Annotated in this window: 35 protein-coding genes; 9 read left to right on the top strand and 26 right to left on the bottom strand. The window is 32.3% G+C overall.

Annotated features, from left to right (window positions below; genetic code table 11):
- Positions 1-94: 94 nt before the first annotated feature.
- Positions 95-2,545: a TonB-dependent receptor gene (locus tag IAI56_RS07355; protein ID WP_187657253.1), complete on the bottom strand. Its 2,451-nt coding sequence runs from the start codon at positions 2,543-2,545 to the stop codon at positions 95-97.
- A gap of 151 nt (positions 2,546-2,696) precedes the next feature.
- Positions 2,697-7,325 (bottom strand): T9SS type B sorting domain-containing protein, encoded by a 4,629-nt coding sequence (locus IAI56_RS07350; protein WP_187657252.1) that lies wholly within the window; start codon positions 7,323-7,325, stop codon positions 2,697-2,699.
- Between the two features lie 200 nt (positions 7,326-7,525).
- Between IAI56_RS07350 and argS the strand changes: the two genes are divergently transcribed.
- The gene (gene argS / locus IAI56_RS07345; protein ID WP_187657251.1) at positions 7,526-9,304 is read left to right on the top strand and encodes an arginine--tRNA ligase; all 1,779 of its coding nucleotides are present in this window, start codon (positions 7,526-7,528) and stop codon (positions 9,302-9,304) included.
- A gap of 37 nt (positions 9,305-9,341) precedes the next feature.
- Here argS and IAI56_RS07340 read toward each other — a convergent pair whose 3' ends face one another.
- Both IAI56_RS07340 and IAI56_RS07335 read right to left on the bottom strand, forming a co-directional pair.
- On the bottom strand, positions 9,342-9,686 hold the full coding sequence (locus tag IAI56_RS07340; protein WP_187657250.1) for a DUF6686 family protein: 345 nt from the start codon (positions 9,684-9,686) through the stop codon (positions 9,342-9,344).
- Between the two features lie 15 nt (positions 9,687-9,701).
- Positions 9,702-10,616: a DUF6607 family protein gene (locus IAI56_RS07335; protein ID WP_187657249.1), complete on the bottom strand. Its 915-nt coding sequence runs from the start codon at positions 10,614-10,616 to the stop codon at positions 9,702-9,704.
- 110 nt (positions 10,617-10,726) lie between these two features.
- Here IAI56_RS07335 and IAI56_RS07330 point away from each other — a divergent pair, with 110 nt between their 5' ends.
- The 3 genes from IAI56_RS07330 to IAI56_RS07320 are packed head-to-tail and all read left to right on the top strand — an operon-like array spanning position 10,727 to position 14,375.
- A complete protein-coding gene (locus IAI56_RS07330) occupies positions 10,727-12,805 on the top strand; it encodes a TonB-dependent receptor plug domain-containing protein (protein ID WP_187657248.1) in 2,079 nt (692 codons plus the stop codon).
- Between the two features lie 12 nt (positions 12,806-12,817).
- Positions 12,818-13,906, top strand: coding sequence for an HmuY family protein (locus tag IAI56_RS07325; RefSeq protein ID WP_187657247.1), 1,089 nt, complete (start codon positions 12,818-12,820; stop codon positions 13,904-13,906).
- Positions 13,907-13,913: 7 nt separating this feature from the next.
- Positions 13,914-14,375: a DoxX family membrane protein gene (locus tag IAI56_RS07320; protein WP_187657246.1), complete on the top strand. Its 462-nt coding sequence runs from the start codon at positions 13,914-13,916 to the stop codon at positions 14,373-14,375.
- A gap of 48 nt (positions 14,376-14,423) precedes the next feature.
- On the opposite strand, the gene IAI56_RS07315 is transcribed toward IAI56_RS07320, so the two are convergent.
- Genes IAI56_RS07315 through IAI56_RS07305 form a run of 3 tightly spaced genes read right to left on the bottom strand, consistent with a single transcriptional unit; the run spans position 14,424 to position 18,415 of the window.
- Positions 14,424-16,946, bottom strand: coding sequence for a TonB-dependent receptor (locus IAI56_RS07315; protein WP_187657245.1), 2,523 nt, complete (start codon positions 16,944-16,946; stop codon positions 14,424-14,426).
- Positions 16,946-17,848 (bottom strand): FecR family protein, encoded by a 903-nt coding sequence (locus IAI56_RS07310; RefSeq protein ID WP_187657244.1) that lies wholly within the window; start codon positions 17,846-17,848, stop codon positions 16,946-16,948. The genes IAI56_RS07315 and IAI56_RS07310 overlap by 1 nt, the downstream gene beginning before the upstream one ends.
- A 45-nt stretch (positions 17,849-17,893) precedes the next feature.
- Positions 17,894-18,415: an RNA polymerase sigma factor gene (locus IAI56_RS07305; RefSeq protein ID WP_187657243.1), complete on the bottom strand. Its 522-nt coding sequence runs from the start codon at positions 18,413-18,415 to the stop codon at positions 17,894-17,896.
- A 105-nt stretch (positions 18,416-18,520) separates the two neighbouring features.
- Here IAI56_RS07305 and IAI56_RS07300 point away from each other — a divergent pair, with 105 nt between their 5' ends.
- From IAI56_RS07300 to IAI56_RS07285, 4 genes are all read left to right on the top strand, one after another.
- Positions 18,521-19,555: a hypothetical protein gene (locus IAI56_RS07300; RefSeq protein ID WP_187657242.1), complete on the top strand. Its 1,035-nt coding sequence runs from the start codon at positions 18,521-18,523 to the stop codon at positions 19,553-19,555.
- Between the two features lie 138 nt (positions 19,556-19,693).
- Entirely contained in the window at positions 19,694-20,143 is a 450-nt protein-coding gene (locus IAI56_RS07295) for a hypothetical protein (RefSeq protein WP_187657241.1), read from the top strand.
- A 135-nt stretch (positions 20,144-20,278) separates the two neighbouring features.
- Positions 20,279-21,616: a signal recognition particle protein gene (gene ffh, locus IAI56_RS07290; protein ID WP_169522658.1), complete on the top strand. Its 1,338-nt coding sequence runs from the start codon at positions 20,279-20,281 to the stop codon at positions 21,614-21,616.
- Positions 21,617-21,743: 127 nt separating this feature from the next.
- A complete protein-coding gene (locus tag IAI56_RS07285) occupies positions 21,744-22,631 on the top strand; it encodes a bifunctional 5,10-methylenetetrahydrofolate dehydrogenase/5,10-methenyltetrahydrofolate cyclohydrolase (RefSeq protein ID WP_187657240.1) in 888 nt (295 codons plus the stop codon).
- A 121-nt stretch (positions 22,632-22,752) separates the two neighbouring features.
- On the opposite strand, the gene IAI56_RS07280 is transcribed toward IAI56_RS07285, so the two are convergent.
- The 3 genes from IAI56_RS07280 to IAI56_RS07270 are packed head-to-tail and all read right to left on the bottom strand — an operon-like array spanning position 22,753 to position 24,492.
- Positions 22,753-23,211, bottom strand: coding sequence for a DUF1569 domain-containing protein (locus IAI56_RS07280; RefSeq protein ID WP_187657239.1), 459 nt, complete (start codon positions 23,209-23,211; stop codon positions 22,753-22,755).
- 6 nt (positions 23,212-23,217) lie between these two features.
- Positions 23,218-23,637 carry a DUF1456 family protein gene (locus tag IAI56_RS07275; protein ID WP_169522655.1) on the bottom strand — a complete coding sequence of 140 codons (420 nt, stop codon included), beginning with the start codon at positions 23,635-23,637 and terminating at the stop codon, positions 23,218-23,220.
- Positions 23,638-23,691: 54 nt separating this feature from the next.
- Positions 23,692-24,492 carry an alpha/beta hydrolase gene (locus IAI56_RS07270; RefSeq protein ID WP_317192440.1) on the bottom strand — a complete coding sequence of 267 codons (801 nt, stop codon included), beginning with the start codon at positions 24,490-24,492 and terminating at the stop codon, positions 23,692-23,694.
- A gap of 57 nt (positions 24,493-24,549) precedes the next feature.
- Between IAI56_RS07270 and IAI56_RS07265 the strand changes: the two genes are divergently transcribed.
- Positions 24,550-24,951, top strand: a complete 402-nt coding sequence (locus IAI56_RS07265) for a TerB family tellurite resistance protein (protein WP_187657238.1) — start codon at positions 24,550-24,552, stop codon at positions 24,949-24,951.
- A 548-nt stretch (positions 24,952-25,499) separates the two neighbouring features.
- Here the strand turns inward: IAI56_RS07265 and IAI56_RS07260 are convergent.
- From IAI56_RS07260 to IAI56_RS07185, 16 genes are all read right to left on the bottom strand, one after another.
- The gene (locus tag IAI56_RS07260; protein WP_187657237.1) at positions 25,500-26,318 is read right to left on the bottom strand and encodes a TraB/GumN family protein; all 819 of its coding nucleotides are present in this window, start codon (positions 26,316-26,318) and stop codon (positions 25,500-25,502) included.
- Positions 26,319-26,960: 642 nt separating this feature from the next.
- Positions 26,961-28,343 (bottom strand): serine aminopeptidase domain-containing protein, encoded by a 1,383-nt coding sequence (locus IAI56_RS07255; RefSeq protein WP_187657236.1) that lies wholly within the window; start codon positions 28,341-28,343, stop codon positions 26,961-26,963.
- Positions 28,344-28,497: 154 nt separating this feature from the next.
- Positions 28,498-29,493 (bottom strand): hypothetical protein, encoded by a 996-nt coding sequence (locus tag IAI56_RS07250; protein ID WP_187657235.1) that lies wholly within the window; start codon positions 29,491-29,493, stop codon positions 28,498-28,500.
- 71 nt (positions 29,494-29,564) lie between these two features.
- Positions 29,565-29,939, bottom strand: a complete 375-nt coding sequence (locus tag IAI56_RS07245; protein WP_187657234.1) for a VOC family protein — start codon at positions 29,937-29,939, stop codon at positions 29,565-29,567.
- A gap of 318 nt (positions 29,940-30,257) precedes the next feature.
- On the bottom strand, positions 30,258-30,647 hold the full coding sequence (locus tag IAI56_RS07240; protein WP_187657233.1) for a hypothetical protein: 390 nt from the start codon (positions 30,645-30,647) through the stop codon (positions 30,258-30,260).
- 43 nt (positions 30,648-30,690) lie between these two features.
- Entirely contained in the window at positions 30,691-32,979 is a 2,289-nt protein-coding gene (locus IAI56_RS07235; RefSeq protein ID WP_187657232.1) for an alpha/beta fold hydrolase, read from the bottom strand.
- A 117-nt stretch (positions 32,980-33,096) separates the two neighbouring features.
- Positions 33,097-33,912: a helix-turn-helix domain-containing protein gene (locus IAI56_RS07230; protein WP_187657231.1), complete on the bottom strand. Its 816-nt coding sequence runs from the start codon at positions 33,910-33,912 to the stop codon at positions 33,097-33,099.
- 309 nt (positions 33,913-34,221) lie between these two features.
- Positions 34,222-34,743 carry a GNAT family N-acetyltransferase gene (locus IAI56_RS07225; protein WP_187657230.1) on the bottom strand — a complete coding sequence of 174 codons (522 nt, stop codon included), beginning with the start codon at positions 34,741-34,743 and terminating at the stop codon, positions 34,222-34,224.
- 86 nt (positions 34,744-34,829) lie between these two features.
- The gene (locus tag IAI56_RS07220; RefSeq protein ID WP_187657229.1) at positions 34,830-35,618 is read right to left on the bottom strand and encodes a PhzF family phenazine biosynthesis protein; all 789 of its coding nucleotides are present in this window, start codon (positions 35,616-35,618) and stop codon (positions 34,830-34,832) included.
- A gap of 77 nt (positions 35,619-35,695) precedes the next feature.
- Entirely contained in the window at positions 35,696-36,304 is a 609-nt protein-coding gene (locus tag IAI56_RS07215; protein ID WP_153209445.1) for a short chain dehydrogenase, read from the bottom strand.
- A gap of 76 nt (positions 36,305-36,380) precedes the next feature.
- On the bottom strand, positions 36,381-36,935 hold the full coding sequence (locus tag IAI56_RS07210; RefSeq protein WP_342354539.1) for a Crp/Fnr family transcriptional regulator: 555 nt from the start codon (positions 36,933-36,935) through the stop codon (positions 36,381-36,383).
- A 191-nt stretch (positions 36,936-37,126) separates the two neighbouring features.
- The gene (locus tag IAI56_RS07205; protein ID WP_425323631.1) at positions 37,127-37,858 is read right to left on the bottom strand and encodes an MBL fold metallo-hydrolase; all 732 of its coding nucleotides are present in this window, start codon (positions 37,856-37,858) and stop codon (positions 37,127-37,129) included.
- Between the two features lie 110 nt (positions 37,859-37,968).
- Positions 37,969-38,541 (bottom strand): Crp/Fnr family transcriptional regulator, encoded by a 573-nt coding sequence (locus tag IAI56_RS07200; RefSeq protein ID WP_187657228.1) that lies wholly within the window; start codon positions 38,539-38,541, stop codon positions 37,969-37,971.
- 268 nt (positions 38,542-38,809) lie between these two features.
- Positions 38,810-39,367, bottom strand: coding sequence for an HD domain-containing protein (locus IAI56_RS07195; RefSeq protein ID WP_187657227.1), 558 nt, complete (start codon positions 39,365-39,367; stop codon positions 38,810-38,812).
- A gap of 511 nt (positions 39,368-39,878) precedes the next feature.
- Complete coding sequence (locus IAI56_RS07190) at positions 39,879-40,448, bottom strand: DUF5946 family protein (RefSeq protein ID WP_187657226.1); 570 nt, start codon at positions 40,446-40,448, stop codon at positions 39,879-39,881.
- Between the two features lie 72 nt (positions 40,449-40,520).
- Entirely contained in the window at positions 40,521-41,078 is a 558-nt protein-coding gene (locus IAI56_RS07185) for a GNAT family N-acetyltransferase (protein WP_187657225.1), read from the bottom strand.
- Positions 41,079-41,250: the final 172 nt, after the last annotated feature.

Here is a 41,250-nt window from a genome sequence, read left to right as displayed (position 1 = left end):
AATATTATTTATTGAATATCAAACATACAAAAAAAAAGAAACAACATGAATATATTATCATGTTGCTTCTGTTTTTAATTATCGGAAAAAAAGATTACATCATTCCGCCACTTCCTTGCGTTTCGTTTGCATCTCTTTGTTTACGCTGTAATTCTTTATTTTTTCCACCACCAAACATGTAGTTGAAACCAATGTAGAATGTTTGACTTTCCCAGTAGAAAGCTCCGGTTTGTCGGTAAGGAATGCTTCCGTCAAAAGCAAAATTCATCGTTTCAAAAATATCATTAAAACGCGCTGTGATGCTTCCTTTTCCTTTTAAAATAGTATATGTAGAACCAAGGTCAACACGATACATTGGCGAACGGTCAAATTGTAAACTTAAATCTCTACCGCGATACATGGCAAATAAATTGAAACGTAATTTTTTAGTAGCCGTAAAATTGTGATTCATTCTCGCATTGAAAACAGTTACATCTACTTCAGCTCTTTCTTGGTCACCAGTATTGGCATTTTGAACGGTTCCTCTAACGGTTTTGAAATAACTATCGGCACTTAAATTAGCTGACCACCAAGAGTAAAATTTCAAGTTAGCCGAAGCTTCAATTCCGAAGGCATGGTTGTCATCAAAGTTATCATAGGAAAGAATATCTTGGTTTGGATTATCTGGATTTTTATAGATTACTCTACTGATTTCGTCACTAATTTGACGGTAAAAAGCTCCAGTTGTAATCGAACCAATTTTGGTTGTTCTAGTATAATTTACTTCAAACGAATTGGTAAATTGTGGTTCCAATGCTGGATTTCCTCTTGATTCAACTAATGGTGTTGTCCATTCTCTGATTGGGCTAATTTGTCCAATTCCTGGTCGGTCAACTCTTCGAGAATAATTGAAGTTAAACGAGTTTTTTTCGCTTGCTTTGTAGTTGAAGAAAAGCGATGGATAAGCAGTGAAAATATGGTCTTTTACATTGCTTTTATCGTTTATGTTTTCGGATGGATTGCTTGATGTTATTACGTTTTCAAAATCAGCATCGATGTCGTAGTTTTCAATTCTAACACCAACTTGTGCACTCCATTTATTCCATTGTTTTCCAATATTTGTATAGAATGAGTGAATTTGTCTTTTGAATTCAAAGTTCGAATTTCCGTCACGATTGTAACCAACAGAAGCTTCGTTTATATTTTCATCAAAGTTATTCGTAATTCTTTGAATTCTACTTTCGGCACCAATTTCTAGTTTTACAGTTTCAGAAAGTGGATTTACATAATCGATATTTACTTGAAGTGAATTAGTAACTCGGTTAATGTCATTACTAGTTAAAGTAGTTGAAGTTGGATTAATTTGTCCTAAGTTAAAATCGGTATATTCTGGACCTTTTGTATTAGAAAAATTGGTTTGAAAATCGATAGTTTCGCCTTTTTTGTCGAAATCATGTTTGTAAACCATGTCATAGGTTTGGGTGAAATTATCGTTTCTTGAATCAAATAATTGACGAGAATCGGGTTGACCTGCATTTAGATAATCAACAACTGTTAAACCTCTTCCACTTCCGTCAACAATGTTTTGATTAGTATAAAACGATAACGTATTTTTATCATTGATGTAATAATCTATTCCAAATTTCACTAAATGAGAAGTGTTTTTGTTTCTAAACTCAAAGTCTTGCTCGTTCTCTAATGTTGGTCTGAAACTATCGATAAATCCATTATTAGCATTAATTCCGTGGTTGAAACCATAGTTGGTATAGAAATTTACTTTTCCAACTTTGTAATTTAAGTTCAAAGCCGAATTTACCTTTGGCGTAATTCCAAAAGTTACACCCGAATTAATACTTCCGTTGAAACCTTCGTTAGCATTTTTATGCAAAATGATGTTGATAATTCCACTCATTCCTTCTGGATTGTATTTTGCTGAAGGATTGGTAATTAATTCCACTTGTTTGATTGATGAAGACGGAATTTGTTGTAATAATTGAGCTGCATCAATGTTTGACGGTTTTCCATCAATAAGAACTCTAACGTTAGAATTTCCTCTTAAACTTAATTCTTTTGTTTGCGGATCGATGCTAACGGTTGGAATATTGTTCATTATTTCGGAAGCTGTATTTCCCGAAGCAATTAAATCTTTACCAACGTTTACAATTTTTCTATCAATTTTTTGCTCGATAGTAGAACGTTCTTTAACGATTTCAACTGTATTTAATTGAACCGCATCTTCTTCTAAAAAGATACTGTTCAAGTTGATGTTTTTATCAGCTTCGGATAAAGTAATGTTTTTAATGATTTTTTTGTAACCAATAAATTGAATTTCAATTTTGTATGGTTTTAAAGCTAGGTTTTTAATGTTGAAACTACCATTTTCTTGTGTAATTCCTCCAGTGATGATTTTGTCGTTTTCAAAAATTGAAACATTTACATAAGGCAAAGGTTGTTTACTCGTGTTATCAATTACTTTACCAGAAACCGAACCAGGATTTCCAGAACCTTGAGCAAAAAGTAAAGAGAAATTACAGATGACAAGAATGAGTAAAATTTTAAATTTCATTTTTTGATGATGATTAGATATTTTGAATGTTTACTATTTAACAATTGTTAAATGTTGCTTAATAGACTGCTACAACTCTTTTTTATTACAGAAAATAAATAAAAAAACTCTCAAAAAAATTGAGAGTTTTCTAAAACATGGTTTATGTAGGTTATCGCTTCATAGCGAAATGGGATTTGAATTCACGCTGTTGTTGGTCTTCATCTGTGTATGAAACTGTAAACCAATAATCGTCAGAGTTCATTTGATTTCCGTTATAAGTTCCGTCCCAACCTTGACCATTTGGTCTTATTTGCTTAAGAACTTTGCCATATCGGTCATAAATCATGATTACAGCATTTGTTTGATTTTTTAAATCTCCAATATTCCAAGTATCGTTATAGCCATCGCCATTTGGAGTAAAGAATTTTGGATAATTAATTACCAATGCTTGGATAGTTGTTGAACCACATTCGTTTTTATCTCTAACAGTTATGGTATGAATTCCAGATGTTACATTTTCAAAAATATTACTGTCTTGAAATTGACCATTATCTAATTGGTATTCATAATCTCCACCTAAACCGGTTGCAGTTATAATAATTCTTTGACTATCAGAAAAATCATCCTCAACAACATAAGTTACTTCCGCAGGTTCAGATTGTTGTACAGTAACTTCAATTACTTCTGATGAACATCCAGTTAAGATATTTGTAACAACGATGGTGTATATTCCTGGGGAAACTGCGGTATAAGCAGTGTTTGTGCCTACAATTTCGCCGTTTTCATTTTTCCAAACAAATGTATGTTTTGTAGCGCTTAAACCACTATAGATTGTATATGATTTTAAAAGATTTCCTGTTTCATTATCAATACAAACGTAGCCATCAAGCGGAGTTGGTTCAGGTAATTTGTTTACAATAATTGTAATTGGTTTTATGTCAAAACAATTTGGAGCTAATGTATTACTTACTCTAACAAATACAGATGTTAATTCTGTTGAGGTAATTGCATTAGTTTGAGCCAAAGCATCAGCATTGTTTTCAAAATATTGTATGTTGAATTCACTTCCAATTTGACTTCCCAAAATTTCTGAATTTAATGAAGATAAATCAAATAAAGTAATTCCATCGTTAGTTCCATCTTCATCACAAACAGTTCTTGAAGTTAAAGCTACGTTATTAGCAACAGGAGTATCAATAATTGTTACTATGAATGAACTTTCGTCACTACACACTGGTAAAAAATTAGCTTCAAGATAAATATATATTGTCTGAGTTTGATTTATAACTTGACCTGGGAATAATTGTGTGCCAGTTCCATTGGAACCAGTGTAGTATTTACCAATAGTTAAATTTGGTAAAATATAGTTTTCACAAGTCGTTATATTAGGTAATTCATCTACGTTGAACACGTTTACATAAAAGCTTTTTTCACTTTGACAATTTGGTGTTGTACCTGTTTCTGCATAGACATATATTGTTTGTGGAGAAGTAATTGCCGTTCCTACTGGAAGCATAGTTTCTGTTCCATTTGGTCCAGTATAATAATTACCAACAGTTAAGGCAGGTAGTTCATTAGAATTACAAGCATTAACATTTGATATAGGATTAATTACAGGAGTATGGTTTATTGTAACAGTAAACATATTCTCTGCGCTACAAGAAAATGAAGTTCTAATTAAAGCTTCTTTATATACATATATATTTTGCGTGCTAGTAATTACAGAACCAGCGGCTAATTCAATACCAGAACCGTTTGGACCACCAGTTGCAGTATAGTAATGATTATCTAAAGAAAGTGAAGGTAAAATATAGCTATCACAAACTTCTACATTACTTGGTTGATCTGCGGTTGTTGAAAAAACATTGATTTGAAAGCTATTTTCTTTACTACATTGAGGAGTTGTATTTGTTACAGCATAAATATATATTCTTTGGCTTGAAGTGATAACTGTTCCTGCAGGAAGCATTGTTCCACCTCCATTTGGTTCAGTAAAATAATTTCCAACATTTAATTGTGTCAAAATATATTGATCGCAAATATCAATATCAGCTCTTGAGTCAATAGCAGGTAAAGAGTTAATCATAACAGTAAAACTAGATTGATTAGCGCAACTAGAATTTAATCTTTCAAAGATATAAATCGTTTGAGTCGATGAAATGATATCACCAGCATTTAGCATAGTTCCAGTTCCATTGATTCCAGTGTAATAATCTCCATTTGTAATAGAAGGTAATGTATAGTTTTCACAAGCAGAAACATTTTCTAAAACATCGACTGGTGGTTGTGAGAAAGTTAGAGTAAAAAATAAATTTTCAGTACAATTATTTTGTCCACTACTGGTTGGTGCATAAATATAAATAGTTGAGTTAGTATTTATAACTGTACCTGCAGGTATAATTTGTCCTGTACCGTTTGGTCCAGTGTAATATTTCCCAACTGGTAAATTTGGTAGTGTATATCCATTACACTGATTAATATTTGCAGGTTGATTGATTCCAATAAAAACGCCAAATATATCTTGATCTGTACAAGGGTTATCTCCACCAGTTGTAGCAAAAACATATATTGTTTGATTAGCTGTTATAACAGTTCCTGCTGGAATTTCATTTCCATTTCCATTAGATTGTGTGAAATATTTACCAACAGTTAATGGAGGCAAAGTATACGATGTACATTCAAAAATATCTGGTCTGTTTCCAGCTTCAATAGTTGGAGATATAGTTACAGTAAAGCTGTCATCAACTGTACATATTGGTTCCACAGTAGTTTGATAGAAAAAATAAATAGTTTGAGTTGAACTGATAACGGTTCCAGCATTTATTTGGGTTCCATTTCCTCCAGGTTGAGTATAATATTTTCCTTTAGATAAAGCAGGTAAAGTGTAATTACCACAATTAAAAACGTCATCTGGAGCAAAATTATCAATGTCAATAATAGTTACAATGAATGAACTACTGGAAGAACATGTATTTGGTCCATCAGGTTGGTTAAAGATATAAATTGTTTTAGTTTCGGTTATAACATCACCGGCAAACATTGGTGTTCCACCTCCATTTGGAGCCGAGAAATAATTACCATTAGTAATTGTTGGTAGAATATATTCTGTACAAACTGTTATGTCTTCAAGTTCATCAACTATAGGTAATGGATTTACAATAAGTTCAAAACTTGTTAAACTAAAACAGTCTGGATCACTTGTATTTTGAACTCTAACAAATATAGTTCTATCAGTTGATTGGTAAAAAGTTGTATTGTTTAAAAAAGTTCCTTGACTAATTGGGTTGTTATTGTTAGTCGCATCTAGTTGAGATGTGTGAAAAGTAACGGTATAAATTTGAGGAGATTGATTTCCTAATATTGTACTTCTTAAATTAATCAAATTGAAAATTGCAGTATTGCCTCCAAAAGTTGTTTCACATTTTATCAAATTATTAGGCTGATTTGCTACAGGTGCAGGCGCAGTTAATAGCTGAAATGTTTTCACCACAAAACATCCACTTGGAACCTGAACTCTTGCAAAAATAGTTGTATTTGAAGAAACTGTATATTGAAGAGGTAAAGGATTACTATTTGAATTTGCCTCAGATTGTGAAGCATGATATGTTACCAATGTACTTGGATTTAAACCAGAGAGTAAAATAGGTGTGTTTGAAGCCAAGTTATAAGTATAACTTGACGCACCAGTATTACAACGATATAAACTGTATGGTGTTAAAGTCGAAATTTGAGATGTATATTCAATTGTTATCGTGTTGGTAACAGCTGAACATGCTCCAAGCATATTTTGATAAGTAACACTGTAAGTTCCAGCTTGAGAAATTGTTAAATTTGGTTCTGTTTCTCCTACCAATATATCTTCGCCATGTTTCCATACAAAAGTGTATGCATTTTCATCTAGTCCAGTTTCAATAGTGTACTGACTTCCTACACACAAAGCGGTATTATTAGCTATTGTCAAGTCTTCTCCAAGAACATCTTGTCCAATATTAAAACTATTTGAGGAAATAAATATTGCTGAGTCTGATTGATAATCAAGTCTATCAGCAATTACTAATTTTATGTGATAAGGAACACCAGCTGTTAAAACAGAAGAAGCTGTTAAAACTTTTGTTTGTCCATTAAAATTTATAGCAGAAGAATTTGCATTGGAACCACCATTAAATCTACCAAAAAATTGTTGGTTAGATGATGGACATGATGAATTGTATAAAAAATCTCTAATCGTAATTACAGAAATTGGATCATTTGTATTTGGAACAACTGCCAAATTTGTAGTTTCTCCTGTATTGAGATTTGTTAACAAAAAAGCAAAAGCATCAGAATATTGACATTGAAAGTTACCGTATTCTTCTGATGCAAATACAAAATCAAAACTAAAGTTAGTAGAAATTGGTGTAAAATCAAATTCTAAAACGGTAGCGTTTGAAGAAGTCATTGGTATTCCTGCAGCTGCTAGTGTTGCCTCTAAAGTTGCATCACCGGTCCAAGCATTGGTACCATCATTTAACATTGTTGAATTTGGACCTGCTGCATTAGAGGCGTTTCCTGTGCTCAATACAACTCCACTTTGTAAAGGAAAATTTGGATTCGTATTTTGGAAAAAACCAATTCCGTTCGTTGAACTAAAATTTGTACCAGTTTTCCAACTAATATTACTTGCAGAAACACATGGTGAGTTAATAAGTATGTTATTAACTAGTTGTGGTACTGTATGACTTGTTGAACTAACAGATATTGGCTGTGATAATCCAACTGCAGATAATAACAAAGTAAATAAGAGTAATAGCTTCTTCATAATTTGGGGATTTTGACATGACAAATATTGCACATATTAACGTTAAAACGCAAAAAAAATCGATGAAATACATAAAACAAACAAAAAACAATATATAAAACTTACAAAATTATTTACAGTTGTGTCATTTTTGTTCGATATTAAAATCTTGTATAACTATTTTGATTAATCCTTATCTTTGCCAACTTAAATTAATAATCATGAATGTATCCGAAATTATATTGCCACACATCAAAAAATCTATTGAATTAGTTTTCAATACAGCTGTTGAAAAAATTGAATTTCAACAAACCAGGAAAGATTTTGAAGGCGATATTACGATGGTGATTTTTCCGTTACTGAAAGTAATCAAAGGGAACCCTGTTGAAATTGGTACTAAAATTGGTCAATATTTAGTCGAAAACACTCAGGAAGTTGTTTGTTTTAACGTAGTTTCTGGGTTTTTGAACCTAGTAATTTCGGATGCTTATTATCTTAATTTTTTCAACGAAATAAAAGATAATGAAACCTTTGGATTAGTTTCGGCTTCGCCAAATGAAAAGGCGGTAATGGTTGAATATTCTTCGCCAAATACCAATAAACCTTTACATCTTGGTCACGTTCGTAATAATCTTTTAGGATATGCAGTTGCCGAAATCATCAAAGCTTCGGGCAAAAAAGTGTATAAAACCCAAATCATCAACGATAGAGGAATTCATATTTGTAAATCAATGTTAGCTTGGCAAAAATTCGGAATCGGACAAACGCCTGAAACAGCTGGTTTGAAAGGTGATAAACTGGTTGGAAATTTTTACGTAGCTTTTGATAAACAATATAAATCTGAAATTAAGACTTTAATTTCTGAAGGAAAAACAGAAGAAGAAGCAAAAAAATTAGCTCCAATTATATTAGAAGCACAACAAATGCTTTTAGATTGGGAAGCTGGAAAACCAGAAGTAATCGAGCTTTGGAAAAAAATGAACCAATGGGTTTATGATGGTTTTGCACAAACCTATAAAAATCTTGGAGTTAATTTCGACAGTTATTATTATGAATCAAATACCTATTTATTAGGAAAAGAAGTCGTTCAATTTGGATTAGAAAAAGGAATTTTTGAAAAAGATCCTGATGGTTCGGTTTGGATTGACTTAACTTCTGACGGATTGGATAGAAAAATCGTGTTGCGTTCTGATGGAACTGCCGTTTATATGACACAAGATATTGGAACTGCAATTCAGCGTGTAAAAGATTTTCCCGATGTTGGCGGAATGGTTTACACCGTTGGGAATGAACAAGATTACCATTTTAAAGTATTGTTTTTGATTCTAAAAAAACTTGGTTTCGAATGGGCAGAAAATCTTTTTCATTTGTCGTATGGAATGGTAGAATTGCCTTCGGGAAAAATGAAATCACGTGAAGGAACTGTTGTTGATGCCGATGATTTAATGGAAGAAATGACCAAAACCGCTGGAGATATTGCTTCTGAATTGGGAAAACTTGATGGTTATTCTGATGAAGAAAAAGCAAAATTGTTTAATATCATCGGACTTGGTGCGTTGAAGTATTATATCTTGAAAGTTGATCCAAAAAAACAAATTTTGTTCAACCCAGAAGAATCAGTTGATTTTGCTGGAAATACTGGTCCGTTCATTCAATATACTTATGCCAGAATTCAATCTATTTTACGTAAAGCCGATTTTGATTTTGTCACACTTAGCCCAGTCGAAGTGCTTCATAATAAAGAAAAAGAATTAATCAAACAGATTGAACTTTATCCAGAAGTAATTCAAAATGCAGCTCAAAATCACAGTCCGGCATTGATTGCAAATTATACGTATGATTTGGTGAAAGAATACAATTCGTTCTATCAATCGGTTTCGATTTTAGGTGAAGACAATTTAGATAAAAAGATTTTTCGTGTACAACTTTCCAAAAAAGTAGCCGATACTATAAAATCTGGATTTACTTTACTCGGAATAGAAGTTCCAGAAAGAATGTAAAAACAAAAAGCGATTGAAATTTTCAATCGCTTTTTTATTAGTTCAAAATCAATGTGTATTGAATTTGATGTAACTTCAAAAATTCATCTTTTTTTTCAAAATCTAATAAAAACCTTAATTCTTCTACTTCTTGACGATCAAGCAAAATAATAAAGTTTGTTTGAAATGTTGGAATTGGAATTCTCTTGGGATAAACCGAATTTTTATATTCATTTTCCCAATAATCACAATCAATTTTTCCAATAAAAGCAATGAAATCATATAATTCCTCACTGTTGAAATTGAAAGTTAAATTTCTAAACGAAAGATTAAATGTTCTATTTTTGGGACAGAAAAGCAAAATTCCGTTTGAAGTTTTATTGAGTGTTTTGAAATTACACATAGTTTTGAATTGTTTTTATTTTACAATAAAATCATCAATTATTTTGTTTACTTCATCCGTTGAAGCATCGGCTTTTAAATCAAATAAATGCATAAAAAGTGGTTTCTTTTCAACTGATTTTTTTAAAGTTAAATCCTTGTCTTTAGCAAATTCAGCATCCCATTTTGCTCTAACTTTTTTCCAAACTTCTTTGTTTTTTGTCCACCAATTTATACCAACGTTGCATTTGCTGTCATCAACTTTGGTATAGGTATCATAACCTTTTTCCTGAGCTAAAACATAATCTTTTCCGTTTTCATCACGAATGATTTTGTCATTATCTTGCTCGTGTAACCAACCATAAGAAGTAATTTCATGGATATTTCTTCTTTTTAAAACATTATAATCATCTCTTTTAGTGTGTTCTCTTCTTGGTAACGGTGCATCGGTTGTATTTTGCCAAAAAGTTCTACCGTCAACATTTATCCAAGTTCCGCTTCCTTCATATCTAGGACTATCATCAACTTGATATACTTTCTGCGTCCATTGGCCTTTTACCTCTTTTGCATCAAGTTTTTTGTATTTCCAATTGGTTTCTTTGTTGAACTTATAAAGTTCTGTGTTTTCAAATAGCCAATCTTGTCTCCAGTGTTTTACAATGTCGTTTTCTTCTTTTCCTGTTATCAGAATGTGTTGTAGCACAATTTTATTGTCTGTATCTTCTAATAATTCTACCCATTCTAATGCTTTTTCGTGCTTTGTTTTTGATGGAACATACTTCGCAGTGTCTTTTGGATACGAAAATGTTTCAGCAAAATTGAATTGTACTTCATAACAACCACACATTGATCTTATGACTTTTTTGTCTTGTTGTTTTTTTGCTTCCTGACTGTTTCCGTTGATAGCTACTAGTAGCATCGAAGCCGAAACTAGAAATGATTTGGTTTTCATGTGATTAAGAATTTAGTTTAAAATTTATGCTGCAAATTTATTAAATTAATTTAGAATAAATAAAAATAAGATATATATTTGTCAAAAATTATTTAGAAACAATCTTAATAATGAAAATAAAAAAACACATAGTTCTAATATTTATTACAGCTTTTGGGTATGCTCAAAACGATACAATTACTGAAAATAAACTCCAAGAAGTTGTGGTTACAGGTCAGTTTGAACCTCAATCTATAAAAAAATCAGTGTTCAATGTTCGAGTTATTACCGCTAAGGATATTCAAAATTTAGCTGCCAATAATTTATCGGATGTTTTAAATCAATATTTGAATATTACCGTTAGACCAAGCGGAGTTGATGGTCGATCTACCGTTTCATTATTTGGACTTGATGCGCGATATTTCAAAATAATGGTTGATAATGTTCCGCTAGTTAACGAAGCTGGTTTAGGAAATAATACCGATTTGTCTCAAATTAATCTAAATGATATTGAACAAATTGAAATTGTTGAAGGTTCAATGGGTGTAACTCATGGTGCCAATGCTGTAACCGGAATTTTGAATATTATTACCAAAAAATCTTCCAAGGATAAATGGAATATTTCGGCAACTGCCCAAGAAGAAACTGTTGGCGAGGAATTTGAATTTTTTGATAAAGGAAGACATATTCAAGCAATAAAAGTTTCAAATTCAATAAGCGAAAATTGGTTTGCGAGTATAAGTGCAAATCGAAATGATTTCCAAGGTTTTTTAGATGGAAAACAAGGAAAAAACCATATTGAAAACGATGGTTTACGGGGTAATCGTTGGCTTCCGAAAGAACAATTAAACACAACAGCACTAGTTGCATTTGCTAAAAATCAATTTCGAATTTTCTACAAATTTGAATATTTAGACGAAAATATTGATTTCTATAACAGTACAGTTCAATCGGGTTTTAATTCGGAATTAGGTTCGTATCGTTATGCTGATGACAAACGTTATTTGAACAATCGATATTTTCACAACTTGAATTCTACGGGGAAAATCTTCAATAAACTGAGCTACAATGTTTCGGTTTCTCATCAAAAGCAAGAGCGAAGCACTGAAGATTTTAGATACTATTTGTTTACACGAAATGAAGCAAATAATGTAAAAATCAAAGATCAATCCATGGAAACATTTTATTCTACAGGAACAATCAGTAATTTTTTTTCTGATAAAAAAGTGGCTTTACAATTAGGATATGAATTGGTTCACAGCAGAGGATTTTCATTACCAGTTCGTGAAACATTAGAAAATTATGACTTCTTTGCTTCTTCTGAAATCAATGCTTCTGAAAAACTTTCAATTCGTCCTGGAATTCGTTTTTCGGCACAATCAAAATTTAAAAATCAACACGCATCATCGCTTGGTTTACGCTATTTGTTTTTAAATGATTTTGAGCTTCGTGGTTCGTATGGAAACTCATTCAGAACACCAACATTTGAAGAACTTTATTATTATTTTGTAAATGATAGTCATTTTTATATTGGTAACGAAAACCTTATTCCCGAAACCAGTACTTCTTATGAAATCAGTCTTAAAAAATCAGTTTCATTGACTTCTGGACTGAAAGTTTCAACAAGTTTTGCAGGAAGCTTTCTTGATATTGACGATAAAATCGATATGGCATTAATCCGAATTAATCCAAGCACATTGATTAGAGAATTTCAATACATCAACATTAGTAAATATAAAATGTGGAATTTTTCGACGATGAACCAATTCAAAAAAGGCAATTGGAACTTGAATTTTGGCGCGGCATTGGTTGGAATTTCTCAAAAAATCGAAAATCAAATTTTTGCTTCCAACGAAAAATTTCTGTATTCATTTAACATAAACAGTAACATTTCTTATTTCGTTCCAAAATGGCAAACCACTTTTTCTGCCTACTATAAATACAACGGGAAAACGCAACAATTTGTTGAAGGCAACTCAGAATATATCATTTCAACCATTGATGCTAGCAACTGGCTTGATGCTTCCATCCGAAAATCATTTTTCAAAAACCAATTGGAAGCAACCATCGGAGCAAGAAATATTTTGGACATAACCAATATTAATCAGACTAGAGCAAACGATGGCGCAGCACACGGAACATCGTCAAATATTATGCTTGCTTATGGTCGTTCCTACTTTTTTAAACTAACGTATAACCTTAATTTTTAATATATAAATATCATGAGTAAAAAACAATTTTTAACCTTAGCTGTTGCAATAGCAACACTTGCTTCTTGTTCAAGCGATGACGATGGACCAACAACTGAAATTCCATCAGTTGGAGCAGTAGTTCAACCAAGTGTTGGCGGAGCAAATCAACCCAACCAAGTCTATTTAGATTTAAGTTCCGAAGAATTTACAGCAGTAAACAGAGCTTCGTGGGATTTTGGATTTTCAACCGGTTCCGATTTTAGAGTTGTAATCAATGGTTCATTGAAAATGGCAGTAAAAAAACTAGAAACGGCTGATATTACTTTGACACAAGTTTCAGATGATGCTGTGGCAGTTGGCGCAGGAACAAATCCTTCAAGTAATGGTTATTGTGACAATCCAACTGGAATTTTAGCTGGAAACGGTAACGGAATTGGAACTGCAATTGCTGAAATTTCGGCTAATGATGCAGATAATAAAGTCTATTTAGTAAACCTAGGTTTTGCGGTTTCAACAACTACTCCAACCGTTGGTTCTGTTAGTATTGATGGTGATGCTCGTGGATGGAAAAAAGTTAGAATTCTACGAAATGGTAATGGATATAAAATTCAATATGCCGATTTAGCATCAGCAATTTTCCAAGAGAAAACCATTTCTAAAAATGATGATTACAATTTTACATTTTTTAGTTTAACAACTGGAACAACAGTTCAAGTTGAACCAAAAAAAGACAAATGGGATTTGAATTTTACCACTTTTACAAACTATGTAAATTTTGGAACCGAAGTAACTTATGGATATTCTGATTTTATTGTATCTAACATGAAAAGTGGAACAAAAGTATATCAAGTTTTAGTTGCTGATGGCGGAACTTATGAGAACTTCACTATAGCAAATGTTGTAGAAAATAACTTTACAGTTTCGGCTTCAGACCAAAGAATTATTGGTTCAAACTGGAGAAATGGCGGCGGACCAGGAACTTTGCCAAGTGTTAGAACCGATCGTTTTTATGTAATAAAAGATGTTGTTGGAAATTACTATAAAATTAGATTTTTAGCCATGACAAATGATGCTGGAGTAAGAGGAAATCCAGTAGTTGAATATGCAATTTTAAATTAATAAAAATATGAAATCACTAAAAATAATATTTATCATCTTCAATTTAATTTTAGGCGGAATGATGATTTATGGCGGAATGAAAAAGTTTGAAAAACCGTCACCAAGCCCAACAGAAATCGTAGAAAAAGTAAAAGCTGGACAAGAAGTTGCACCAAGTGTTGAAATCTTAAAAATTAAAAATTACATCTTTGGGATGAAACAAACTGGATATTTTTGGCAGTTTTTAGGAATAGTAGAATTGCTTGTTGGTCTGCTTTTAATCAGTCAACGTTTTTCGCTTCTTGGCGCAATTATGGCTTTGCCAGTAACAATTCATATTTTTCTATTCCATTTATTTTTGGAACCACACGAAATTGGTGAATTAATTCAAATGACGTTTTTGCTTATTATCAACTTATTGATTATTGCTAAAGGATATAAACATTGGAAAGGAATTCTCTCGGATAAAAGTCTTTTGAAGTTGAGTTAAAATGTTTGCACTAAAAAGGTCGAAATTTTTTTTCGACCTTTTTTTATTCTAAAAATTCAATTTGATATTAAAATTAGGTGTCATTTCTAGTGAAAAAGTATCCACACTTTCCACCGAATTATTAGCTGAATTTACTCTGTAAAAACGATTAATACTATTTTTAGTATTCAATAAATTGAGAACAGAAACTGCAGTTTCTAGTTTCATTGTGTCGTTCAAATTCCATTTTTTTGAAGCAGAAAAATTTACTTGAAAATAGTCTTCAAGTTTGCTATTGTTTGGAGAATTATATAAAATGTTTGGTTCGGTTTCAGTTACTGTAAAAGCAATTGGAGTTGTGATTGGTCTACCAGTATGCCATTTGGTTCCAAGAGCAAATTTTACTTGTTTCCATTCATAAATTCCTGCCCAAGAAATGGCATGTGTTACTTCAAAATTATTTGGAAAAACAGCATTGTTTAATTGATCAAAATCATATTTATTGTCATTAAATGAATAACTTAGCCAAGAATAAAAGTGATTGAATGTTTTTTGAATCAAAAATTCTGTTCCAAAAACTTGATAATTTCCAACTGATTTTTCTAACTCAAATTGATTTTGAAATCCTTGACTGCTTGTTGTAATTCCAGTGATTTTTTTATAAAAATTATCAAGTGTAATCAACCAATTGTTCTTTTTAAAATTGAACCCAATCGAAAATTGATTGCTTTTTTGAATAGGAATTGTACTGTTGTTAGCCAAAGTCCATCTTCTTTTTTCAACACCAAGAAAATCTTGCTGTAAATCAATAATTTGAGATAAAGTTTGGCTTTTTTGTTCGGCTAAAATTTCCAATCTAATACTTGAAGTTAGGGATTGGTTGAATTGTAATCTTGGTTCAAGAACGAACTCATTAAATTTGTCAAAATAATTGACTCGCAATCCAGCATTAATTAAAGTTTTTTTACTTTCAGGTTCATAAATTCCTTCAACAATTCCAGCATGAGTAAGTAAGACATTTGTTATTGTTCTTGAAAATATTGGTAAATTAATATCATCAAAATTAGTAACACCAGTTTCGTTAAATTGATAACCTGAGTTTAATGTAAAACTAGATGATAGTTTGTTGGAATTTTTAATTTTCAAACTATAATCCAGAACTTTATTTCTTTGCAATAAAATTTGGTCATTTTCAATTGATTTATTGTTTGATTGTAAATCATATTGTGATAGGTAAGCCGTTATTTCGGTAAAATTGTTTTTGTTCCAATTGGTTTTCCATCGAAATGTACTTCCAAAATTTTCTTGAGTAAGTTTACTGTTTTCGCTTAAGTTGGATACTGTTTGATTAAAATCTAACGAATTTTCGATTACTAAAAAATCAATGTTAAGTTCATTTTTTGTTCCAATTTTTTGTTGATATTGAAGACTTACATCATAAAAATAAAAATCAACATCGTTATTGTAGTTGATAATTTGATTGTCATTCAAATCGGTAATAACTGTGTTTTGAAAAATTCGATTACTGTAGTTTTTGTAGGTTGGCGACGAGAAAAAGTCCGTCAAAGAACGTCTTCCAGCTAAAGTTACATTTGCTTTATCAGAAACTTTAATTTTAGAAAAAAATTCGGCACTAATTAAATTAGAACTAAGGCTCGAATGGGTTTCTTCAATAGTGTTACTTCGCGATGAAATGGTTACTAAACTGGAAACACTTTCACCAAAAAAAGCCGAACTTCCGTTTTTTGATATGGTTATTTCTTGGGATAATGATGGATTAAAAGCTGAGATTAATCCAAAAAAATGTCCAGTTTGAAAAATCCTCATTCCGTTCCAAAGGAATAAATTTTGGTCATGCGTTCCGCCACGAACATTAATATTAGAAATAGTTTCATCAACGCTAATAATTCCTGGAACTTGTTGCATGGTTTGTAACATATCGGGTTCGATTAAACCAGGTAGAATTCCAAATTTTTTCGGTTTAATTTGAATGGTTCCATCATTTTTTTTAATGATACCAGTTGCTATATAACGTTGTGTTATGACTTCGTCAAGTGATTGAATTATTGATTGCAATTTTAATTTTGGACAGTCAACAACATATAATTCTTTTGGATTTAGTGTAATAGAATTATAGCTTGGATGCTCGATTTTAATACTGTTTGAAGAAACTTTAGGCAATTTAAAATGACCATCAGCATCAGTAAAAGCTGTGTCTGTTGTTCCTTCTATAGATAATAATGCATTTTCAATCGGTTTTCCGGTATCATAATCAATCAAAAAGCCACAAAGTGGTTTGTCTAATTTTTTGTCATTGTAGATAGAATAATATTTTTGGCCAATAAGTTTAAATTGAAGATTAGTTTGTTTTTCAAGGTATTTTATTTTTTGTTCCAACGACCATTTTTTGTTTGGAGATACAATGGAATAAACAACAACTTCATCTTCAATGTAGCTAAATCTTACATCGTGTTGTGTAGTAATAAGGTTTAATATATTTTTCAAAGGAATAGCATTCTTATCATTTTGAGCAAAACTCAAAATTGAAAAGAATAAAAAAATAAATAGAAAAACCGCTCTGTTTTGAAACATTAATTGTTTTCTAAAATGATTTTGGTTTTAGTCACTTTTGTAGGTTTCAAATGATAAGTAGTACACAAAATTTGGAGCGCTGTGTCACTATTTTTTGCTGGAATTGTTCCTGTGAATAATTGTCCATTTCCAGTAGTATTTAATTCTAATTCTATATTAAAATGTCTTTCAAATTCGGCCACTATTGATGGTAAACTTTCTTGATAGAACACCATTTCTTGCTCTAGCCATTCTGGTTTCAGAGTATTTTTAGGTGGAATTGGAATTGTTTTTCCATCTCGAACAGCAACGCTCATTCCTTTGGTTAAGATAAATTCATTATTGCCAAAATTTACTTTTACTTTTCCTTCATAACAGCTTACATCAAAGTAATTTCCTCGTTGTTTTACATTGAATTGAGTTCCAAGAACCGTAACTTTTCCTTGTGGAGTATTTACTTCAAACTTTTTTCCTTTGGCAACTTTAAAAAAAGCTTCGCCTTCAAGGTTTAAACTTCTATTGTTGTCCCAATTCCATTTTTTGTATTGAATTTCTGAGCCAGAATTTAAGACAACCTCTGAATTATCTGGAAGTGAAAATGTATTTTGAACACCATAATCAGCAAATTCAGTATAGGAAGCAACATTTCTAAAAGTGAATAGTAATCCCATTCCAATCAATAAAACGGCGGCAATTCTCAAAGCCCAATTTTTGTATAAAGAAATAGTTTTGACTTCTTTTTTAGCTGAAGTTACAATTTTGGAAAGCATTTTTTGTTCGTCAAAAGCTGGAGTTTCCAACTCTGAGGAATATTTTTTTATCTTTTCAAAAATGGCAAAGTCCTTGTCTGCTTGAAATTCAGACAATTCCTCAGCAGTCATTTCATCGTTTAGCCATTTTGATAATTTGTAATTTTCTTCCATAATCTAATGCATTTCAATACTAAAACATATTAAAATAATTTTACCCTACTTAAAATTTTCAAATTCTTTTCTAAGTTCTATCAGAGCTAAGTGGATTCTTTTTTCGACTGCTTTTACTGAAATTTCTAATTCTTTAGCAATCTCTGCATATTTTTTTCCATCGATACGATTCATTAGAAAAGCAACTCGCTGTTTTTCGTTCAGTTTTTCTATTGCGTGTAATAATTTTGATTTGAATTGTTCTTCTTCTAATAAAAATTCAGGACTTTCGTTGGTACTTTCTTTATTTGGAGAAGTTTTGGCATAATTCAATACTACTTTTTGATGCGCAATTACATTCAAAGAAGCATTGTTGGCAATAGTATATAGGTAGGATTTTGCTTTTTCTAAAGGGACATCGGCACAGTTTTGCCATAACTTGATAAAAGCTTCTTGAGTTATATCTTCGGCTTGGTTTTCATTCCCAAACTTATAATACAAATAGTTTCGGAGCGATTTAACGTGACTTTTAAAAAAAGAAGAAAAAATATTTTCTTTGCAAATACCTGTGATTTCGTCTTTTGACATGTTTTTTGTGATAAACTTGAAGTAAAAATAATTATTTTTTTTGATTAAAGTAGGGTAACTTTGAAATCAATTGTTTAACTAGTAAATCAAACGGATTTATATCGTATGAAAACATCTTTTTACATATTGCTTGGTTTTGTTTTTCTTTTATTGACTAGTTGTCAAAAAGAAGAAGAAACTATAATTCAAGACAACACGCAAAGTTTTGCAAAAACATCGCCAATAGCTAGTTTGTTAGCAAGAACTTCTCAGAACCCAACGTCTATCGATAATATATTAGACAACTCAAGTTGTTTCAGCGTTGTGCTTCCCGTTACGGTTATTGTCAATTCGCAAGAAATAGAGGTAACAAATCAAGCCGATTATCAAATAGTGCAAGATGCAATTAACGAATTTTCAAACGATGATGATATTGTAAACTTCATTTATCCAATAACAATCCAATTCCAAAATTTTCAAACTCTTGTAGTTCAAACTCCCGATCAATTAGATGATATTTTAGACGATTGTGGCGACGATGATGGTTTTGATGAAATAGATTGTATTGCACTAGTTTATCCTATTGTAATCAATGTTTATGATAGTAATAATCAAATAGCAGATACCGTAACGATAACTAGTAACTCAATGTTTTTTAATTTTTTAGCCAACATGTCTTCTGCCACTTTTGTTGCCATTAGTTATCCAATTTCGGCAGTAAATTCTAATGGTCAAACCATTACAATCAATTCAAATTCCCAGCTGGAAGATTTTATTGAAGATTCAATAGATGATTGTGATGATAATTCTGGTGGTGGAAGTAATCCTGATTTTTCAGAAGTATTAACTTCAGGAACTTGGTATATTTCTTATTTCCAAGAAGATGATGATATAGAAACGGATGATTATGCTGGATATAATTTCACTTTTGCAAGTAATGGAACATCAATAGCAGTAAAAAATGCAACGACTATAAACGGAACTTGGGAACAATATCTTGATAGCGGTTATAACAAGTTAGAATTGGAATTTAACGGCAATGTGCTTGATGAAATTGAAGAAGATTGGCGAATAATTGAGTTTTCAACAACTGTAATAAAATTAAAACACGTTAGTGGCGGTGATGGAAGTATCGACTATTTGACTTTTACTAAAAACTAAATCTTGTTGAATTATGAATTGTGAAAATCCTAATAAAAAGTCAGTTGCTTATGTTGCATTACAAGTAATAATTTGGATAATAATCACATCAATAGCATATGTTTTCTTAAAACAATAACTTTTTAAAAACTTAACCAAATGAAAAAACTAATTTTAATCCCAGCTTTATTTTGCCTTTTTATGCTAAATGTAGCATCAATGTGCAGTTCTGATGACGATAGTTCAGATGATAATTCGCCATCAACATCAAATGTAAATACCAATGTTACTTCGGGAACTTGGCGTGTAACTTTGTTTCAAGAAGATGGAACGAACCAAACCAGTAATTTTAATGGATATAATTTTTCTATTAATTCCAATGGAACAATGGTAGCGGTTAACGGTTCAACGACCAAAAACGGAACATGGTCAACGTATTCTGATAGTGGTTCAACAAAATTTGATATCACTTTTCCTGATGCCAATGGACCATTTGAAGAAATAACCGAAGATTGGAGAGTTCTATCTTCATCGACAACCAAGCTTGAACTAAAGCACGTTTCTGGCGGCGATGGAAGTATCGATTTGCTCACTTTTGAGAAAAATTAATTTAGAACAAAAACTAAAAATAAGCCAACTGAAAAGTTGGTTTTTTTATTGCATAATTTCAACTTTCTTTATTTGTCAACTTTCTAACTTTAAGTTATCTTTGCCACTTCATTAAAAATAACAAAGCTTACCATTATGTTCAATAACTTAAGTGATAAACTAGATAAAGCGTTTCATATTTTAAAAGGACACGGAAAAATTACCGAAGTCAATGTAGCCGAAACTTTGAAAGAAGTACGTCGTGCATTACTTGATGCCGATGTCAATTTTAAAATTGCAAAAGATTTTACAACTGCGGTTAAAGAAAAAGCAATCGGGCAAAACGTTTTAACAACATTAGAACCAGGACAATTATTGGTTAAACTTGTTAAAGACGAATTAACCGAATTAATGGGTGGCGAAGCTACAGGAATTAACCTTTCCGGAAATCCTTCGGTTATTTTAATGTCTGGTTTGCAAGGTTCAGGAAAAACTACTTTTTCCGGAAAATTAGCAAACTATCTTAAAACTAAGAAAAATAAAAAACCACTTTTAGTAGCCTGTGATATTTATCGTCCGGCGGCAATCAATCAGTTGCACGTAGTTGGAGACCAAATAGGCGTAGAGGTTTATTCAGAACCAGAAAATAAAAATGCAGTTCAAATTGCATTAAATGCTATTCAACACGCAAAATCAAATGGATTTAACGTAGTTATTGTAGATACTGCTGGTCGTTTAGCAATTGATGAAGAAATGATGAACGAGATTGCCAATGTTCATGCGGCAATTAAACCACAAGAAACGTTGTTCGTTGTTGACTCCATGACAGGTCAAGACGCAGTAAATACGGCAAAAGCATTCAATGATAGATTGAATTTTGATGGAGTTATTTTAACCAAATTAGATGGTGATACACGTGGTGGAGCAGCTATTTCGATTAAATCGGTAGTTAATAAACCAATCAAATTCATCGGAACAGGTGAAAAAATGGAAGCCATCGACGTGTTCTATCCATCGCGTATGGCAGATAGAATTCTCGGAATGGGAGACGTTGTTTCCTTAGTTGAAAGAGCGCAAGAACAATATGACGAAGAAGAAGCAAGAAAAATTCAGAAGAAAATCGCTAAAAACGAATTTGGTTTTGATGATTTCTTGGCACAAATTCAGCAAGTGAAAAAAATGGGTAACATGAAAGACTTAGTCGGAATGATTCCCGGAGCCGGAAAAGCATTGAAAGATGTAGAAATAGAAGACGATGCGTTCAAGCATATCGAAGCCATCATTTACTCGATGACACCAAAAGAAAGAACAAAACCGTCAATCATCGATATGAAAAGAAAAACCAGAATAGCAAAAGGTTCTGGAAGAAAAATCGAGGAAGTAAATCAATTGATGAAACAATTTGACCAAATGAGCAAAATGATGAAAATGATGCAAGGTTCAGGCGGAAAAAATTTGATGAGAATGATGGGCGGAATGAAAGGAATGAGATAATAAGGTAAGGTTTAAAGTTTCGAGTGCGAAATTTTAAACCTTAAGTTTTTTTAAATAACAACTAACTACAGCGTTTCATGTTTGCTTACACAACTTTGAACATGAAACATTTAAACCCGAAACAGAAATGGAATTATTAGACGGAAAAAAAATCTCCAGTGACATTAAGGCAGAAATTACAGCCGAAGTAAACAAGATGAAAAAAAATGGTGAAAAAGTGCCACATCTTGCTGCCATTATTGTTGGTAACGACGGAGCAAGTTTAACTTATGTTGGCAGTAAAGTAAAAGCCTGCGAATTGGTAGGTTTTGAATCTACGTTAATCAAAATGCCAAGCACAACTTCGGAAACCGAATTACTAAAAAAAATCATCGAATTGAACGAAGATGATAACATCGACGGTTTTATCGTTCAGTTGCCGTTACCCGAACAAATTGATACACAACGCGTTTTGATGGCTATCGATCCAAGCAAAGATGTTGATGGTTTCCATCCTGAAAACTTCGGAAAAATGGCTTTGGATATGAGTACTTTTATTCCAGCAACGCCATTTGGGATTTTGGAATTATTAGAAAGATACAATGTAGAAACTAAAGGAAAACATACCGTTGTTATTGGCAGAAGTCACATCGTTGGACGACCAATGAGTATCTTGATGGGAAGAAAAGGTTTTCCAGGAAATTCAACGGTAACTTTAACCCATAGTTATACTAAAAATATTGCTCAAATCACAACGCAAGCCGATATTATCATTACTGCACTTGGCGTTCCTAATTATTTAAAAGCCGAAATGATAAAAGATGATGCTGTCGTTATCGACGTTGGAATTACGCGTGTTGCTGACGAAACTGATCCTCGTGGTTATAAAATTACAGGCGATGTAGATTTTGAAATGGTATCTAAAAAAGCATCTTACATTACGCCAGTTCCTGGTGGAGTTGGACCAATGACAATTGCTATGTTGCTGAAAAATACGTTATTGGCTAGAGAACAAAAACGATTGAGTTTAGAATAAAAAAATAGTATTTTAAATAAAAAAGGAATCTCAAAACACCATGTTGAGATTCCTTTTTTTATTCCTAAAATTCTTTTGTGAAACTCTGTGCAATACTTTGCGCAACTCTGTGAAAAAAAAATTACTTCTTAATAATATCTTCAATAATTTTGATATGATGTTTAGTGTGAAGTTTAATGAAATAAATAGTTTCTTTCAGTTTTAAATCACCAAAGAGTGGATGTGTAATAAAACTATCGGGGTGTAAACTTGGAATTTCCTCCACCGATTTTTTTGCAGATTGAACCATCAAAACCAAATCATTTTCGGTAATAGGTTCATAAGTTCTAACATATTTTGGAGCTTTGGCTTTTCCTCTTGGAAAAAAACCTAATCCAAACAAAATCTTTTTCTTCAAGCTAAAAGTCTTCTTGAATTCATCAGGATTTGATTTTTTTAAACCATTAATTACAGCAGTTATTAGTCGCAAGCTGTGATCTATATGCCAACCAACGACAACTTTTGAAACCTTTGCATTCAATTTATTTTCTACTGCAATATGGTTTTCCAGCTGATGAATTAACTCTTTTAGCTCTTGCATATCAAGTTATTTTTTGTTCTTTCCGCTTTTGTACTGAAACTTCTCTACCACTTGAACTTTTGGAGTTTTTGGCTTTGGTTTCGGTTTATTAGCTGGTTTGCTTTTTACTTCAACCTTTGGTTTGGTTTCTGGTTTTGCTTTGGCAGCAATGTTCTTTTTAACTTCCGCTTGATTTTTCTTGATAACATCCATGGCATTCGTTGGGTTTTCTTTCGTGCCACGAAGATAGATTACCAATCCGTTCAAGAAATTACGCAAAACCTGATCGCCACATTCCATATATTTAGGATGATCAGCATTGCGGAAGAAGTTTCCAATTTCGCCTTTCGACATTCTGAAATCTACCAGTTTAAGGATTTCTTCTATTTGATCATCACGCAATTGAAGCGCAACGCGAAGCTTTTTAAATATATCGTTATTATTCATAATTCCTAATTCTTAATTCTTAATTCTTAATTCTTAATTCGCAACTCGCAACTTTTAAAACAGCCAAAGGTAAGCGTTTTTAAAGTTCTCACGCCAAAGTTTTTCATTATGTTGTCCACCTTTTATGATTACGGATTTATTTAGTTTTTTGCATTCACATCGCATGGAGTTTACCCATTTTACCACGTTTTCCATATCAGGAACTACATCGGCATCGCCTTCGTTATCGCCACAAAGGAAGTAGATTTTGGTTTTAAATTTCTCTGTTTTTTTCATTAACTCGTTTAATTCATTTCGGTTGAACCAAAAAGCAGGCGAGAAGCAACCTACTTTCCCAAAGACTTCGGGATATTTCAATGCAGCATAAAAAGAAATCAATCCGCCGAGCGAACTCCCAAAAATAGCCGTGTTTTTTGCAGTGGTTTTAGTTCGGTAGGTTTTGTCAATATGAGGTTTTAAAGTATTTACCAGAAAATCTAGATAATCATCAGCTTTCCCGCCACCATATTTTGCATGGGGAAAAGGCGTTAGTTCTTCAATGCGTTTCTCGCCGCCGTGTTCGATACCGATTACGATTACTTTGGCATTGATACTGTCTAGCGTTTCATCCACATTCCATTCGCCTACATACGATGTTTTGGCATCAAAAAGATTTTGACCATCGTGCATGTAAATGACAGGATATTTTTTGTTGCTATTTTCATACTCTTTTGGAAGGTAAACCCAAATTTTCTTTTTGGTTTTCAATTGTGGCGCATCAATAGTAAAGGTTGAATACCGTTGATTGGTTTCGGCTTGCTGAGCATAAGTAAGCAGGAAACTTAAAAAACAGAAGAAGATTAAAAGAAATTTCACAAGCTTTATTTTAGATTTTTAACAAAAAATTATATTTTAGCTAAAATTACTCATTTGATGGAAAACTACGAACAAAAATTAGCTTTATTATCCGATATGATTGCTTTTGCCATTGTTGATGGCGAACTGCACGATAGAGAATATCAATTTTTGTCGATTGTCGCTGTAGAATTAGGCATCAACAAAACAGAGTTAAACCAACTATTCCACGAAGAAAAGAGAAGTGAAATCATCAAAAGCGAGTTTGAGCGCATCCAACAATTTTACCGTTTGGCTTTGTTAATGCATTGCGACGGCATACTTCATGAACGCGAACAAATAAAAATCCACGAAATAGGCATCAACATGGGTTTAAATCCTCATGCCATTAAACGCGTCTTGAAAGCCATGGAAAAGTCGCCAACCAAAATGATTTCTCCAGAGTTTTTACTGGAAGTCTTTCACGAGCAGTTAAATTAGTTTCTCAATTTATTCTTAACAGCATTTATTTTACCATCAACAATTTGAAATTGAATGGTGTATCCTTTCTTGAACGTTACAAAAAAACAACCTCTCTAAAATTGCTTTTAAAGAGTGGAATTAATCGGGTAAAAAATATAACCTCCAAAAGCCAGAGTCCCAATTATTAAAAATGAGGCTATTATTAGTATAATTTTTTTCATGGTTTGATTTAATTTAAAATGATGCCAACCATTCAGCAGTTTTAGTCACTACTAATGGGTTAAATTTATCTTGCATAATTTGAGCGTAGTTGCCTGAATGCTTAAGCTTAATCCCTTCCTCCATAGAACCTATTAAGGCAAATGCATGATCGGTATCTTCTCAAACAATTGATTTATCATTAAAATGACTTTTCATATTGATTAATCACAATAAAACACAATATTTTAGTATCATGTTTTGTTTTGCTCTGCTGATTGACAGAAACTGCAACTGTAATGTGATGATTGAGTATATAACTATCATGAAATTTAAGGGTTAAACTTAGTGCAATTTTGGGTAGGTCACTATTGTATTGCTTTAACCTTATATCCTTGCTTTCTAAGAAGCTCAAGTACACCTTGACTTCCTGCCAAGTGTCCAGCACCAACCGCAAAAAAAGTAGATGCCTTTTTCATAGCGGGTTCCATAATAGGTATCCAATTACGATTACGGCGGTCTAGCAGTAATTCCTGACTATCCATCATTTCAGGAGACTCAACCATTAGTTGATAAAGTGCGTCTAAATCTTGGCTCTTATAAATGATACTCATACGAGTAAATTCTTTTCTATGAGTATCAAAATCATTGACTATATTCATAATTGAGCGAATCTCTAGTGAATCAGGAATGGCATCAAATACACCTAACTGATCTTCTACTTTTTCTAATCCCAATAGTTCTTTCTTCTGCTCACTTGCCATTTTTACAAAGTTCATTTCATAAGATTCTATAGTAGCACATGAAGGCAAACGTTGAGCAAGTAAACTCATTACCATCATAGGTTTGAATTTATCGAACATTACAAGGTTCATGTTCATTTCTTTTTGTAAAAAAGAATCGAGCTTTTTAAAATTAATTTCCCCAAGTTTGTTTTTTAAAGTCTCAGTCCCTTTTAGTTGCATATGCTGCATCATAGTCGCCTGAAGTTGAGGGTCATCCATGTCAAGTTCAAGATAAACTTGTTTACTAGAATTGAATTTTTGTTGTAGCATTTCTGAAAGAAGAAAATCTTCTTTGCAAATCATATGAATTGTCCCAAACAAGTAGGAAGGCTGCTGTAACCCATTGCCGCTTATTTCCCAAAGAAGGGAATTGTTTTTTTCTCGTTGTGCAATTGATTGCATCGAGCAGATTGAAAATAAAAAAGTAATTACTAGTTTTCGATTACATTGAATCTGATTCATCCATTTCATAAAGTATGTTTTTGATATTTAAGATTATTGAAATTTTAGCGTTAAATTTTAATTTAAAATGATGCCAGCCATTCAACTGTTTTAGCTACTATTAATGGGTTAAATTTATCTTGCATAATTAGTACGAAGTTACCAAGTATCCAATATACCAGCTTTTATATCTGAATAATTTGATTCTAACAATATTGCTAAAATAATTATTATCAGTATAATAGTTTCCCAATGGTTTTTTATAAGCTTTTTTAAATCATTATAGAATTGATTCATATTTTTGATATTTAAGATTATTGAAATTTTAGCGTTAAATTTTAACTTAAAATGATGCCAGCCATTCAACTGTTTTAGCTACTACTAATGGGTTAAATTTATCTTGCATATTTAATACGAAGTTACCAAGCATCCAATATGCCAGCTTTTATATCTGAATAATTGGATTCTAACAATATTGCTAAAATAATTATTATCAGTATAATAGTTTCCCAATGGTTTTTTATAAGCTTTTTTAAATCATTATAGAATTGATTCATATTTTTGATATTTAAGATTGTTGAAATTTTGGCGTTAAATTTTAACTTAAAATGATGCCAACCATTCAGCAGTTTTAGTCACTACTAATGGATTAAATTTATCTTGCATAATTTGGGCATAGTTGCCTGAATGCTTAAGCTTAATCCCTTCCTCCATAGAACCTACTATGGCAAATGCATGATCGGTATTTTCTAAAATAATGGCTTTAGAGTGCTTGGCATTTTTTGCGTTTGTCCAACCAAGCATTGCGGTTGCATACTCTTTATCAATCGCCTCAAAATCGGAAGTTCCATATATGGTAAGGATTGGGCAGGTTACTTTTTCCCAGTACTTTTTAGGGTCTATCTTATTCAATTCTCTATTAAAAGCTAATGACCTATAAATAATGGTGTTGTCTTTTTCATTCCAGCCAAAAACTTGTTGTAGCACGGCATCATATTCCGGTTTATCTTTAATGATTTGCTGTGGTGTTTTATTCTCGTCAAAAATTGCTGTAATCACTTCTTTAGTGTAATTTTTATATTCTAAAGCTACTTCTGGACTATTGCCCGATTGCAACAAACTTCTGTTTATAATTTCGGGATAATAGCTTCCAAAATTAGTAGATAATGTGCCGAATACCATTGCTCCCTTAACCGAAGGATTTGTGCTTGCAAGTATTGGTGTAATCATACCGCCCATACTGTGTCCAAAGAGGTAGATTTTTTTGGAATCGATAGTTTTGTTCTTCATTAAAGATTCTAAACCTGTTTGAAATTGCTCAAGTTCTTGATTAAAAGTCATTTGATCGCAGGTAGTAAATTTTCCCTCACTATCGCCTGCACCTGGTTTGTCAATCCGCATAACGGCATAACCTTGCAATGTCATTTCGTTGCAAAATTGTTCGTATGGGTCTTTTTCTGGTACTTCAATCACCGATTCGCACATATTTCCTTGAATAAAAAGGATAGCTGGTAATTTACCCGAAGCATTAACCGGTTTTGAGAGTAAGGTTCTTAAATAACCGAATGCTGTTTTTATCTCACCATATTCATAATGAATACCTTGTTTAGTTTTGTTTACTTTTGCTTTTGCAGTTGTTGTTAACTGCACAAAAGCTTTATTTCTCCAAACTTTGTATACAACAGGATTACCCACGGTTATTTCTGATAATGGTGGACTAGTAAATGTGCTTACATCAGCAATAGCAGTACCGTTGATTTCTACAATGATATCTCCTTCTTTTATTCCTGCACTTTCTGAAGTAGAGTTTGGAACAACGCCTTCAACAAAAACTCCTTGATCACCGTTAAATGATTTTTCTTGCTTTATTTCAGCAGTTAAAATTTGGTAACGAAACCCATTTGAATATTTTCTTTTTAGAACTTGCGCATTTAGAGAATTCGTAATTGAGCAAAGTAGAAGTAGTATATAAATTGTTTTTTTCATAATTTTTTTAAGATTATTAATTCATTTTTTTTATTGTAAACTTTAAAATTCACCCTTCAATACATCCACGCCGATAAAGTCGGATATTTTAGGACATAGATTGATGTGGAGCACTGAACTGGCAAGTTCTTGTAGTGCTATTACCTAAAGTATTTCATTCTTCAAGTATATATTCAAAATTACCACTTTTGGGAATTTCTAACATTTGTTTTTCATTCATAATATCTGTTGCTTTGGTGTAAATGAAATGATACCACCAAATAAAAAACTCATCAAAAGTAATTTCTTTATCGTAACCTGTTTCTTTGTATATTTTCATACTATATTCCGAATATTGATTTAGAATATTTATGAGCTTAGGCTTAAAAATAGTAGCAATATTATTTAAAATTAGATTGTCAGATTTTGAAATAAAATTTTCGATATCAGAAGACTTCATCCCAATTCTATTGTTCCCATAAATGCTGACGGATTTCCCATCTTTTTCATGATATTGATTCCCATAAATACCAAATGCCTCCCTATTATTTTTGTTGTTTCCCATTACGCTGAAATAGTAATTTTTACCGTGTCTTTTTGGTCTTTGCTCTTTTTTTAAAAAGTCCTTTTCTACATTGTCGATTTGCCAAGAGTCAAGCAGCACATTGCTTAAAATAAGAAAAGACCAATCTTTAAAGTCTTGTTTTTTTGATAAATTAGTTTGCTCGAACTGTTTCTTAATTCTTGGAAGTTCATTTTCAATACTTGCCACTATTTCATTTGCAATAGGTATTGAATACTCAAAAAGTTTGTTGCCCTCTTTTTCTGTAGCAATAAACACAGTTGGCTTGGGATGTCCTTTTTCAATGCGTAGCCAATTTTTACTTTCCAATAGTGATACAATTTGTGCAATCTTATTTTTAGAAAATTTTGTTTTGGCCTCAAACTCTGAAACAGGAATATTTTGGTGTGTTGACACTAAAAACAAGTCCATACTATCTTTTGTGAAATCGAAATCAGGTAAATTGTTTCCACGAGAAATTAAACTATGTTCAAATTTATTTTCGAATATAGCGTCAAGTTCGGTTTTAGAAGATTTATTTTGGTTTTTTTCTTTTGTTTGACAAGAAACAAACATTAGAAGCAAAAGAATAAATATTTTATTTCTCATATGGTGTTAATTTATTTTCATCGTTGTGAATATTGCCAAACCGATATTAGCGGTTGTTTTTTCAGTCGTCATTAGTTAGTTTGATATAATGCAATTCTGTTTCCTTCTGTGTCTTCAAATTCGGCAACAAGTCCAATTCCATTGTCTGTTTTGGGATATAAAATTTGTCCACCATTTGAGGTAGCTAATTTGAGTGTTTCATCAATATTTTCTGTTTTGAAGTAAATCACAACTCCATCTTTTGTCGGTTTATAGATTTCTCCTTTTGCTAATGCACCTGAAATTCCTGAATTTTCTACAGCAAATGGAAACAATGCCATTTCATTATTATCAATGTTTTCTTTGTCAAAGTCAAAGTGGAATACAGCATTGTAAAACTTTATTGCTCTTTCAATATCAGTCACTGGGATTTCAAAATAAACAACTGGGTTTGATTTTTTTGTCATAAGATTTTTGTCAGTTTGTTTAATTGTTGTTTTTGGATTGACGCCACAAGAAGTTAAAAGTTGAATTAACACTCCAAAAATTATTGTTGTCAATATGTTTTTAGTTCTGTTCATTTAGCTTTCTCTATCAATCTACAGGTCGTTTTAAAATTCTCCCTTCAATACATCAACACCAATTGCATAAGCATAAACTTTTCCATTAGCATCTTTGTAAATCCTGATTTTATTACAAGCCATTAATAAAATGACCATCGCCCAGTTTACTATAGGCGATGGTTTTTTTGTATCTTCAAAATTAAAAACTTATGCTTGTGCTAGTTACCGTTGAACACTTCTGATTGTGGTAGTTTCTGTATGAAACACAATAGTTCCCTTTTCTTCATTAATAAATATTTCATCAATTGGCTCATCTCCTTTTTTTAAGATACTTACTTCATTACCATCCTTATACTTGTAAACTATTTTTATAGCGGTAATTTCATTATTCGAATTCCGTTTTATTTTGGATGTATTTAACTGAATCTCATATTGTTTTTCTAAAATTTCAGTAATTCGTTTTATTTCAACATCAGTAGAAGATTTATTGATTGAAAAATCTGTTAACTTGGCATTAACAGTTTCTTGTTTGTTGTTGTTTTCTTTTTGTTGCGCGTTAACAGAACTCATAATCGAGCAAAGTAGTACTAGCGAATAAATTGTTTTTTTCATGATTTTTTTAAGATTATTAGTTCATTTTTTTTTATTGTAAACTTTAAAACTCCCCCTTCAACACATCTACACCAATGGCATAACCATAAACTTTTCCATTAGCATCTTTGTAAATTCTGATTTTATTACAAGCCATTCCTAAATTGACCTTTGCCCAGGTTTTACCACCGTCTTTGGTTTCGTAGCCTGTATTCATGGTGCCTACAAAGCCGTGGTTTTCGTCTATAAAACCAATACCAAATTCTCTTGCTCCAGCATCTTCCACTAAGTTGATTTCATTCCAAGTTTCACCGCCATCAGTTGTTTTGGCAATGCGTTGTTGTTTTACGCTTGGATCTGGATTATAGGATTGTATGGTTACATAGCCAACTTCTTTTGTTGGAAAAGAGGCCTTCCAAGTGCCTTCAAATGGTCGATTGGATTGGTACACCTTTTTCCAGGTTTTTCCGCCATCGCTGGTTTTTAAAATCAAGGCATTGGATTTTTCCATATCTTCATCAGAGGCAGCACAAACAAATCCGTTGTTTTTATCAAACATTTTGATATCAAAGAGCATTTTACAATCGTTGTTCATACTATTGGATGTCCAAGTGGCACCACCATCGTGCGAGACCATCATGTTAGCAGGAGAACCTACACGACCTACTGCATAAATATGTATTTTGTAGTCTATTTTTCCGTGATTAATGTATTGTTCTTTGACAATATCAATGGCACAAAGTCCTTTAACATACGGACCTTTATAGTCAACAGGCTTCCAAGTTTTGCCACCATCTCTGGTTCCATATAATGGAATGGAATCGGTAACATTGGGAAAATAATCTGTTCCAACAGTGCCGGCAAAACCAACTAAATTATCCACAAAGGCAATAGTTCGGAAAAAAGTTCCTTTTTTTTCCAATTGTTTTTCCCAAGTTTCGCCACTATTTTTTGTATTATAAATGCTTCCGTAACCGTTTACATACCAACCTTCTTTTTCATTAATGAAAGTGATATCGTCTTGCTTGCCGGGATAGCGTTCCGTATTCAATTTTTTCCATCCTTTTTCGGGAAGTGTCGTTACATCTTTTTTGGAAAGTACTTCATTGCTCCATTTTACTGCCGAAAGACCTACTTCTTGATTGTATTCATCAAATAATTGTTGAATCTGACCATTTGAAAATTTGTTGTATGCTTCTTGCATTGTACCCGATTTTGCATAAAAATGATCTGTAGAAGGATATGTCATTAACGTTGCATTACCTGGGTTGAAGAAATTAACGGTATTCACAATTTGCTGATGATCTGTTTTAGAAAATGCCTGAAAATCAGATTCACCATATTGTACTAATACTTTTGCAGTTGTATTTTTCCAATTTTCTAAATGAGGGTAATCCTGAATTTGTCTCCAGTACTCTGCATTTCTTGAGTAAATTTTTCCTTTACCATCGTATTCCCAACTAGTGCGTAAAATACTGTCGGCCTTAGTTTCTTTAGCAATATCTTCAAGTTTTTCTTTCTTAACGAAGTAACGATAATTTAAATCATATTGAGCAATTACAGATTGTTCTACTTCAATCGGGTTCATGCCTGATAATGCATTTTGAACGCGATACATTTCGATTTGATACTCAAACCAAGATTTAGCAGTAGTTCCATATACTACAACACCCGCAACCTTATTTTTTGCACTAATTGCTGGCGCAACAATTCCACCCATAGAGTGACCAACAATGATAATTTGGTTGGGATCTACATAAGGAAGTGACTTCAACTTTTTCAATCCAACTTCAAAATTTTCAATTTCATCCAGCAAATCACAAGACTCGCAAGGAGGTGTGTTTTTGCTGTCACCCAAGCCACTTTTCTCAACGCGAAGAGTCACATAACCAGCATCTACATAAGCATCCACAATGCGTTTGTAGGGATGATAAGTTGGTAAATCATCAATACTGCTGCAGGTATATTCCGGAATGAACAACATGGCAGGCATTTTATTTTCTTTAAAGGGCTTGTTAATGATAACGCGCAATTGTCCACCTTTGTAGGCTACCTCGTCGTAAATTACGGTAGCATTATCATCTGTTTCATAAGGACGTGCAACTGCTTTTGCTTTTAAGACAAGTTTCTTTTTACCACGCAAGACCGTTAACTGAACTTCTTGATTTGGAGAATAGGTTAAGAATTTTTGGGTGAATTCATCCGTTGAAGCAAACGTGGAATTACCAATTTTGACAATCAAATCCTTTTCTTGCAATTTAAGCGCAAGACTAGTTCCTCGGGCAACTTGCTTCACTTTACAACCGGAAGTTCCATTTTCGGTGACATATTCTACGCGTGCACCGAATTGCACTTTGCGCTGTAACGATTGACTAAATAATAAATTAAGGGAGCAAATCGAAAAAAATAAAAATAGGTTTTTCATCAGACTAAATATTACATTTAGTGCAAAGATAAATTATGAAAAAATTTAAAGATTGTAAAAATCGGACACCTTTTCTGAAGAATTATTTTCAAAGAATTGCGAAGGAGTTTGTGTGCTAAAGGCTTTAAAATGTTTAATAAAATGCGACTGATCGTAATATCCAGTATCTATCGCAACACTTAACAAATGATTATTTGGGTTTGAAGAGTGCTGTAAAAAAGTTCTAAATTTAATTAAGTTAATGTAATTGATTGGATTCACCCCAACGAATTTATTAAATAATCGATGAATGGTTCGTTCCGAAACCGAGAAAAATGCGGCCATTTGCGCTACATTGCACTGACCTTTTGTAGCGTGAATTTTATTAATGATTGCCGAATACAGAGGTGGCTGACAAACAATTAACTTTGACACTAAAAAGAGTTCCAGTACCTTAATTTTTTTTTCATCGTTTGTTGCTTCTTCTAGCGAATCAACGAGATCGTTAATTTCTTGATTAGTAAAAATATCGTATAAAGAAGTAGCGTCTTCCTCATAAACAACATTCATTGGTATTTTTGTAAATAAACTTAACCCGTTTGGAATTGTAAGTCGCACTGAAATATTCAAAAAATCCCCTGACGTTTTAATTTCACTTGGCTTCATCAATGTGTTCCTTGTACCATATTTCGGCATTATTTGAAAATCAGTTTTGTTTTTTACGAGCAAATCCCCTAACAATGTAAATCCAAATCCGCAGATATTGTTTGGTAAAAACACAGTTGACTCTGTATAGTTAGCCGATCGACGCCAAAATACAATTGACGAGATTTTGTCAATTAAAAGCGGATTTGACACATTATAACTAACTATAGATTCCATTTTAAATACATAAATAGTAACAAAAATAAATATATTTAATTTAATTTTGTATTTCTCTTTCAGTTTTCATGATTTTTTATAACCGAAACGCGTTTTTGTTTTTGTCTTTGGTGTACTGTTATATTCATTTGTATTTTGTAATAGTTGATCTGCATAAAAAAGTTGCGGATTTATAAGCCCTTAATTCACAATTCCTCAAACTGTTTTAGTGCTATTATTTAAATTTTAGAAGTTTTATTGTGTAACTATAGGTACTTATCAAAAATGGATTAAATAGCACTGAAAACAAAAAACTGAGAAGTTATTTTCTTATTTATGGTTTACGTCAATTTCAAATAAACTTACCGTTGCGTTTTCATAATGTGCAGGAAGTCCTTCGGTATTCTTAAGTTTTAATAAACCTAAAAACTCAAAGCCACATCTTGTGTAGTGATTAATTAACCCTGAATTATCGCCAACTGTATCCATTCTTATGAATTGTTTTTGATTTTCTTTGGCATAATTCTTTGCCCATTCTACAATTTTGCCCACTAAATTTTGTCCGCGAAAATCAGGATTGGTTGCAATACGGTGAATGTAAACAGCTGGATCTTCGTTACGTTCCTCCCAAATTTGTGGATCATTAAATGTTGTCGCCCACACACAAGCAATTTTACCTTCTGAAACAATTTTCCATTGTCTGTTTTCTGAAATTTCAGTTTCAATAAGTTTTCTATCAAATTCTGGCCAATGGTTGATAAATCTCGTCTTCTGAAAATCGGTAGCAATTTTATATAAACGGAAAATTTCGTCTGTATCGTTACTGCTGCTATTTTGTATTTGAAAGTTCATTTTTGATTTTCTTTTTAATTTTCTTTTATTTTTGAAGCGAGTCGGTTACAATGACAATCGATATTTTGTTGTTTCAAGAAACTGTTTTATTCTATCCAAAAGTTCCCAACAGAATAGGTTTTTGCTGTTCCGCTAATAATAACTCGGTCACCTTTGTCTTCACAATATAGTTTGCCCATTCGTTCCGAAACTTGTTGCCCATAAAGTACTTTTTTATCGAGTCTTTTTGACCAAAATGGCACCAAAGAACAATGAGCAGAACCTGTTACAGGATCTTCTAAAATGGATGCTTGCGGTGTGAAAAAACGAGAAACGAAATCACATTCATCTCCGATTGCAGTTACAATTATTCCGCCTGGATCAAGGTTGATTTGGTCAAACAATTGTCGGTCAATTTTAATATTTCTAATTGCTGTTTCGTTTTCATAAACCAAAACATAGTCTCTTGATTTTAAAATTTCCTTAGGTTGAATATTTAAAGATTTTGAAATTGTCTCGGGTAAAGTATCTGCAATAGGCATTCTTGATGGAAAGTCCATTTTGTATAGTCCATCTTCAACTTTAACAATTAAGTCGCCACTCAGTGTTTCGAAAACAATTTCATCTTTTTTATAATCTAAAATTGTCTTTAAGCAATGTGCTGTTGCAAGTGTGGCGTGACCGCACAAATCCATTTCAATTTCTGGCGTAAACCATCGCAAATGGATTTTTTCTCCTTTATCTACAAAAAAAGCGGTTTCTGCAACGGCATTTTCTTTAGTTATTTTCAACAAAATGTCGTCTGATAACCAATTGTCAAGAGGCACCACACAAGCAGGATTTCCACCAAAAATGGTATCTGTAAATGCGTCAATTTGGTAAAGTTTTAATTCCATTTTTCTTTTTATTTTATAATAAACAGCATATAGTCAATTTCTTTTTTGAAAAGACTATATGCTGTAATTTTTGTTAATTATGCATCAACAAGTATCACTTGACCAGTAATAAATCCATCAACCGAGCGCTCAAACGCTTTACCAACCAATGCACTTGGTACAGGTTGAAATCCTGGCATCATATCGCCATAAACATCCCAAGCTTCTGCTAAAACTGTTGGATTTACTGAATTTACACGAATACCTCTTGGCATTTCGAAGGCTACACATTTTACAAAGGTATCAATGGCACCACTTGTAGTTGCATCTGCAATAGCAAAAGGAATAGGCTTTAAATTTAGAATACCTGTAATAAGCGTAAAGGAACCTTTATCAGCAATGTATTCTTGACCTATTCTAACAATATTGATTTGCCCCATCATTTTACTCATTACTGTAGTCATCCATTGCGCTTCAGTCATTTCCTCGAAGGTTGCATATTCACATACGCCAACTGTATTCACAACTGCATCAAAGTGACCAACCTCCTTGAATAATTTTCTCAAAGATTCTTCACTGGTAATGTCAACTTGGTAGTCGCAACCGTCTTTTGAACGACCAGCTGTAATCACTTTGTGTTTTCCTAAACCTGTAAGTGCTGCTTTTCCCATTTTCCCATTAGCACCTATTAAAATTACTGTTTTCATATATTTAATTATTTTTAATTTGAAGTGCAAAATTACACTCCTGTCATACTATTCAAGTAGGACATTTGTCTAATAATTAAATCGATGCTCTTATTCTACTTAAATGTCTTTGAGTAATTCCAAGATAGGAAGCTATGTAGTGAAGTGGAATTTGTTGCACAAATTGTGGATAGTTGTTTATCAAATCTACATATCGTTTTTGGGCGTTGGATTTTTGATGATTAAATATCCATTTTTCGAGTTCAACATATTCTTTTTCAGCAATTATTTTTAAAAAATTCAACCATTTATTGTTTGATTCCGCAAGGTTTTCTAATTCTTTTTTTGAAATTGAAATTATTTCAGAATCGGTTAAAGCTTGTAAATTTTCTTCTGATTTATTCTGTGTAATAAATGAAGAATAAGCCACTAATAACGAATTAGGAAAGGTAAAGCAATAGGTTATTTCTTCATCATTATTAGAATAATAGAATGAACGAAAAATGCCAAAATTCACGAAGGAAAGCGTGGTACAGATTTCATCTTGTTTAATGAAAAAATCTCCTTTTTTTATCGTAGAAATAGTCGCTAAACTTATAAATTCATTTATTTCACTATCTGTAAATAAATTGTATTGTTTTAAGTATTCCAACAGTTGATTTTTCTTAAACATAGTACTTGTCTTAAGCTTTAATTCTATAATTCGTATTTATATTTTGCTGCTTTGCAAAGTTAGCAATTACAAGTGTAGAATTTTAAATCCCTTTCAAATCATTGATGATATAAAAAATATGACATTAATTTACTGGCTGTTTTTCTATAAAATCATTTGTACTTAGTTTATCAAAAGACTTTACTTTCTCCATCATTTGGAATAAAAACCTTATCAGAAAGTCCAATTTTTGAAACTTCTACTTTTAATTGTTGTCGTGTTGTCGGGCAATGATTTACAGCTTCTAGATGATTGGCGATTACTTGATTTGGTGCATTTTTTACGAATTTTAAAATGTCGTCCATTCGCATTAACAAAGGTTGAAAAATATCTAATTGTGCTGTTCCAGAAGCCACCACAGCTATTTCAGGTTTTAATTGCGTTAGAACTTTATGCACATCTTCGGTATAAATGGTGTCTGCGCTTAAATACATTGACTTTTCATTTGGTAATTCAATGTAAAAACCCATTACATTTCCCATTGGTTTGGCTACAAATCCGTAACCGTGAACGGCTGGAATACCTTGAATTTTTCCTCCTAGAAAAAGGCTTTCTTTCCAATAATCAACTGTTTGGTAAACGTTTAATCCTTTTTTTCTTAATGTAGCTTCATCTTTTATGCTACAAATAACAGGAATTTGTTTAGTGCGAAGAAAATGCTCTGCTTCCTTGTCCAAATGGTCTGGATGCAAATGCGTTAGTAAACAATGTGTAGTTTTTTCAACGATATCCATTGCATTGCTTGGTAAATCTACAATCGGATTTCGTTGTGGCTTGAAACGGAAAAGTGTAAAAGTGGGTCCTGCTGTTCCTTTTTTTCCAAGCATTGGGTCAACTAATATAAAATTAGCTCCGGTTTCTATGACTAAAGTGGCGTTTCTTAAATGATGTACTTACATTATTTAATAGTTTTAAATTTAAAGTACAAAGTTGCCCAATGTTAAAATAGATTCCATTGATTGAAATCAAGAAATCAAATTCTTTTTCTAATTCTACTCAATGTTTCTGGCGTAATTCCCAAATAAGAAGCAATATGATATTGTGGAATTTCAAGTAACCAATCGGGCTTGTTTTTCATAATATCGAGATACAATTCTTCTGCAGTATTTACAAAATGGTTGAACTCTTCGGTTTCTTTATTAACAACAATTCTTTGAAAAATAGTTTCAATAAATAGTTTTCCACATTTGTATTGGTCTGTAAAAGTCAAGAATTTATCTTTGGATAAAACCCTCAAATCTACATCGGTCAAACATTCTTGATACTTTCTTGTTGCTGTAGAATGTGTAAAGGAGGAAAAATCGGTTATAAAATTTGAATTGGTATAAAAATTAATATTTTTTTCCTTGTCGTTGGTAGCATAATATTCTCGAATAATGCCTTGGTCTAAAAAACGGAGTTCATTTTCAATAGTTCCGTTTTCTAAAATGATTTCCCCTTTTATGTATGATTTAGTTACAAAAGTAGTTACAAATTCTTCTAAACCTTCTTTATTAAAAGGAAATTCATTGCTAAAAAATAAAGATAATTTGTCTTCTTCTGTCATTATTATTTTTAAAGTTGTTTCTGCGGTTCGGCAAAATTGTCACCAACGTTAGACCATGAAAAACCTCCACACCCGAGCCAAAGCGAACAGACCGAGTAATCCTGCCATCAAATATACTAAAATAGTTATTGAACTTTAACTAAAAAAAACAAACCTCCTTTAAATCTCCCGAGACTTCGGGATTAAACGAGGTCAAGATTTTATGTTTTGGCAAATGGATTTGAGAAAACGCTAGTTGTGCAACAGTTACTGCTGTTAGTGGCTGTGCTTATTCGCTAACTGTCACGCAATACTTTAAATAGTCTGATATTTTTTCACAAAGTCTGTGTTCCAAATATTCATTTCCTCCTTTCAATGAATTATAAATTTGAACAGCTTGTTTTTGATATTCTGTAATTTTTTCAAAGCTCCAATGTTCTGGTGGAACTTGTAAGTTTGTTATTCTATCTGCCAATTTCACAGCCCAAACTTCTTTTTGCAATTCCTTAATGCGATTTAGACTATCGTCCATTCTTTCTTCTTTGGAAATTTTAGAATTTTTTGTCAGTGCTAAAACTCCTTGAGCAATTTCTTTCCCAAATTCATTAGCAATTTCATCAAACGTAGTTTCTGTATCCTCTAAAATGTCATGAAGTAAAGCAACTTGAACGGCAAATTCAGAATCAAACTTTTCTGTTTTTTGAGCTGCAATCAGAATTTCCATTGCTACATTACTCAAATGAACAACATAAGGCAAGTTTGTTCCTGGAATTAATTGATTAATGTCCGCATGCTTTTTTGCCGCAAACTTTATAGCTTTTTGATATTTACTTTGTAATTCAATCATGTCATTTATTCTGATACTCTAGCATTGCCACTAACGTCAGACTGTGAAAAAACCTTCACAATCCTAGTACCAAATATAGTAAAATAGTTGTAAGAAAGTTATAGTTTTTTTATCTTTAACGATGCAACATATACAAGGAATAGCTCGCAACCAACTACAAGTAAGCAGTCTAGAAAACACTATTAGTCAGGACAATCCTGTTCTCCCGAAGCGTCGGGATCATAGATGCTTTTGTCAACAGTATCGATTTAGAGAAAATAGGATTTACGCCAAGAGTATTAAAAACCATCCATTTTAACCCAAGTTGTTTCCCTAAAACAAGGAAAGAACTTGGCTTTTATAAAATCAGTCTTTTTAGACTTAAAAAACTCGTTTGTAAGCACTCCAAGTTTTACAACTTTGAATTATAACTAAAAAACTAACCTCCTTAAAATAGCTTCTAAAGAGGTTACTTTTTATAAATATTTTAAAATTTTAGTTTTTTATTGAGGTTGTGCAACAGTTACCCGTGTTAGCGGTTCGTTGTTTTTCTGCCTTGTGTTTTTCCATAGTAATTGTTGTCTAAAAAGCCGTCAGCAATTTGAGAAACTATTGAATGGCTTGAATTCCAAGAATAATATACTTCGTCCGCCCATTTTTTTATTAGTTCAATACATTCGTCTACTGTTGTCGCCTTAGTCAGGTCTTTTGCGGTAATTTCACCTCTGTCTAATGGTTTCGGGACCACAAGAAATTCATTAGGTCTATTTTGTTTATAATCGTTCAAAAAGTCGCTTAGCAACGGAGATTTTTTGTAGTCCCAAGTTTGCTTTTTATCAAGTATCAAATTCAACCTTGTCAAATGAAAATGATTGCTCCATTGTCCGTGAATTTCTGGATGTTGTAAAGCATGTGCGTCAACACTTAAAAATCTTGATATGTGATGTTCTGAATTATTAAAGTCCAAAAGCTGAAGTCCATTGTTATAATTGTCCATACAGTCAAAGATGCCTTTTTGATAGTCTGCACCACAAAACTGACACCTTCCTTTGTCGAGGAGAATTACACCATTTTTATTTGCTTGGTCTATAAAGTCTTGCATTATTTCTTTGTATTTAATCGTGATTTGTGTGCATCGTACTTTAATGGAAGCTATCAGTGGTTCGTTGTTCTATCATTTTTTATTGGCAATATATTCATTGTGCAACAGTGAATAAACAACTGAATCTACAAATTTGCCTGCTATAAGATAATGTTGTCTTAATAATCCTTCTTTAATGAAGAAATTGTTCTCGATGATTTTCAAAGAAGGAATGTTATAACTTCCAACAAGGGCTTCGATTCTGTGTAATTTCAATTCATTAAAGCCATAGTCAATAATTGAACTAACAGCTTCGGTCATCAATCCTTTTCTTTTAAAATTCTCATCAGAAATAGTGTAACCTATTTCTGCGCGCTGATGTTCTTTATTCCAATTATGAAGTCCACATCGACCTATTATTGATTTAGTTGTTTTTTCAGTAAGCAAAAAAAGTATGAAATCCCTATTATAGGATGCATATCCGTTTTTGTACTTATATTCTTCAATATGATAATCTTCGTCTGTTCGGTGCCCTAATATTTTCTTTATTTCGTCTCTGCTAAAATTTTCAAAAATAAAAGTCATATCCTGAGATGAATAACCAGTCAGTTTTAATCTTTGAGTTTCAATTATTTCAGGTTCCAATTTCATTTTATGTTCACGCTTTTTATTTTCTGAATCGTCCTTTACAATGACCGCTAACGGCTACGTATTGGCGATGGTGGGGCATTTGAAAAACGTCAGCTCAACATTTGCACAAATGCCCAATAGAATTACTAATGTTAAATTTACAACTGTCAGCCCCACTATTGCCAATACGCTG

It is taken from the genome of Flavobacterium macrobrachii, assembly GCF_014486675.1.
GTDB classification, from domain to species: Bacteria; Bacteroidota; Bacteroidia; order Flavobacteriales; family Flavobacteriaceae; genus Flavobacterium; species Flavobacterium macrobrachii.
Note: the sequence above shows the minus strand (reverse complement) of the source record. Positions and strands in the feature narration are given on the sequence as shown.

Bases quoted from the DNA above. Each gene is read 5' to 3' on its own strand.
- IAI56_RS07275 (WP_169522655.1), bottom strand. From the start codon at position 23,637: ATGAATAATAACGATATATTTAAAAAGCTTCGCGTTGCGCTTCAATTG.
- IAI56_RS07250 (WP_187657235.1), bottom strand. From the start codon at position 29,493: ATGAGAAATAAAATATTTATTCTTTTGCTTCTAATGTTTGTTTCTTGT.
- ffh (WP_169522658.1), top strand. From the start codon at position 20,279: ATGTTCAATAACTTAAGTGATAAACTAGATAAAGCGTTTCATATTTTA.
- IAI56_RS07315 (WP_187657245.1), bottom strand. From the start codon at position 16,946: ATGTTTCAAAACAGAGCGGTTTTTCTATTTATTTTTTTATTCTTTTCA.
- IAI56_RS07200 (WP_187657228.1), bottom strand. From the start codon at position 38,541: ATGACAGAAGAAGACAAATTATCTTTATTTTTTAGCAATGAATTTCCT.
- argS (WP_187657251.1), top strand. From the start codon at position 7,526: ATGAATGTATCCGAAATTATATTGCCACACATCAAAAAATCTATTGAA.
- IAI56_RS07255 (WP_187657236.1), bottom strand. From the start codon at position 28,343: ATGAAAAAAACAATTTATATACTACTTCTACTTTGCTCAATTACGAAT.
- IAI56_RS07335 (WP_187657249.1), bottom strand. From the start codon at position 10,616: ATGAAAACCAAATCATTTCTAGTTTCGGCTTCGATGCTACTAGTAGCT.
- IAI56_RS07195 (WP_187657227.1), bottom strand. From the start codon at position 39,367: ATGATTGAATTACAAAGTAAATATCAAAAAGCTATAAAGTTTGCGGCA.
- IAI56_RS07220 (WP_187657229.1), bottom strand. From the start codon at position 35,618: ATGGAATTAAAACTTTACCAAATTGACGCATTTACAGATACCATTTTT.
- IAI56_RS07240 (WP_187657233.1), bottom strand. From the start codon at position 30,647: ATGAAAAAAACAATTTATTCGCTAGTACTACTTTGCTCGATTATGAGT.
- IAI56_RS07350 (WP_187657252.1), bottom strand. From the start codon at position 7,325: ATGAAGAAGCTATTACTCTTATTTACTTTGTTATTATCTGCAGTTGGA.
- IAI56_RS07225 (WP_187657230.1), bottom strand. From the start codon at position 34,743: ATGAACTTTCAAATACAAAATAGCAGCAGTAACGATACAGACGAAATT.
- IAI56_RS07310 (WP_187657244.1), bottom strand. From the start codon at position 17,848: ATGGAAGAAAATTACAAATTATCAAAATGGCTAAACGATGAAATGACT.
- IAI56_RS07265 (WP_187657238.1), top strand. From the start codon at position 24,550: ATGGAAAACTACGAACAAAAATTAGCTTTATTATCCGATATGATTGCT.
- IAI56_RS07300 (WP_187657242.1), top strand. From the start codon at position 18,521: ATGAAAACATCTTTTTACATATTGCTTGGTTTTGTTTTTCTTTTATTG.
- IAI56_RS07320 (WP_187657246.1), top strand. From the start codon at position 13,914: ATGAAATCACTAAAAATAATATTTATCATCTTCAATTTAATTTTAGGC.
- IAI56_RS07185 (WP_187657225.1), bottom strand. From the start codon at position 41,078: ATGAAATTGGAACCTGAAATAATTGAAACTCAAAGATTAAAACTGACT.
- IAI56_RS07230 (WP_187657231.1), bottom strand. From the start codon at position 33,912: ATGGAATCTATAGTTAGTTATAATGTGTCAAATCCGCTTTTAATTGAC.
- IAI56_RS07280 (WP_187657239.1), bottom strand. From the start codon at position 23,211: ATGCAAGAGCTAAAAGAGTTAATTCATCAGCTGGAAAACCATATTGCA.
- IAI56_RS07340 (WP_187657250.1), bottom strand. From the start codon at position 9,686: ATGTGTAATTTCAAAACACTCAATAAAACTTCAAACGGAATTTTGCTT.
- IAI56_RS07215 (WP_153209445.1), bottom strand. From the start codon at position 36,304: ATGAAAACAGTAATTTTAATAGGTGCTAATGGGAAAATGGGAAAAGCA.
- IAI56_RS07190 (WP_187657226.1), bottom strand. From the start codon at position 40,448: ATGCAAGACTTTATAGACCAAGCAAATAAAAATGGTGTAATTCTCCTC.
- IAI56_RS07330 (WP_187657248.1), top strand. From the start codon at position 10,727: ATGAAAATAAAAAAACACATAGTTCTAATATTTATTACAGCTTTTGGG.
- IAI56_RS07285 (WP_187657240.1), top strand. From the start codon at position 21,744: ATGGAATTATTAGACGGAAAAAAAATCTCCAGTGACATTAAGGCAGAA.
- IAI56_RS07260 (WP_187657237.1), bottom strand. From the start codon at position 26,318: ATGCAATCAATTGCACAACGAGAAAAAAACAATTCCCTTCTTTGGGAA.
- IAI56_RS07295 (WP_187657241.1), top strand. From the start codon at position 19,694: ATGAAAAAACTAATTTTAATCCCAGCTTTATTTTGCCTTTTTATGCTA.
- IAI56_RS07245 (WP_187657234.1), bottom strand. From the start codon at position 29,939: ATGACAAAAAAATCAAACCCAGTTGTTTATTTTGAAATCCCAGTGACT.
- IAI56_RS07355 (WP_187657253.1), bottom strand. From the start codon at position 2,545: ATGAAATTTAAAATTTTACTCATTCTTGTCATCTGTAATTTCTCTTTA.
- IAI56_RS07325 (WP_187657247.1), top strand. From the start codon at position 12,818: ATGAGTAAAAAACAATTTTTAACCTTAGCTGTTGCAATAGCAACACTT.
- IAI56_RS07305 (WP_187657243.1), bottom strand. From the start codon at position 18,415: ATGTCAAAAGACGAAATCACAGGTATTTGCAAAGAAAATATTTTTTCT.